The organism is Zoogloea oryzae (assembly GCF_030161255.1).
In the GTDB taxonomy this organism is placed as follows: Bacteria; Pseudomonadota; Gammaproteobacteria; order Burkholderiales; family Rhodocyclaceae; genus Zoogloea; species Zoogloea oryzae.
This window is the reverse complement of sequence record NZ_BSPX01000031.1, coordinates 1-51,884: the sequence shown is the minus strand read 5'-3', so window position 1 is coordinate 51,884 and position 51,884 is coordinate 1. Positions and strand designations below refer to the sequence as shown.

General features: G+C 66.9%; 44 protein-coding genes and 1 tRNA gene. 24 read left to right on the top strand and 21 right to left on the bottom strand.

Features of this window, described 5'->3' with window-relative positions; translation table 11 throughout:
* From QQK25_RS11645 to QQK25_RS11630, 4 genes are all read left to right on the top strand, one after another.
* A partial coding sequence (locus QQK25_RS11645) for a YbfB/YjiJ family MFS transporter (RefSeq protein WP_284188085.1) occupies positions 1–394 on the top strand: 394 nt, incomplete at its 5' end.
* 36 nt (positions 395–430) lie between these two features.
* Entirely contained in the window at positions 431–826 is a 396-nt protein-coding gene (locus QQK25_RS11640; protein WP_284188084.1) for a tautomerase family protein, read from the top strand.
* 25 nt (positions 827–851) lie between these two features.
* Positions 852–1,073, top strand: coding sequence for a 2-hydroxymuconate tautomerase family protein (locus tag QQK25_RS11635; RefSeq protein WP_284188083.1), 222 nt, complete (start codon positions 852–854; stop codon positions 1,071–1,073).
* A gap of 93 nt (positions 1,074–1,166) precedes the next feature.
* Positions 1,167–2,183: a Fe(3+) ABC transporter substrate-binding protein gene (locus QQK25_RS11630; protein WP_284188082.1), complete on the top strand. Its 1,017-nt coding sequence runs from the start codon at positions 1,167–1,169 to the stop codon at positions 2,181–2,183.
* 72 nt (positions 2,184–2,255) lie between these two features.
* On the opposite strand, the gene QQK25_RS11625 is transcribed toward QQK25_RS11630, so the two are convergent.
* Positions 2,256–3,920, bottom strand: a complete 1,665-nt coding sequence (locus QQK25_RS11625; RefSeq protein WP_284188081.1) for an ABC transporter permease — start codon at positions 3,918–3,920, stop codon at positions 2,256–2,258.
* A gap of 40 nt (positions 3,921–3,960) precedes the next feature.
* Between QQK25_RS11625 and QQK25_RS11620 the strand changes: the two genes are divergently transcribed.
* Positions 3,961–5,028 carry an ABC transporter ATP-binding protein gene (locus QQK25_RS11620; protein WP_284188080.1) on the top strand — a complete coding sequence of 356 codons (1,068 nt, stop codon included), beginning with the start codon at positions 3,961–3,963 and terminating at the stop codon, positions 5,026–5,028.
* Positions 5,029–5,046: 18 nt separating this feature from the next.
* Here QQK25_RS11620 and QQK25_RS11615 read toward each other — a convergent pair whose 3' ends face one another.
* Together QQK25_RS11615 and QQK25_RS11610 are read right to left on the bottom strand one after the other, a co-directional pair.
* The gene (locus QQK25_RS11615; protein ID WP_284188079.1) at positions 5,047–5,715 is read right to left on the bottom strand and encodes a pseudouridine synthase; all 669 of its coding nucleotides are present in this window, start codon (positions 5,713–5,715) and stop codon (positions 5,047–5,049) included.
* Between the two features lie 177 nt (positions 5,716–5,892).
* Complete coding sequence (locus QQK25_RS11610; RefSeq protein ID WP_284188078.1) at positions 5,893–7,911, bottom strand: ATP-binding protein; 2,019 nt, start codon at positions 7,909–7,911, stop codon at positions 5,893–5,895.
* Positions 7,912–8,304: 393 nt separating this feature from the next.
* Here QQK25_RS11610 and QQK25_RS11605 point away from each other — a divergent pair, with 393 nt between their 5' ends.
* Both QQK25_RS11605 and QQK25_RS11600 read left to right on the top strand, forming a co-directional pair.
* Positions 8,305–9,723, top strand: a complete 1,419-nt coding sequence (locus tag QQK25_RS11605) for a circularly permuted type 2 ATP-grasp protein (protein ID WP_284188077.1) — start codon at positions 8,305–8,307, stop codon at positions 9,721–9,723.
* Position 9,724: 1 nt separating this feature from the next.
* Complete coding sequence (locus QQK25_RS11600; RefSeq protein ID WP_284188076.1) at positions 9,725–10,672, top strand: alpha-E domain-containing protein; 948 nt, start codon at positions 9,725–9,727, stop codon at positions 10,670–10,672.
* 84 nt (positions 10,673–10,756) lie between these two features.
* Here the strand turns inward: QQK25_RS11600 and QQK25_RS11595 are convergent, their stop codons facing one another.
* Positions 10,757–12,235, bottom strand: coding sequence for a transglycosylase SLT domain-containing protein (locus QQK25_RS11595; protein WP_284188075.1), 1,479 nt, complete (start codon positions 12,233–12,235; stop codon positions 10,757–10,759).
* A gap of 208 nt (positions 12,236–12,443) precedes the next feature.
* On the opposite strand from QQK25_RS11595, the gene QQK25_RS11590 reads away from it, so the two are divergent.
* Complete coding sequence (locus QQK25_RS11590; protein ID WP_284188074.1) at positions 12,444–13,397, top strand: diguanylate cyclase; 954 nt, start codon at positions 12,444–12,446, stop codon at positions 13,395–13,397.
* Positions 13,398–13,409: 12 nt separating this feature from the next.
* On the opposite strand, the gene gloB is transcribed toward QQK25_RS11590, so the two are convergent.
* Positions 13,410–14,171, bottom strand: coding sequence for a hydroxyacylglutathione hydrolase (gene gloB / locus QQK25_RS11585; protein WP_284188073.1), 762 nt, complete (start codon positions 14,169–14,171; stop codon positions 13,410–13,412).
* A gap of 49 nt (positions 14,172–14,220) precedes the next feature.
* On the opposite strand from gloB, the gene QQK25_RS11580 reads away from it, so the two are divergent.
* From QQK25_RS11580 to dnaQ, 3 genes are read left to right on the top strand one after another with little or no spacing between them, the layout of a single operon-like run.
* Positions 14,221–14,994: a class I SAM-dependent methyltransferase gene (locus tag QQK25_RS11580; RefSeq protein ID WP_284188072.1), complete on the top strand. Its 774-nt coding sequence runs from the start codon at positions 14,221–14,223 to the stop codon at positions 14,992–14,994.
* 34 nt (positions 14,995–15,028) lie between these two features.
* On the top strand, positions 15,029–15,502 hold the full coding sequence (rnhA, locus tag QQK25_RS11575) for a ribonuclease HI (protein WP_284188071.1): 474 nt from the start codon (positions 15,029–15,031) through the stop codon (positions 15,500–15,502).
* Complete coding sequence (gene dnaQ, locus QQK25_RS11570) at positions 15,499–16,233, top strand: DNA polymerase III subunit epsilon (protein ID WP_284188070.1); 735 nt, start codon at positions 15,499–15,501, stop codon at positions 16,231–16,233. The genes rnhA and dnaQ overlap by 4 nt, the downstream gene beginning before the upstream one ends.
* A 62-nt stretch (positions 16,234–16,295) precedes the next feature.
* Here dnaQ and fabI read toward each other — a convergent pair whose 3' ends face one another.
* Complete coding sequence (gene fabI, locus QQK25_RS11565; RefSeq protein WP_284188069.1) at positions 16,296–17,093, bottom strand: enoyl-ACP reductase FabI; 798 nt, start codon at positions 17,091–17,093, stop codon at positions 16,296–16,298.
* Between the two features lie 107 nt (positions 17,094–17,200).
* On the opposite strand from fabI, the gene QQK25_RS11560 reads away from it, so the two are divergent.
* Entirely contained in the window at positions 17,201–19,390 is a 2,190-nt protein-coding gene (locus QQK25_RS11560; protein WP_284188068.1) for an ABC transporter substrate-binding protein, read from the top strand.
* Positions 19,391–19,418: 28 nt separating this feature from the next.
* Here QQK25_RS11560 and QQK25_RS11555 read toward each other — a convergent pair whose 3' ends face one another.
* Both QQK25_RS11555 and QQK25_RS11550 read right to left on the bottom strand, forming a co-directional pair.
* Positions 19,419–19,646 carry a hypothetical protein gene (locus QQK25_RS11555; RefSeq protein WP_284188067.1) on the bottom strand — a complete coding sequence of 76 codons (228 nt, stop codon included), beginning with the start codon at positions 19,644–19,646 and terminating at the stop codon, positions 19,419–19,421.
* A 27-nt stretch (positions 19,647–19,673) separates the two neighbouring features.
* Positions 19,674–20,054: a rhodanese-like domain-containing protein gene (locus tag QQK25_RS11550; RefSeq protein WP_284188066.1), complete on the bottom strand. Its 381-nt coding sequence runs from the start codon at positions 20,052–20,054 to the stop codon at positions 19,674–19,676.
* Positions 20,055–20,245: 191 nt separating this feature from the next.
* Here QQK25_RS11550 and QQK25_RS11545 point away from each other — a divergent pair, with 191 nt between their 5' ends.
* From QQK25_RS11545 to QQK25_RS11505, 9 genes are all read left to right on the top strand, one after another.
* Positions 20,246–20,875 (top strand): SAM-dependent methyltransferase, encoded by a 630-nt coding sequence (locus QQK25_RS11545; RefSeq protein ID WP_284188065.1) that lies wholly within the window; start codon positions 20,246–20,248, stop codon positions 20,873–20,875.
* A gap of 513 nt (positions 20,876–21,388) precedes the next feature.
* The gene (locus QQK25_RS11540; RefSeq protein WP_284188064.1) at positions 21,389–22,564 is read left to right on the top strand and encodes a hypothetical protein; all 1,176 of its coding nucleotides are present in this window, start codon (positions 21,389–21,391) and stop codon (positions 22,562–22,564) included.
* A 6-nt stretch (positions 22,565–22,570) separates the two neighbouring features.
* On the top strand, positions 22,571–24,121 hold the full coding sequence (locus QQK25_RS11535) for a hypothetical protein (RefSeq protein WP_284188063.1): 1,551 nt from the start codon (positions 22,571–22,573) through the stop codon (positions 24,119–24,121).
* A complete protein-coding gene (locus tag QQK25_RS11530) occupies positions 24,118–24,537 on the top strand; it encodes a hypothetical protein (protein ID WP_284188062.1) in 420 nt (139 codons plus the stop codon). Before QQK25_RS11535 ends, QQK25_RS11530 begins: the two co-directional genes overlap by 4 nt.
* Before the next feature lie 86 nt (positions 24,538–24,623).
* Positions 24,624–24,700, top strand: a tRNA-Pro gene (locus QQK25_RS11525).
* Positions 24,701–25,158: 458 nt separating this feature from the next.
* Positions 25,159–26,256, top strand: a complete 1,098-nt coding sequence (locus QQK25_RS11520) for an FUSC family protein (protein WP_284188061.1) — start codon at positions 25,159–25,161, stop codon at positions 26,254–26,256.
* A gap of 322 nt (positions 26,257–26,578) precedes the next feature.
* Entirely contained in the window at positions 26,579–27,289 is a 711-nt protein-coding gene (locus QQK25_RS11515) for a polysaccharide deacetylase family protein (RefSeq protein WP_284188060.1), read from the top strand.
* Positions 27,290–27,770: 481 nt separating this feature from the next.
* Complete coding sequence (gene mutS / locus QQK25_RS11510; RefSeq protein ID WP_438696436.1) at positions 27,771–30,302, top strand: DNA mismatch repair protein MutS; 2,532 nt, start codon at positions 27,771–27,773, stop codon at positions 30,300–30,302.
* Positions 30,299–31,267 (top strand): hypothetical protein, encoded by a 969-nt coding sequence (locus tag QQK25_RS11505; RefSeq protein ID WP_284188059.1) that lies wholly within the window; start codon positions 30,299–30,301, stop codon positions 31,265–31,267. Before mutS ends, QQK25_RS11505 begins: the two co-directional genes overlap by 4 nt.
* 2 nt (positions 31,268–31,269) lie before the next feature.
* On the opposite strand, the gene QQK25_RS11500 is transcribed toward QQK25_RS11505, so the two are convergent.
* Positions 31,270–31,572: a hypothetical protein gene (locus QQK25_RS11500; protein ID WP_284188058.1), complete on the bottom strand. Its 303-nt coding sequence runs from the start codon at positions 31,570–31,572 to the stop codon at positions 31,270–31,272.
* Between the two features lie 72 nt (positions 31,573–31,644).
* Between QQK25_RS11500 and QQK25_RS11495 the strand changes: the two genes are divergently transcribed.
* Positions 31,645–32,403, top strand: coding sequence for a fused MFS/spermidine synthase (locus QQK25_RS11495; protein ID WP_284188057.1), 759 nt, complete (start codon positions 31,645–31,647; stop codon positions 32,401–32,403).
* 1 nt (position 32,404) lies between these two features.
* Here QQK25_RS11495 and QQK25_RS11490 read toward each other — a convergent pair whose 3' ends face one another.
* The 7 genes from QQK25_RS11490 to QQK25_RS11460 all read right to left on the bottom strand — a co-directional run bounded on the left by QQK25_RS11490 (position 32,405) and on the right by QQK25_RS11460 (position 41,573).
* The gene (locus QQK25_RS11490; protein WP_284188056.1) at positions 32,405–33,325 is read right to left on the bottom strand and encodes a hydroxymethylglutaryl-CoA lyase; all 921 of its coding nucleotides are present in this window, start codon (positions 33,323–33,325) and stop codon (positions 32,405–32,407) included.
* A gap of 13 nt (positions 33,326–33,338) precedes the next feature.
* A complete protein-coding gene (locus QQK25_RS11485; RefSeq protein WP_284188055.1) occupies positions 33,339–35,030 on the bottom strand; it encodes an AMP-binding protein in 1,692 nt (563 codons plus the stop codon).
* A gap of 238 nt (positions 35,031–35,268) precedes the next feature.
* Positions 35,269–35,544, bottom strand: a complete 276-nt coding sequence (locus QQK25_RS11480; protein ID WP_284188054.1) for a hypothetical protein — start codon at positions 35,542–35,544, stop codon at positions 35,269–35,271.
* A gap of 171 nt (positions 35,545–35,715) precedes the next feature.
* A complete protein-coding gene (locus tag QQK25_RS11475; protein ID WP_284188053.1) occupies positions 35,716–37,716 on the bottom strand; it encodes an acetyl/propionyl/methylcrotonyl-CoA carboxylase subunit alpha in 2,001 nt (666 codons plus the stop codon).
* A 141-nt stretch (positions 37,717–37,857) separates the two neighbouring features.
* Positions 37,858–38,646: an enoyl-CoA hydratase/isomerase family protein gene (locus tag QQK25_RS11470; protein WP_284188052.1), complete on the bottom strand. Its 789-nt coding sequence runs from the start codon at positions 38,644–38,646 to the stop codon at positions 37,858–37,860.
* 133 nt (positions 38,647–38,779) lie between these two features.
* Positions 38,780–40,387: a carboxyl transferase domain-containing protein gene (locus QQK25_RS11465; protein WP_284188051.1), complete on the bottom strand. Its 1,608-nt coding sequence runs from the start codon at positions 40,385–40,387 to the stop codon at positions 38,780–38,782.
* A 13-nt stretch (positions 40,388–40,400) separates the two neighbouring features.
* Positions 40,401–41,573 carry an isovaleryl-CoA dehydrogenase gene (locus QQK25_RS11460; protein ID WP_284188050.1) on the bottom strand — a complete coding sequence of 391 codons (1,173 nt, stop codon included), beginning with the start codon at positions 41,571–41,573 and terminating at the stop codon, positions 40,401–40,403.
* A gap of 150 nt (positions 41,574–41,723) precedes the next feature.
* Here QQK25_RS11460 and QQK25_RS11455 point away from each other — a divergent pair, with 150 nt between their 5' ends.
* Complete coding sequence (locus QQK25_RS11455) at positions 41,724–42,800, top strand: AraC family transcriptional regulator (protein ID WP_284188049.1); 1,077 nt, start codon at positions 41,724–41,726, stop codon at positions 42,798–42,800.
* A 203-nt stretch (positions 42,801–43,003) separates the two neighbouring features.
* Here QQK25_RS11455 and fdhD read toward each other — a convergent pair whose 3' ends face one another.
* From fdhD to QQK25_RS11435, 4 genes are read right to left on the bottom strand one after another with little or no spacing between them, the layout of a single operon-like run.
* Positions 43,004–43,795 carry a formate dehydrogenase accessory sulfurtransferase FdhD gene (gene fdhD, locus QQK25_RS11450; protein WP_284188048.1) on the bottom strand — a complete coding sequence of 264 codons (792 nt, stop codon included), beginning with the start codon at positions 43,793–43,795 and terminating at the stop codon, positions 43,004–43,006.
* A gap of 32 nt (positions 43,796–43,827) precedes the next feature.
* The gene (fdhF, locus tag QQK25_RS11445) at positions 43,828–46,683 is read right to left on the bottom strand and encodes a formate dehydrogenase subunit alpha (RefSeq protein WP_284188047.1); all 2,856 of its coding nucleotides are present in this window, start codon (positions 46,681–46,683) and stop codon (positions 43,828–43,830) included.
* On the bottom strand, positions 46,680–48,230 hold the full coding sequence (locus QQK25_RS11440) for a formate dehydrogenase beta subunit (RefSeq protein ID WP_284188046.1): 1,551 nt from the start codon (positions 48,228–48,230) through the stop codon (positions 46,680–46,682). Before QQK25_RS11440 ends, fdhF begins: the two co-directional genes overlap by 4 nt.
* A complete protein-coding gene (locus tag QQK25_RS11435) occupies positions 48,230–48,724 on the bottom strand; it encodes a formate dehydrogenase subunit gamma (protein ID WP_284188045.1) in 495 nt (164 codons plus the stop codon). The genes QQK25_RS11440 and QQK25_RS11435 overlap by 1 nt, the downstream gene beginning before the upstream one ends.
* A gap of 193 nt (positions 48,725–48,917) precedes the next feature.
* Here QQK25_RS11435 and QQK25_RS11430 point away from each other — a divergent pair, with 193 nt between their 5' ends.
* Positions 48,918–50,366: a hypothetical protein gene (locus tag QQK25_RS11430; RefSeq protein ID WP_284188044.1), complete on the top strand. Its 1,449-nt coding sequence runs from the start codon at positions 48,918–48,920 to the stop codon at positions 50,364–50,366.
* On the opposite strand, the gene recD is transcribed toward QQK25_RS11430, so the two are convergent.
* On the bottom strand, positions 50,363–51,884 hold a 1,522-nt coding region (gene recD, locus QQK25_RS11425), incomplete at its 5' end, for an exodeoxyribonuclease V subunit alpha (protein ID WP_284188043.1). The two genes, QQK25_RS11430 and recD, sit on opposite strands and share 4 nt — an antisense overlap.

Genomic DNA, 51,884 nt, shown 5'->3' with positions numbered 1-51,884 from the left:
GGCCACCGCCCTGTGGGTGCGGCTGTCGTTCCGCCGCGGCGTGTATCCGGTGCTGATCGCCGCGACGCTGATCCAGGCCGTCGGCGTGGCGCTGCCGGTGCTGGTGGATGGCGTGGCCTTGGCGATGGCCGGCGCGGTGCTGGTGGGCGGCACCTTCATGGGCATCGCCGGGCTGGCCCAGTGGCTGGCGCGGGTGCCGGACGCTCAGACCACCGCCCGCCGGATCGGGCTCATCACCGCCTGTTATGGCGTCGGGCAGATCGTCGGGCCGCTGCTGGTGGCGGTGCGCGGGCGCGACGCCGGGTTCGAACTGCCCGTGCTGCTGGCCGCCGCCGCGCTGGTGCTGAGCGCACTGCTGCTGGAAGTCTCGCGCCGCCGGGAGCGGCTGGGCTGATCGGCTTTTCATCTCACACGCCAAGGAGAACTCACCATGCCTTACCTGAAACTCGCCTACGCCTCGCCCGCTGCCGTCGCCACCGCTGATCTGGCAGCCACGCTCACCGGTCTCACCGTGGATCTGCTCGGCAAAAAGCGCGAGCTGACCGTGGTCGCCATCGAACCGCTGCCGGTGAGTGGCTGGTTCGTGGGCGGTGCGGCGCTGGAGGCAGGGGAGTCTGGCGCGGTGCTGGAGATCCGCATCACCGAGGGCACCAACACCAAGGCCCAGAAGGCGGCGTTCATCCGTGCTGCTTTCGATGCGCTGGCGACGGCGCTGCCCAGGCTGAACCCAGCCAGCTACGTGACCCTCCACGAACCGCCTGCCGACGCCTGGGGCTATTCCGGCAAAACCCAGGAATACCGTTTCATCCGCAGCCAGATCCTTTAAGCCCACCCGACCCCGGAGAGAATCCATGCCCTACGTGAACATCCGCATCACCCGCGAAGGCGCCACCGCTGCCCAGAAGGCCGAGCTCATCGAGGGCGTCACCCAGCTCCTGCAGGACGTGCTGGGCAAGAACCGCTCGACCACCTTCGTCATCATCGACGAGGTGGACACCGACAACTGGGGCGTTGGCGGCGAGCCGGTGACCAAGCTGCGGGCCGCGGCGAATGCGGCCCGGGGTGAAACTTGAGTTTGAGAATCAGTCGCATTTACATTTTCGAGAAGGCTGGTTAGACTCGGGTCATTCAGTTTTTGAATGCGCATTTTTTCCGGAGTCCAACCGATGAACTGCAAGTCCACCGTGCTCGCCGCCGCCCTGGCCGGCATCGCCTTCGGCGCCCAGGCCGACGACAAGGAACTCAACCTTTACTCGGCCCGGCATTACCAGACCGATGAAGCGCTCTACAGCGATTTCACCAAGCAGACCGGCATCCGCATCAACCGCATCGAAGGCAAGGAAGACGAGCTGCTCGAGCGCATCCGCAACGAAGGCGCCAACAGCCCGGCCGACATCCTGCTCACCGTGGATGCCGCGCGCCTCGCCAAGGCCCATGAGCTGGGGCTGTTCGTGCCGGTGAAATCGAAGGTGCTGGAATCGCGCATTCCGGCCCACCTGCGCGCCGACGACTGGTTCTCGTTCTCGACCCGCGCCCGGGTCATCATCTACAACAAGCTGGGCGTGAAGGCCGACGAGGTGCGCAACTACGACGACCTTGCCAAGCCGGCCCTGAAGGGCAAGCTGTGTTCCCGCTCGGGGTCACACCCCTACAACCTGTCCCTCGGCGCCTCGGTGATCGCCCACCAGGGCGAGGCCAAGACCGAGGAATGGGCCCGCGGCATGGTGGCCAACTTTGCCCGCGCGCCCAAGGGCGGCGACACCGACCAGATCAAGGCCGTGGCGGCTGGCGAGTGCCAGGTGGCGCTGTCCAACACCTACTACATCGCCCGCATGATGCGTTCCACCAAGCCGGAAGACGTGAAGGCAATGGAGCGCGTCGGCGTGGTGTGGCCCAACCAGGCGAGCACCGGCACCCACATCAACGTGTCCGGCGCCGGCGTGCTGAAACACGCGCCCCACAAGGAGGCCGCGGTGAAGTTCCTCGAGTATCTGGCCTCCGACGACGCCCAGCGCTACTTTGCCGATGGCAACAACGAGTGGCCGGTGGTCGAATCCGTCAAGGTGAGCAACAAGGCGCTGGACGCCCTCGGCAAGTTCAAGGCCGACAGCCTGCCGGTGAAGCAGCTGGAGATGTACCAGGTGAAAGCCCAGATGATCTACGACCGGGCCGGCTACAAGTAAGCTCGAATCATCCGCCGCAAACAGAAACGCCCCGGAGTGCCGGGGCGTTCTGCTTTTGGGGCCTTTGGTTTGCTACTTGCGATCCCGCGCGATCTGTCTTGAGAGGGCGATCAGCGGCAGCAGGCCCACCACCACGATCGCCAGCGCCGCCGTGGACGCCTCGGCCAGCCGCTCGTCAGACGCCAGCGTGTAGGCCTGGGTGGCGAGGGTGTCGAAGTTGAAGGGACGCATCACCAGGGTAGCGGGCAGCTCCTTCATCACATCCACGAACACCAGCAGCCCGGCAGTGAACAGGCTGCCCCGCAGGATGGGCACATGCACCCGGCGCAAGGTGTGACCCTGGCCCAGACCCAGGCTGCGGGCCGCGTCGTCCATGCTGGGGGTGATCTTGGCGAGGCTGGCGTCAACGGTCTGCAGCGCCACCGACAGGAAGCGCGCGAGGTAAGCGTAGATCAACGCCGCGATGCCGCCGGTGAGGAGCAGGCCCGGGTTGGTGCCAAACCATGCCTCCCACTGGCCCGCCAGCCAGTTGTCGAGCCGGGTGACGGGGATCAGCACGCCCACCGCGATCACCGTGCCCGGCACCGCGTAGCCCAGGCCGACCATCCGGTTGAGGCCGGTGGCGAGGAGCGTCTTCGACAGCCGCGCGCTATAGGCCAGCAGCACCGCCAGCAGCACGGCGATGAGCGCGGTGGTCCCCGCCAGGGTAAAGCTGTTGCGGGCCAGCATCACGAAACGCTCGCCGAACTGGGCGTCGCCTTCACCCAGCGCCATCCGCAGCAGCAGCCCGCCCGGCAGCAGGAAGCCCAGCACCAGCGGGGTGAGGCAGGCGAGGGTGGCCGCCAGCCCGGCCACGCCCGACAGGCGCGGCGCCGGCGGACGGTGCCGGTTGGAGGTGTTGTGGTAGCGCGCCCGGCCACGGGTGATCCGCTCGATGGCCACCAGCAGCAGCACGAAGCCCAGCAGGATCGCCGCCAACTGGGCCGAGGCGATGCGGTCGCCCAGCGAAAACCACGCCCGGTAGATGCCGGTGGTGAAGGTGTTCACCGCAAAGTAGGCCACCGTGCCGTAATCGGCCAGGGTCTCCATCAGCGCCAGCGCGACACCGGCGGCAATGGCAGGGCGGGCCAGCGGCAGCGACACCGTGAAGAAGGCCCGCCACGGCCCGATGCCCAGGGTGCGCGCAGCCTCCAGCACGCCGCCGGCCCGCTCCAGAAATGCCGTGCGGGCGAGCAGGTAGACGTAGGGGTAGAGCACGAAGACGAACATCAGCATCGCGCCGGGCAGGGTGCGGATGTCGGGAAAGTAGTAGTCGCCGAACTCCCAGCCGAAGGCGTCGCGCAGGGCCGTCTGCACCGGGCCGACAAACTGCAGGAAATCGGTGTAGACATAGGCCATCACGTAGGCCGGCATCGCCAGGGGCAGCACCAGCGCCCAGTCGAACACGCGCCGGCCCGGGAAGTCATGCATCGTGGTGAGCCACGCGGTGGCGACGCCGACGATCGCCACGCCCACGCCCACGCCCAGGCACAGGGCCAGGGAGTTCTGGATGTACTCGGGCAGCACGGTGGCGGCGAGGTGGCTCCAGGTGGCGCTGGTGCCACCGGCGAGCAGGTTGAAACCCACGCTGGCAACAGGCAATCCGGCCAGCAGCGCAACCGCTAGCGCCGTGATGACCAGCGGCGAGAGATGTCGGGAAACCGCGCCGAGCGGCGGAGAAGGAAGTCGTGAGCTCATGGCATTCTTTTTGGCCTGGATGAGAATTATAATTGATTGCATGTCCAAGCTAGAACTCAAGGCGGTTGCCCAGCGCTACGGCCAGCACACCGTCGTCAATGGCGTCGATTTTCGCCTGGAGCAGGGTAGCATCGCCTGCCTGCTGGGGCCGTCGGGTTGCGGCAAGACCACCTTGCTGCGCTGCATCGCCGGCTTTGAGGAAGTTTCCGGTGGCGAGATCCTGATCCACGACGAATCCATGAGCCGCGCCGGCTTCCGGGTGCCGCCCGAACGCCGGCGGGTGGGCATGGTGTTCCAGGATTACGCGCTGTTTCCCCACCTCACCGTCGAGGACAACGTGGGCTTCGGCCTGCGTGGCGTTTCGGCGGCGGATCGCGACCAGCGGGTCGAATCGCTGCTCGCCACCGTGGGCCTGGCGGGCCAGGGGCGAAAGTTTCCCCACGAGCTCTCCGGCGGCCAGCAGCAGCGGGTCGCGCTGGCCAGGGCGCTGGCGCCGCGGCCCGAGCTGGTGCTGCTCGACGAGCCGTTCTCGAACCTCGACGTGGATCTGCGCGAGCGGCTGTCGGTCGAGGTGCGCGAGATCCTCAAGAGTGAGGGCATGACCGCGGTGCTGGTCACCCACGACCAGCACGAGGCCTTCGCGATGGCCGACGAGATCGGCGTGATGTACGAGGGACGCATCCAGCAATGGGATACGCCCTACAACCTCTACCACCGGCCGGCCAACCGGTTCGTGGCGGATTTTGTCGGCAAGGGCGTGTTCGTGCCGGGCACCGTGCTCGACGCCAACCGGGTGAGGATCGAGCTGGGTGAGCTTGACTCCGGCGTGCCGGTGGAGTGCAGCGTGGGCTGCGCCGCCTGCGGCAAGGGCTGCGGGGTGGATGTGCTGCTGCGCCCGGACGACGTGATCCACGACGACGCCAGCCCGACCCGGGCCGAGGTGCGCCACAAGGCCTTCCGCGGCGCTGACATCCTGTACACCCTGCGCCTGCCAAGCGGCACCGAGGTGCTGTCGCTGGTGCCGTCCCACCACAACCACGCCCTTGGCGAGGCGATCGGGGTGCGGCTGGAGGCCGACCACGTGATCGCCTTCCGGCACGGGGCCTGATCCTCCGGACGCCGCCGGTCAGAAGTCCGGCGGGCTTTCCAGTCTCAGCATCGCCCCACTCTGCGGGTGGGGCAGGGCCAGCGCCGTGGCGTGCAGCAGCAGGCGTGGCGCGGCGGTCCGACTCGCCGCGTCGCCGTAAAGATCATCCCCCAGGATCGGATGGCCGATGGCCAGCAGGTGCACCCGCAGCTGGTGGGATCGGCCGGTGTGGGGGGTGAGGGCGACCCGGCTGGTGCTGCGCGCAGCGTCGCGGGCCAGCACCTCGAAGCCGGTGAGCGATGGCTTGCCCAGCTCGAAATCCACCTTCTGCCGCGGCCGGTTGGGCCAGTCGGTGATGAGGGGCAGGTCGATCTCGCCGCTGTCTTCGGCGATCTGTCCGGCCACTACCGCCACGTAAAGTTTTTCCACCTGACGTTTCTGGAAGGCGATGCTGAGCGCCCGCTCCATCGCCGCGCCCCGGGCCAAAACGATGAGGCCCGACGTCGCCATGTCGAGACGATGAACGATGCGCGCATCCGGGAATTCCGCCTGGACGCGGCTGGCGAGGCTGTCCGCGTGGGCGGGGCCGCGGCCCGGCACCGACAGCAGACCGGAGGGCTTGTCGAGGACGATCAGGGCCTCGTCCTGATGGACGATCCTCAGCGGTCCGGAAGGCGGCGCATAAACCGGCGGCGGCGGTAGCGACATGGGTGGAGCAGGGCGGCGACGGCGGGGGCCGCATTCTGGCACAGGGGCCGCTGCGTGTGGATAAGTCTGTGGATTGACGCTGGAAAAGCGGTGGATCGAATGTGGACAGCCATCAGCGACGGTGCCAAACGGGCGCTTTGTACTGGAAGTAAAAGATCAGCCCGAATTCCTTACTTTTCAGGCGGCCGAATCCAGCGTGGTGCTGCCAGCCCGCGCCTTCGGGCGGTGGCGGACCAGCACATCCCGCAGCGCGCCCTGGCTGTAGGGCTTGGCGAGGAAGTCGTCCATCCCGCATTCCCGGGCGAGGGCGTGCTCGGACACGTTGCCGGTCATCGCGACGATGGCGGTGCGCTGGGGCAGCCGGCCGATCATTTCCAGTTCGCGGATGCGGCGGGTGGTGTCGTAGCCGTCGAGCACCGGCATCTGGCCGTCCATCAGGATCAGGTCGAAGGCGCGGCGTTCGAGCAGTTCGAGGACTTCGACCCCGTTGGCTGCGGTGGTGACTTCGCAGTGGAACTGCGCCAGCTGGGCGGTAGCGAGCACCTGGCTGAGGGCGTCGTCATCGGCGACGAGCACCCGCAGGCCGGCCAGCTGCGTGGCGCTCTCGCGGGTGTCGAGGGGGTGGGCCAGCGCGGAGGCGGGTTCGGCGGCGGCGCTCTGGACCGGTGCGCTGATCGTGAACCAGAAGTTCGACCCTTCGCCCGGCGTGCTCTCCACGCCGATCTCGCCGCCCATCAGATCCACCAGCTGCTGGCAGATCGCGAGGCCCAGCCCGGTGCCGCCAAAGCGCCGGGCGTAGGAGCTGTCGGCCTGGGTGAAGGGGGTGAACAGCCGCGGCAGCACGGCCGGTTCGATGCCGATGCCGCTATCGCGCACGCTGAAATGGAAGAACGACAGCGGTGCATCGTCGCCGCCATCCAGATGCCGCTGATCGACGCTCAGCGCGATCTCGCCGCTGCTGGTGAACTTGATGGCGTTGGCGATGAGGTTGCCCAGCACCTGGCGCAGGCGGATCGGGTCGATCTTGGCCGAAGGCGGCAGATCGCGGGCGATGTGACAGCGGATCATCAGGCCCTTGTCGGCCGCCTGAAACTGAAAGAAGGCGGCGATATCCTCGATGATCTCCCGCGGGTTGCACCACACCGCCTCCACGTCCATGCGGGCGGCTTCGAGTTTGGAGAAATCGAGGATGTCGTTGATCACCCGCATCAGGCTGTCGGCCGAGATGCGAATGTGGCGCAGGAGGTGCTGCTGCTCCTCGTCGAGCCGGGTGAAGGCGAGGAGATCGGCCATGCCGATGACGCCGTTCATCGGGTTGCGGATCTCGTGGCTCATGGTGGCGAGGAACATGGATTTGGCCCGGCTGGCTTCCTCGGCGGAATCCCGCGCCTCCAGCAACTGGGTGTGGCCGCTCTCGATCTGGTCGAGCATGGCGTTGAAACCGTGCATCAGCGTGCCAATCTCATTGCATCCGACCGGCGCTGCGCGCACGCTGTAGTCACCGGTGTGGGTGACCTTGCCAATGTGGTGGGCGAAGTCCTCGATCGGCGCGGCGATCAGCCGCTGGAGACGGGCGGCCAGCAGCCACGCGAGGAGCCCGGCAGCCACGAGGATGATCGCGGCGGTGGTGATCCGCTCGCGGATCAGGCGATTGAGGGGCGAGAGGTCGAAGTACGCCTCGATGGTGCCCAGATCGCGGTTGCCGGCGCGGATGGGCCGGGCGATCTCGAGGAAGGGCTCGCTGGCGAGGGCAAGGAGCGGATGAACATTGGCGTCGAGGGGCGCATCGGGGCCGAGCTTTTCGGCGTGACGGACCGCGATGGCAGCAAGCAGGCCCGCGTGGGCCGCCAGCGGGCTGTGGTAGTGGGCAATGTCGCGGCCGCCGGCGTCGCGGATGGTGACGGCGATCACGTCGCGGTCGGCGCCGAGCACGGCCAGCATCTCGGCGGCGGTCGCGGGCGCCCCCCGCGTCAGGGCGTCACCGCTATGCAGGCTGACGAGCCGGGTGAGCCGCTCGGCGCTCTCCTGGCGCGCATCGGCCGCAGCGCCAACTTCGCCGGCGACGAGGCACACCAACGCCACGACAAGGGCGAGCGATGTCGTCACAAAGGCGATCAGCACCACCTGATGCTTGATCGGCAGGTCGAGGAGGCTGCGTCGGAGACGATGGAAAAGCGGTGTTGCGGCGGTCGGCAAGGTGGACTGACTTGAACGAGGGAGCTTTTGCAGGAGCACTTCACAAAATGGGCCAATCCCAGTCTGCAGGCGGGATTGTAACGGGTGAATCTATAACTAAAGCAATAGATTTCACGGTCGGCACGATACAGATTTTTTGACGCAGATCGTCCTCATGTGTCGCCCCGAAGCCGAATATGCGGTGGGAATCCACCCTTACCCGGACGGCAATCCCACGGCGGACGCACCGAGATGTGGCAGCGCAATTCCCCAAGCCGGTGCGGTGGCACCAAAGCGGTGCAGTACGGGTGCAAATTGGGTGCCGTATTTTGGATTTATCTCGATTTTTTCTTGGCACGCTTCTAGCTACACAAAAAGTGGTATTTCCGCCTCACAACATGACAGGGCACAGAGATGGCCATCACAAAATTCTTCAATGAAATGACTGCGGACGACGGGAGCGTTCGTGAGCATTACGCGGCATACGCCAAGTGGCTCAGCGACACTCCGGCTGACCGAATCGCGCGTAAGCGTGCGGAGGCCGACTCCCTGTTCCATCGCTACGGCATCACCTTCGCGGTGTACGGTGAAGAATCCGGAACCGAGCGTCTGATTCCCTTCGACATCATCCCGCGCATCATTCCCGCCCAGGAATGGAAGGGCCTCGAAGCCGGGATGCGCCAGCGGGTCAAGGCGCTCAACGCCTTCATCCACGACATCTACCACGACCAGGAAATCCTGAAGGCCGGGCGCATTCCCAAGGAGCAGGTGCTCAACAACGCCCAGTACCGCCCCGAAATGCAGGGCGTGGATGTCCCGTGCAACGTCTATGCCCACATCGCCGGGGTGGACGTGGTGCGCGCCGGCGCCGGTGAGTTCTACGTGCTGGAAGACAACCTGCGGGTGCCGTCGGGCGTGTCGTACATGCTCGAAGACCGCCGGATGATGATGCGGCTGTTCCCCGAGCTGTTCGCTCGTCACCGCATCGCGCCGGTCGAGCACTACCCCGACATGCTGCTGCACACCCTGCGCAGCGTCGCGCCCAAGGGCGTGGATGATCCGACGGTGGTCGTGATGACGCCGGGCGCCTACAACAGCGCCTACTTCGAGCACGCCTTCCTCGCCCAGCAGATGGGTGTCGAGCTGGTCGAAGGGCAGGATCTGTTCGTCCGCGACGACCAGGTGTTCATGCGCACCACCCAGGGCCCGCGCCGTGTCGACGTGATCTACCGCCGCGTCGACGACGACTTCCTCGATCCCACCGCCTTCCGCAAGGATTCGATGATCGGCGTGCCGGGCCTGCTCAATGCCTACCGCGCCGGACGAGTGACGCTCTCCAACGCCATCGGCACCGGTGTGGCCGACGACAAGTCGATCTACCCCTACGTGCCCGAGATGATCCGCTTCTATCTCGGCGAGGAGCCGATCCTCAACAACGTGCCCACCTACATGTGCCGCAAGCCGGAAGACCTGGCCTACACCCTGGCGCACCTGCCCGAGCTGGTGGTCAAGGAAGTCCACGGCGCCGGTGGCTACGGCATGCTGGTCGGCCCGGCCTCCACCAAGGAGCAGATCGAGACCTTCCGCAAGTACCTCGTGGCCAACCCCGAGAAGTACATCGCCCAGCCCACGCTGGCCCTTTCGAATTGTCCGACCTTCGTCGAGAGCGGCGTTGCGCCCCGACACCTGGATCTGCGCCCCTTCGTGCTCTCGGGCAGCGAGATGCGCCTGGTGCCGGGCGGGCTGACGCGCGTCGCGCTGCGCGAAGGATCGCTGGTGGTGAATTCCTCGCAGGGCGGGGGCACCAAAGACACCTGGGTACTGGAGGCCTGACATGCTGAGCCGCACCGCCGACCATCTTTTCTGGATGGCACGCTACATGGAGCGCGCCGAGAACACCGCGCGCATCCTCGACGTAACCTACCGCCTGAGCCTCCTTCCCCAGAACGGGCAGGAAGTGGAAGCCATGTGGGCCGGAATGCTGAAGATCATGGAGCTGCAGGACACCTTCCATGCCAAGCATCCCGCCTTCACCACCGAGGCCGTGCTCGAGTTCATGATCTTCGACCGGGACAACCCGGGCAGCATCTACCGCTGCCTGCGGGCCACCCGCGAGAACGCCCACGCCGTGCGCGGCACGCTCACCTCCGAGCTGTGGGAGACCTCCAACGCCACCTGGCTGAAGATGCGTGACTTCTCCATGACCAAGATGATGGAGACCGGCCCTGGCGCCTTCTTCGAGTGGGTGAAGTACCGCTCGCACCTGTCCCGCGGGGTCACCATCGGCACCATGCTGCAGGACGAAGCCCTGCGCTTCATCCGCCTGGGGACTTTCCTGGAGCGCGCCGACAACACCGCGCGCATCCTGGAGGTGAAGTACCTCAACCTGCTGCCCGGCTCCGAGAGCGACGTGGAGAGCACCGACTACTACCAGTGGAGCGCGCTGCTGCGCTCGGTGTCGGCCTTCGAGGTGTATCGCAAGGTCTATCGCGATCACATCACCCCGCTGCGGGTGGCCGAGCTTCTGATCCTGCGGGCCGACATGCCGCGCTCGCTGGCCCGCTGCATGAAGGAGGTGTATTCCAACCTGGGCCGCGTCGCCAACTCCCGTTCGGCCGAAACCGAACGCATGGCTGGCGAGCTCGAGGCGCACCTGCGCTTCGGCCGCATCGAGCGGATCTTCGAGCTGGGGCTGCGCAACTACCTCGAGGAGTTCCGGGACAGCATCTTCGATCTGGGCTGCCGGATCTCCGATGACTTCCTGATCCCGGCGAGCGCCTGACCCGGCGGCATCAACGCCTTGAAAGCAGAACGCCCGATGGAGTCCATCGGGCGTTCTGCTTTACAAGCTTGGAGCAACTGGCTTTCAGCGATGCTTCCTGACGGGCGCCGAAGGCTTTGCCGTGGCCTTGGGAGGCTCGACAGCCTTGCCAGCTGCGGCCTTGCCCGGCGCGGGCTTTGCAGGCGGCGCGGCCTTCTCGGGCTTGCCGCCTTTCTGGCGGGCGGCGGGAGCGGGCTCGGCCGCAACCGCAATCTTGCGCTCGATGACGATCTGCTTGCCGTTCTTGCCGCGCATGGTGGTCCGCTGGACCAGCGCCCGCGGGGGTGCCGGAGGAGGGGGCTCGACCGCGCCGGCCTGGGGCCGGTTGGGCATCAGGCTGGCCAGGCTGATCCGGTCGCCTTCGCTCTCGGACGGCACGATGAGCGTGTAGCCGGTGCCGATACGCGCCCGCGGCGACAAACCATTGACCTGACGCAGCCGGCTGGCCGAAATGCCCAGCCGGTCGGCCACGCCTTCGAGGCCTTCGCCTTCCTGCAGCTCGTAGGTCTTCCAGCTGGCGTTGGCCGGATCGTGCCGCTGCAGGTTGATCAGGAAGGCTTCGAGCTTCTCGGCGGGTACCACCAGCGACTGCGGGCCGGCTGTGGGCAGGATCGGCCGCTTGTAGCCGGGATTGAGGGCGAGGATCTCGTCGACCGGCGTTTCGGCCAGCCGCGCCGCGGTGGCGAGATCGAGCGGAACACGGCTCTCGACGGTGACGAAGTAGGGCCGGTTGGGGATCGCCGGCAGGGTGATGCCGAAGAGCTCCGGCTGGGCGATGATGTTCTTCAGCGCCTGCAGCTTGGGCACGTAGTAGCGGGTCTCGCCCGGCATGTTGAGGTACTGGTATTCCGCCGGCAGGCCGGCCGCCTTGTTCTTGGCCACCGCACGGCCCACGGCGCCTTCGCCCCAGTTGTACGAAGCCAGCGCCAGCTGCCAGTCGCCGTGCATCTCGTAGATGGTCTGGAGGTAATCAAGGGCGGCGTTGGTGGAGGCGATCACGTCGCGCCGTTCGTCCACCCACCAGTTCTGTTCGAGCCGGTAGCTCTTGCCGGTGGACGGGATGAACTGCCACAGGCCCGAGGCCTGGGCCGACGACAGCGCCATCGGATTGAACGCGCTCTCGACCATCGGCAGCAGGGCAAGCTCGGTGGGCATGCCGCGACGCTCGAGCTCTTCGACGATGTAGTAGAGGTAACGCTGACCGCGGGTGAATATCTGGCGCAGGGCGCCGGGGCGGTTGATGTAGTAGATCTGCCGGTCGGTGACGAGATCGGTGTTCAGATCCGGCATCGAGAAGCCGCGGCGGATGCGTTCCCAGAGATCATCCGTCTCGACGGTGAGATCGACGGTTGGGACCCGGACGTGCTGCTCCCGGATCTCGAAAACCTTCGGAGGCTGGGCGCTTTCGTCCTCGAAAAGAGGGATCGAGCTGACAAAACGCGGCGCAAATCCGTCCGCCTCCTGCGCCAGCAAGGGGGTGGCGCCCAGGAGCGACAGGAATAGCGCGATAACTCTCGGAAACATCAGGCTTTGTCGCGCGGAACCAAAGGGCGGATTTTAGCTGCCCGCGGCAGGCAGGGTCAAACCGGCAAAGCCGCGCGAATCACATCACGCCCGATACAAAGAGGCTTCGACGGATGTCGGGAATCCGTTAAAGTACGCGCTTGGCTGCGTGGCAGCCGCCGAGCCATCCAATTTCAACGGCCTTACGAATCAATCTCCCGGGAATCCAGTGAAAGCGCTACTGATCGAGGACACGCTGACAAGTGCGACGCTGGTGTCTCATCAGTTACGCAAGATGGGGATTGAACCCATCCTGGCCCGGGATGGCGAGCGGGGCATCGAACTCTTCAAGGCCGAACGGCCCGATCTGATCCTGCTCGACATCATCATGCCGGGGATGGACGGTTTCGAGGTCGCGCGGCGCATCCGCCAGCTCGAACAGGCCGGCGAATGGACGCCGATCATCTTCCTCACCGCCCGGACCAGCGATGCCGACCTCGAAAAGGGCATCAGCGTCGGCGGTGACGACTACCTCATCAAGCCGGTGTCCGAGACGGTGCTCGCCGCCAAGGTGAAGGCCATGCAGCGGATCGCCCAGATGCGCTATTCGCTGCTGGTGCTGACCCGCAAGCTCGACGACGCCAACCAGGAACTCACCCGCCTGTCGTCCCTCGACGGGCTCACCGGCATCTCGAACCGCCGCCAGTTCGACGAGATCCTGCTGCGCGAATGGCGCCGTTCGGGCCGTCAGGCCAAGCCCCTGTCGATCCTGCTGTGCGACGTGGATCACTTCAAGCAGTTCAACGACGGCTACGGTCATCAGGTGGGCGACGAATGCCTGAAGGCCGTGGCGCGCACGCTACAGTCGGCCCTGCGTCGCCCGGCCGACCTTGTGGCGCGCTATGGCGGCGAAGAGTTTGCCGCGATCCTGCCCGACACCGATCTGCCCGGTGCCCTGCGGGTGGCCGAGGTGATGCGCAGCGCCGTCGAAGCGCTGCGCATCACGCATCGTTTCACGCCGTATGGAGTGGTGACGGTGAGCATCGGCGTGGCGTCGATGACGCCGCCGCGGGGCGAAGCCGACTCTGCCTGTCTGCTCAAGCGCGCCGACGACGCGCTCTACGGAGCAAAGCAGTCGGGGCGCAACCGCATCTCGGCGACGCCCATCGAATCGGTGGCTTGATTCAGCGCTCGGTCAGAAGCGGTTTTTCCACTCGCGGATCGCAGCGAACACATCGACCGGCGCGGCAAGCGCATGCCCGGCCTGCACCTGGGCCTGCGCAATGACTTCAGGCTCACGGCTACGCAGGAAGGGGTTGGTAAGAAGCTCGCCCTCGAGCGGAAAAGGCACCGTCGGCGTACCGGCCGCGCGCAGGGCCTGGCTGCTGACGATGCGTTCGGTGATGGCCGCGTTGGACGGCTCGACCGCCGCCGCAAAAGCCAGATTCGAGAGGGTGTATTCGTGAGTGCAATACACCTGCGTGTCGCCGGGCAGGGCGGCCAGCTTGCCGAGGGAATCATACATCTGGGCCGGCGTGCCTTCGAACAGCCGGCCGCAACCAGCCGCGAACAGCGTGTCGCCGCAAAACAACACGCCTTCGCCGTAGTAGCCCACATGACCGGCGGTGTGGCCGGGCAGATCGAGCACACGGAATTCGGCGCCGAGTTCGGGCAGCAACACCTCGTCGTCCTGGCTCACCGGATGGGTGATACCGGCGATGTCTTCCATCGCGGGGCCGAAGACCGGTACCGGATGCTCGGCGACGATCGCCTCGATGCCGCCCACGTGATCGGGGTGGTGATGGGTGACGAGAATCGCCACGAGGGTCAGGCCCTCGTCGGCAAGATGGCGGAGAACCGGCGCGGCATCGCCCGGATCGACCACGGCGGCGTGGCGACCACTGCGAAGCAGCCAGATATAGTTATCGCTGAACGCGGGAAGAGGGATAATCTGCATCCGGCGATTGTACCCCGTCGTCGGGCGTTCCTTATTCCTGCACTACCCAATGAGAGATTCCGAATCCTTCCCCGGCCTCCACGCGTGGCTCGACACCCCGCTGGGGCGCTACGTGATGGCGTGGGAAGCGGCGCGCTTCGACGCGCAGGTGGCGGACATCTTCGGCTACAACGCTGTCCAGCTCGGCGTGCCCGAGCTCGACTTCCTGCGGGCCAACCGGATGCCTTTCCGCTTCCGGGCCGGGGCCGGCAACGTGGGCGTCGAGACCGATTACGCGGCGCTGCCTTTTGCGGCGGGCAGCCTCGATCTCGTGGTGCTGCCCCATGTGCTCGAATTCGCCGCCAATCCCCACCAGGTGCTGCGCGAAGTCGAGCGCGTGCTGGTGCCGGAAGGGCATGTGGTGATCGCCGGCTTCAACCCGGCGAGCCTTTTCGGCGTCAAGCGGATGCTCGCCGGCAAGACCGGCTGCTACCCGTGGCGCGGGCAGTATCTTTCGCTCCGGCGCCTGAAGGACTGGCTGGCGCTCCTCAGCTTTGAAACCGGCAGCCAGGCCTCGGGCTGCTTCCTGCCGGCCGTCGAGCAGCCCCAATGGCTGGAGCGCCTGCGCGGCCTGGATTGGGCCGGAGACCGCTGGTGGCCGATCGGTGGCGGCGTGTATGTGATCCATGCCATCAAGCGGGTGCAGGGCATCCGGCTCATCATGCCCAAGTGGGATCGCAAGGCGGGCGCGCGGGCGCTTGCGCCGCTGGTCCAGAAAGCCGGCGGGCAACCGGGATCGCCCGGCATGCGGCTGGATGCCGGCGACGACACGCCGCGGCCCTGACGTGCCACCCCAACAACACGCAACGAGAGAATCAGTGGAAGAAATCGACATCTATACCGACGGGGCCTGCTCGGGCAACCCGGGGCCCGGTGGCTGGGGCGCGATCCTGCGCGCCGGCCCCCACGAAAAGGAGCTGTGGGGCGGCGAGCCCGCCACCACCAACAACCGGATGGAGCTGCTGGCGGTGATCCGCGCGCTGGAGATGCTCAAGCGCCCGGTCGCGGCGCGGGTGCATACCGACTCCCAGTACGTCCAGAAGGGCATTTCCGAGTGGATTCACGGCTGGAAGGCCCGCGGCTGGAAGACCGCCTCGAAGGAGCCCGTCAAGAACGCCGACCTGTGGCGTGCGCTGGACGAGGCCGCGTCACGTCATCAGATCAAATGGCTGTGGGTCAAGGGCCACGCCGGCCATGCCGAGAACGAGCGCGCCGACGCGCTGGCCCGGCGGGGCGTGGAGGCCGTGCGCAAGGCCGGCCGGATTGTGGAATCAGAGGACATCAAGGCATGAGACAGATCGTACTGGATACGGAAACCACCGGCCTCGACTGGAAGAGCGGCGACCGGGTGATCGAAATCGGCTGCGTCGAACTGCTCGACCGCAAGCTCACCGGGCGCCACTACCACGTGTACATCAACCCGCAGCGGAACATCGACGCGGGCGCGATCGCAGTGCACGGGATCACCAACGAGTTCCTCACTGACAAGCCGGTGTTCAAGGATATCGTGTCGGAGTTTGAGGCCTTCGTGGATGGCGCCGAGCTGGTGATCCACAACGCGACCTTCGACGTGGGCTTCCTCAACTACGAGCTGGGCCTGCTCGGCCGTCCGCTGCTCACCGCGATCTGCCCGAGCGTGATCGACACGCTCAAGCTCGCCAAGGAGCAGAACCCCGGCAAGAAGGCGTCGCTGAACGCCCTGTGCTCGCTCTACGAGATCGACAACACCCACCGCGCCCTGCACGGCGCGCTGCTCGATGCCGAGCTGCTGGCCGACGTCTACCTGGCGATGACCCGCGGCCAGGAGAGCCTCATCATGATGCTCGACGAGCCCGCGCCCCAGCAGGACGATGCCGACAGCGGCGGCGGTCTCCTTGAGCGCGTACCCCTGCGTGTGCTACGGGCCACCGACGAGGAACTCGCCGGCCACGACAAGGTGCTGGCCGAGATCGCCAAGGCCAACAAGGGCCACTGCCTGTGGATTCCGCCGGAGCCTGTTGAGCCGGCCGCCCCGGCTGCCTGACGGATCGGCAAAACAAAAGGGCGACCCGCGGGTCGCCCTTTTTGCGCAGAACAGAACCGGGCTTACTGGCCGAGCGGTTCGGCGTTGCCCAGCGCGGTGGTGTTGAAACCACCGTCCACGTACATGATCTCGCCGGTCATGCCGCTGGCGAGGTCGGAACACAGGAAGGCGGCGGCGTTGCCGACTTCCTCGATCGTGACGTTGCGACGCAGCGGGGCATTGTGCTCGTTGAACGAGAGCAGCTTGCCGAAGCTGCCGATGCCGGACGCCGCGAGGGTCTTGATCGGGCCGGCAGAGATGGCATTGACGCGGGTGCCTTCGGGGCCGAGGGTGACCGCCATGTAGCGCACCGAGGCTTCGAGGCTGGCCTTGGCCATGCCCATGATGTTGTAGTTCGGCATGGTGCGCACCGCGCCCAGGTAGGACAGGGTGAGCAGCGCGCCGTTGCGGCCCTTCATCATCGGACGGGCAGCCTTTGCAAGCGCCGGAAAGCTGTAGGCGCTGACTTCCTGGGAGATGCGGAAGGCCTCGCGGGAGAGGCCGTCGAGGAAGTCGCCCTCAAGGGCTTCGCTGGGCGCGAAGGCGATGGAGTGCACGAGGCCGTCGAGGTAATCCCACTTCTGGCCGAGCTGCTCGAAGAGCCTGGCGATTTCCTCGTCGTTCTGGACGTCGCACGCGAACACCATCGAGCTTCCGAATTCGGCCGCCATTTTGGTGACGCGTTCCTGGAAGCGTTCGTTCTGGAAGGTAAAGGCAAGTTCGGCGCCTTCGCGGTGCATCGCCTTGGCGATCCCGTAGGAGATCGAGCGATTGGACAGCAGCCCGGTGATGAGAATGCGCTTGCCGGCAAGAAAGCCCATGTAAGGTGTCTCCTGTGAATAACCGCACAATTATAACGGATGCTCCCGGAGCGTGTGCTGCCGCTAATTTCGATGGCACCCGCAGAGTGATCCGGTAGACTCGCCCCATGCGCGCGATCCATTGCTCCACTTTATACCGGCGCCTTGCCGCTGCCCTGCTGGCCACCCTCGCGGCCGGCTGCGGCGAGGTGTGGAACGACCCCTATCCCGCCGCCGAGCGCGGCCGGAACATCCTGTATTCCGCCTTCACCCAGCGGCCCAAGCATCTTGATCCGGTGCAGTCCTACAGCGAGGACGAAGCCACCTTTCTCTATCAGATCTACGAGCCGCCGCTCCAGTACCACTACCTCAAGCGGCCTTTCCAGCTGAACACCGCCGCCGCCGCGAAGATGCCGGTGCTGCGCCAGTTCGACGCCGCCGGCAAGCTGCTGCCGCCGGATGCCGACCCGGCGCAGATCGCCCGCAGCGAATACGAGATCACGATCCGGCCGGGCATCCGCTTCCAGCCGCATCCGGCCTTTGCGCTCGACGCCAAGGGCCAGCCGCTTTATCTGGCGCTCACCGACAAGGATCTCGTCGACAAGCGTGCGCTGGGCGATTTCCCCGCCAACGGCACGCGCGAGCTCACCGCCGACGATTTCATGTATCAAATCAAGCGACTCGCCCACCCGCGGCTGCATTCGCCAGTGCTTGAACTGATGGGCGACTACATCGTCGGCCTGAAGGATCTCCACGCCAGGCTCGTCGCCGACGAAAAGAAGCGTGCGGCCGAAGGCAAGGGCGGCGCGTGGATCGATCTGCGCGACTACTCGATGGAAGGCGTGGAGGTGGTGGATCGCTACACCTACCGCATCCACATCAAGGGCACTTATCCGCAGTTTCCGTACTGGCTGGCGATGCCGTTCTTCGCGCCGGTGCCCGTCGAGGCCGACCGCTTCTTTGCCCAGCCGGGCATGGCCGAGCGCAACCTGACGCTCGACTGGTGGCCCATCGGCACCGGGCCGTACATGCTCCGCGAGAACAATCCCAACGCCCGCATGGTGCTGGCCCGCAACCCCAACTTCCGGGGCGAGACCTATCCCTGTGAGGGCGAGGAGGGCGACAAGGCTGCCGGCTTGCTGGACGACTGTGGCAAGCCGATTCCGTTTGTCGACGAGGTGGTGTTCACCCGCGAGAAGGAAAGCATCCCGTACTGGAACAAGTTCCTGCAGGGGTATTACGACGCCTCCGGCGTGTCGTCCGACAACTTCGACCAGGCCGTGCAGATGGGCGGGCAGGGCGACGTGACGCTGTCCGACGAGATGGTGGAGAAGGGCATCAAGCTCAACACCTCGGTGGCGCCCACGGTGATGTACATGGGCTTCAACATGCTCGACCCGGTCGTGGGCGGCACCAGCGAACGGGCCCGCAAGCTGCGTCTGGCGATCTCCATCGTCATCGACCAGGAAGAGTTCATCTCGGTGTTCCAGAACGGCCGCGGCGTGCCGGCGATGCACCCGATTCCACCGGGCATCTTCGGCTACCGGGCGGACCAATCCGGCGTCAATCGCGAGGTCTACGACTGGGTGGACGGCCAGCCGCGCCGCAAATCGGTGGATGAAGCCCGTCGCCTGCTGGCCGAGGCCGGCTATCCCGGTGGCCGCGACGCCAAGACCGGCGAGCCGCTGGTGGTCAATCTGGACACCACCGGCAGCGGCATGGGCGACAAATCCACCGTGGATTGGCTGACCAAGCAGCTGCGCAAGCTGGATGTACAGCTGGTGGTGCGCGCCACCGACTACAACCGTTTCCAGGACAAGATCCGCAAGGGCAACGCCCAGCTTTTCTACTGGGGCTGGAACGCCGACTATCCCGATCCCGAGAACTTCCTGTTTCTGCTCTACGGCCCCCAGGGCAAGGTGAAGAGCCAGGGCGAGAACGCCGCCAACTACGAAAACCCGGAGTACGACCGGCTCTTCGAGCGCATGAAGGCGATGCCCGACAGCCCCGAGCGGGCCGAGATCATCCAGCGCATGCTGACCATCCTCCAGCGCGACGCGCCGTGGGTGTGGGGGATGTATGAAAAGGCCTATACGCTCCAGCACGGCTGGCTGTACAACCGCAAGCCGGGCAAGATCATCCGCAACACGCTCAAATATCAGCGAGTGGACGTGGCCCAGCGGGAGCGGATGCGCGCCGAATGGAACAAGCCGATGGTGTGGCCGCTGGCGCTGGTGGCGCTGCTTGGCGTGGCGATGGTTGCGCCGGCGGTGGCTCACTACCGGCGGCGTGAGCGGGCGGCGGCGGCCGAAAAGTAGGCGCGCGGCGATCGATCCGGACAGGGCCTCAGGCGGGAATGCGACGCAGCCGGCGCGCCCGGATCACATGCACCACCCGCGCTGCCAGCGCGAAGCCCAGCGCGATGTGCGCCCAGCTGGCGATTGCCCGCCACTCCTCGTCGGCCAGGCAGTACAGCCCATACCCGGTCAGCGCCAGCAAGGTGGCCGCACCGTGGATCTGCAAGGCCCAGGGTAAAAGGAATGATCTTCGTGCGGAAAAATTGACGGCGCGCAAGATTTACGCGCCGGGCGGACGCTTGAATCAGTCGAAAGACGGCATGGCGGGCTTCGCGACCGGCTTGCCGGCTGCAACCCAGGCGTCGAATCCGCCGGTGATGGACCGCACCTGGAGATAACCCATCTCCTGCAGCGCAGCGGCGGCAAGGGCGGCGCGGCCGCTGGTCTTGCAATAGAGCACGATGGCTTGATCCCGGGCGGCGAGTTCGGGCGCGCCGCTCATGCGAAACTCCAGCACGCCGCGGGAGATGTGGATGGCGCCAGGAATGTGGCCTGCCGCGTACTCGTCGGCCTCGCGTACATCGATCAGCACCTGGGCGTCACGGATGGCCTGTTCGGCGTCGGCAAGAGGAACTTCCTGAATGCGGCTTTTGGCGGCAAGAACGAGATCGTGGGCAGACTTCATACGGGGTTTCTCCTCAATGGACGATGCGCGGCAAGCGCGGGATGCTCATTATATTAGACTTCTCTAATTTTCAAGGCGGCGAGCTTCCGGCAGGAACATCCGGTCCGCGTTTTGAACGAAGTACGGATTGATCCGTCTCTTCTGGAAACCCGCCCGTGCGTGACAACGACACCCAATCAAGGAGACAAGCCATGAGTCAGGAAAGCATCTGGAGCACGCGCTACCGGGAGGCCGGCGAGGAATACCTCTTCGGAACCGAACCAAACCGCTTTCTGGCCCGCCGCCAGGGCCTGCTCGAAGGCGGGCGGACGGCGCTGTCGGTAGCCGACGGTGAAGGACGGAATTCCGTATGGCTGGCCGAACAGGGGCTGGACGTCACTGCCATCGAGATCTCCGCCGTTGCCATCGAAAAAGCCCGCCGCCTGGCCGCCGGTCGAAAGGTGAGCGTGGATTTCATCCAGGCCGACATGCTGGCGCCGGGCTGGCCGCCAGAGGCGATGCAGGGGCGCTTTGACTGGGTGATCGGCGTCTTCATCCAGTTTGTCGGACCCGAATGGCGGGAGCGTCAGTTTGAAACGATGAAGGCGCTCACCGCGCCCGGCGGCTGCATCCTGCTGCAGGGCTACACGCCGAAGCAGCTCGAATACCGCACCGGCGGCCCGTCGGCGGTCGAGAATCTCTACACCGAAGAAATTCTCCGCGCGGCCTTCGCCGACTGGACGATCGAGGAACTGGCAAGCTACGAGGAAGACATCACCGAAGGCGCCGGCCACAAGGGCCGCTCGGCGCTGATCGGCATGGTGGCCCGAAAGCCGGGCTGAAGTCCGCGGTGGCGCCGAGCAGTTGTATCGCTCGGCGTCCATCCAAAAAACTATCGGCACGGTTACCGGAGTTTTCCGAGGCGATGCGTGGATTCGTTGGATAGGCGTACGCCGCGGCAAACACGGGTTTCAACCCTCCATTTCATATGTTCTGAAAATTACTGTTTTCAGAACTAAAGAATTGTGTGGATACGCCCCCCTCGGCACGCCCCATGACGTACCCACTCATCCCACCGCCCAAAGTAAACCCGGCGTCTTCAATCCTCGGCCACACCGCCAGAAACCAACGATTGTCGGCCCGGGTGCTCCACTCGTCGGACCAGAGGCTCCCCCGATAACTGGAAAACGAATCGCTCGGAAGTGCCAACACCCTTGCGTGGCATGACCGGGCGCGATTTTGTGGACACTGCCTGATCGACATCGACTCGATAAATCCGTCTGGACTACCCAATCAGACTAGCGACGGCTCCGCTACAATGGCCGGAAGCCCATTCGAGGAATGCTTCCACACCCATGGCAACGCCAGTTAACGACACCTACACCGTGCCCGCCGGCCAGTCGATCAATGCCGGCCGATCCTTGTCGGTCGCTGCACCGGACGCAACGGGTGGCACGGTTGCCCAGTTGCTTGCCGGTTGGTCCGGCACCGGCTTCCAGTTGCTCACCACCCTGCCTGACCTCCCCATCTACGACGCTTCCGGCCACGCTGGCAGTGCCTGGGACGAGGGCCGGCAGCGGCTGTGGATCTTCGGTGCCGAAACCCACGGCACCGCCCAGACCCGCAACGCGGTGTATTGCTGGGATGCCCGGGATGGCCTCCTCAAGCGCCAGTACGCGCCAGATCCGTGCCCCGGCGCGTATCACATCAGCGCCGACGGTTTTCTCTATGCCGATGCCGCCAACAGCCGCCCGTGGGGCATGCATGCGTTTCGAACCCTGTGGTTCGACGCGACAACCAAAGAGGTCGGGGTTGCCTACGATGCCTACGACCACGCCCTGTGGACGCCGCCCTACGATGCGCCGGCCATCGACATCGAATCCCGCAAATGCCCTTTCTGGTACTACAACACCGTCACCGGAAAATGGCGCAAGCAGGATTCGCCCGCGATCACGGCGTACAACCGAGCGGGCACGGGTACCGCATCCACCCGCGTCCCCGGCGACGGCTGGTACCGGGTGAACGACGCCTACATCTGGCACCTGTCGGAGGACGGCACCACCCGCACCGTAGGCAACTACTCTGGCAAGGTGCCGCCGCTCATCCAGCACTTCGCGCATCTGATCGGACGCAACATCGTGCAGATCGGCGGCTACTACGACACGCCGGGCAGCTACCTCGGTTCCGTTCATCCCCTGGACGATCTTGCCGCATCCCGGGTGCTGATGGTGTCGGCCTTCCCTGCCCTTGCCGGCTGGGATGTGTCCAACTGCTGGTCGGCGCCGATGCCCGACGGGCGGATTGTTTTCGGTGCGCAGCAGACCGGCACGGGCCAGATCGGCGCGTTCATCCTCGACTGGAACAAGGCCACGCCTACCGTCACCGACACCGGCCACCGGCTTGGCATCACCACCAGCAGAACGGTGGATCACTACGAACTCAAGGCTGCCTGGTCGGCCACCCACAACTGCGCCATTTTCATCACGAACCGGATGGGCGCAGGCGAAAAGGTTTTCGGACTGAGGATTTAATCTGACATGGCTCTGGCTCTGAATGCTTCCCACCCGCTGGCATCGCGCGTAAAGGTGCTGATCGGCGTTGATCCCGCGACGGGCACCCTCGTGGATTTGGTCCGCACGGGTGTCACCTTCACCCTCGATGCCGGCGTTTCCGGCTCGGTGGACACACCCATCGGCAAGGGCATCCGCTGCACCGGATCGGGCACCGATTCGAGAGGTTTCAGCTTCACCGACTTCTCGATCGCCACCCAGGTTGCCCACGAAGGCACCCTGTTCATCGTCGTCAGCAAGATGACGGGCTACGGCGGCAACGGCTCGCAACCCATCCGCCTGCCTGGCAGCACGCTGGCCTCCAACGCGATGATGGTCGGCTTCAGCCAGACCACCGGCAACGTGGGTCTCAACGACGGCAACCTGAGCAGCGCGCTCACCGAAATCAGCCCGACCCGCAACATCGCTGGCGACAACCAGTGGCACTCCTTCGCCGTCCAGCAATGGAGCGCCGGCGGATGGACAGCCCTCAATGGCGCGCTGTTCATGGATGGCGTCGACACCGGCGTCGCCATGTCCAACAAACCCGCTGACCGGATGCACATCAACGGCTTTGCGCGAAACATGTCCACCTCGTGGGCGGGTGATTTTGTCTGGATGGCGTTTTTCGACAAGAAACTGACAGCCGCCGAGATCTCCGGCCTTCACACCAGCATCGGCGCCGGCAACGCCTTCGCGCTCGTCACGGGCAGCGGCGCTGTCGTCACGCCCCCTGCCGGCGTGGTGACAATTGCCACCGTCACCCCGGCAACGACCAGCGCCAGCGTTGCGTACAGCTACAGCGCGTCGGATGCCACCGCTTACGAATATCGCCTCAATGGCGGCACGGCTGCGGCCCTCGGCGCTTCGCCTGCCACGCTTTCCGGCCTCACCGCGGGCACCACCTACAGCCTCGAGGTCCGCGCCACCAACGGTTCCGGCGCCAGCGCCTGGTCGGCCGCCCGCAGCTTCACGACCGCAGCCACCCCGCCGGCCGACACCACGGCGCCGACGCTTGCCGGAGCCATCACCATCAGCAGCCTTGGCTCCACCAGCTACACCGCGAGCTGGCCAGCAGCAACCGACAACGTCGCCGTCACCGGCTACGAATACCGGATCAACGCCGCCTCAAGCTGGACATCCTCCGGCACCGGGACGAGTGCGAACATTACCGGCCGGACACCCGCTGCCACCGACACGTTTGAGGTCCGGGCCTACGACGCCGCAGGCAACCGCTCGGCAGCCCTCTCGAAAACCGTGACGCTTGCCGCTGCCGCAGCAGGTGGCCGGCTCTCGGTGGTTGATCCGCTCAAGAACAACGCCGGCGCGGTTCAAGCCAACCTGACCGGCATCATCGCGACGGTCCTCCGGGCATCGGATTTCACCGCGGTCGCAACGGTCGCCAGCCTGACGACGGGCAGCACCGGCATCCTCGCCAGCGTCACCCACGCCTCGATCGTCGCCGGCACCCAATATCACCTCGCTCTCAAGACAGCAGGAGGCGGCATCGGAATCACCGGGCCGATCACCGCAGCATGAGCATCCGCATCGACACCAATCCGCTGATTGCCGGCGCTGTCGTCGTCGGCGCGCCGGGACTTGGCGTGCCAGCCGAGACCATCCCCTCAAGCGGCGACAACGGCCCGTCCATCCTCTACAACGACATCGCCCTCCCCGCTGACGCCGGCAAGGAAATCCGCGCACAGGTCACCACCTGGCCAAGCGGCGGAACGCTCGATATCGGCGAGGATGGCGGCTTCACCTACACCGGCCCCTCCGGCTCCTTCCGCTATCAGCTGTACGTGGATGGCGTCGCGGTCGGTGCCCCCGCAACCGTCACGCTCAACGTCGGCACGCCGCCGGCCGTTCTCCCCGGCTACCCCAACCCCGCCGACGTTCGCGCCGGTGTGGTGTACGGGCCGAACGGTGAGTACGTCGGCACGCTGGTGGTGTGATCCTTCATCCGCACGCGCTTGGTTCTCGAATTTTGCTAATGAGTACTTGGCAAAGTGATTATCGATGTCTATAATGCGCAGCTTGTCGGGGCGTAGCGCAGCCTGGTAGCGCACTTGCATGGGGTGCAAGGGGTCGCGAGTTCGAATCCCGCCGCCCCGACCAAAAGAATCAAGCAAAAAAGGTCAGTCTTCGGACTGGCCTTTTTGCTTTGTGCCGCCGATCTCCCCTCCTCCCGTCCAAACCTGCTTCAACGCCTCCGCACTTCGATTCGACCTCGCCGAAGTATCTTCGGCACCACCGGACGACGTTCGGCGCTGGCAAGCACACTTCGTCCCGCAAAGGACGTTGTTTGGTGACGCCAAACACACTTCGCCGCCGCCAAACTGCGTTCGTCGCGAGCGAGATTGAGTTTGGTGACGAATATCGACGTTCGACAGTGCCAAACTGACTTCAGCGGCAATAAAACAATCTCCCGCCCTGCAGAATCCTTACTTTTAAGGTGGATGAGCTGCATCTCGGCCGTTTTTTGTACCTCTGCCGTGCAGGCCACGCTTTGCCCGTGACCATCTGCCCGAAGCGCGTTACCCTTGTTCCTCGCTTCCCGCAGATCACCCCCGACCATGACCCCACCGGCACCCCGCCGCCGCGCCATCGACATCGTCCGTGACGAACTGCGCCAGCTTGTCACCATCAAGCCCAGCGACCGGCCGTGGCAGATGCCCTTTGCCGCAGCGCTGGCCAACGGGCTGCCGCTTTTCGTGGGCGCGTTTTTCGGGCATCTGGAATACGGACTGATCTCGTCCCTGGGCGGGCTGGTGTTCCTGTACCTGCCGGAAACCCCCATGGCCCACCGCATGGTGTCGTTGATGGCCACGGCCTTCGGGATGATCGCCTGCTACGCCCTGGGGGTGATGAGCCACCTGCTGCCGGCGGTGATGACGCCGGTACTCACCTTCATCGCCATCCTGGTGACGATGGTGTGCCGCTTTTACCGGGTGGGCGTGCCGGGCAGCCTGTTCTTCATCATGGCGGCGGCCATCGGGGCCTATTCGCCGGGCGACATCCTGCAGATCCCCCAGAAGGTCGGTCTGATCGCCATGGGCAGCCTGCTGGCCTGCCTGATCGCCTTCTTCTACAGCCTGTTCATCCTCAGCCGGCGCGCGCCAAAGCCGATCGAGCCGATCCCGCACGCCACCTTCGATTTCGTGGTCTTCGATTCGCTGGTGATCGGTCTGGCGGTGGGCTTGTCCCTCGCCCTCGCCCAGCTGCTGCAGATGGAAAACGCCTACTGGGTGCCGATCAGCTGTCTTGCGGTGATCCAGGGCATGTCGCTCCGGGCGGTGTGGGAGAAGCAGCTCCAGCGCCTGCTGGGCACCGCCATCGGGCTGGTGCTGTCGTGGGCGCTGCTGTCGCTGCCGCTGGAGAAGTGGAGCATCGCAGTGACGATCACCCTGCTAGCCTTCATCATCGAGACCGCAGTGGTGCGCCATTACGGCTTTGCGGCGATCTTCATCACCCCGCTCACCCTGTTGCTGGCCGAAGCCGGCAACCTGGGCCAGCTCGATCCGGGCTCGCTGGTGCAGGCGCGCTTCCTCGATACGCTGCTGGGCTGCGCGGTCGGGCTCGCCGGGGGCGTGTGCCTGCACGATCCACGCGCCCGAAGCGCCATCGGCAAGCCCATCCGGCGCCTGCTGGGCGTCCGACCCAATCCGCAGTGAGGTCTCACGGGCCAATCCCCGTGGCCAGCGCGCACCGCTGAACCGGCCGCAACGGCGCCCGGTCCAATCGACGGACAAGTTCTGACGCTCCCGCAAGCTTGCCGAAAGGTTTTCTTCAAAGGCGTGTAAGGCGCGCCCAGCAGAATCTCGTGTTGCAGTCTGATAAAGCAGGGCTACACCGCCCAGAACGCCCATTCCCCACGAGAAACACCGAGTCATGACCCGGATCAACATACTGACGTATCACCGCGTCGGAGATTTTCCCCAGCGCATGCCCAGCCACCGCGGCCAGTATTGCCACGTGACGCGATTCGAATCACAAATGCGGATGCTGAGCCGCGCCGGTTACGCGGTGATCAGCCTCGACCAAGCGGCCGCGGGCCTGCGCGGCGAGACCGTGCTGCCGCCGCGCCCGGTCGTGCTCACCTTCGACGATGGCTACGTGGATTTCCTCGAGTACGCGGCCCCGATCCTCGACCGGCACGGCTACCCCGCCGTCGTCTATGCCGTTGCCGGCATGCTGGGCGAAACGTCGCAGTGGGTCGCTCCCGAGGGTTTGACACCGGCCCCGCTGATGACGGCCGCGCAGCTCCGGGAGGTGCAGTCGATGGGCTTCACCATCGGCTCCCACACCCTCAGCCACCCCAGGCTCGCCAGCCTCAAGACCCAGGCGGTCGTCGAGGAAATATCGATCAGCAAGCGGATGCTCGAGGACGTGCTGGGCACCCGCGTCGACCATTTCTGCTATCCCTACGGCAGCCACGACATCCGCGCCGTCGAAGCGGCCGCCGATGCGGGCTACGTCACGGGCACGACCTGCCTGCGCGCCATCGCCACCCCCGAGGACGACCTGCTCTCCCTGCCCCGCAAACCCGTGTCGCAAGGCAACACCGCGTTCGGCGTGCTGTGGAAGCTCCTCACCAAGAACACGCCCCGGTCGGCACCGATCCGGCGCGGCAAGCGCCCGGAAACGACGCTTCAGGATCGACGGATTGGCGAACACGGAATGGGGCCGTCAAGCGCCGGCGCGTAAGCCCGGCTGAGGCTGGCGCCCGGACCGGCGTCCTGCCCGTCATCGACCGGGCGCAGCATCGCCCGCGCCCCAGCCAGCCCCCCTCCAGCGCTATCCTCACCCGCATCCCGGCGACGTATCCACCCCGCCCATGCGACAATCGCGGCCGAAACCGACACCACCGGCCAGCGCCCGATCTTCACCCGCCGCCAGCCCCCATCAACCGGGCTTCCATGACGGTCGATCCGCGAAGCACACCGCGCCCCCGCTGGCCCGGATGGTCGTCGAGAACAAGGACTTTCCCAGGTACAGGCAGCACGGCCATCCGCGCATGCAGACGGGTCATGGCGTCACTTTCTGACCACGCCGCAGCCCACCGCACACCCCGCCAGGGCCGCCGCACCACCGACACAGTTTCGTAAGCAGGATCAACGGCTTGAGCAAGAAAACCGAGAAAATTCAGGGCCTCACGGACGACGAGATAAGCGGTCATACCCCGATGATGCAGCAGTACCTTCGCATTAAAAGGGACCACCCGGACACGCTGCTCTTCTACCGGATGGGTGACTTCTACGAGCTGTTCTTTGAAGACGCCGAGAAGGCCGCGCGCCTGATGGACATCACCCTCACCACGCGGGGCGCGTCCGCCGGGCAGCCGATCAAGATGGCTGGCGTGCCGCATCATGCGGTCGAGCAATACCTCGCGCGGCTCGTCAAGCTGGGCGAATCCGTGGTGATCGCCGAGCAGGTGGGCGACCCGGGCGCCACCAAAGGCCCGATGGAGCGCGCGGTGTCGCGCATCGTCACGCCCGGCACGCTCACCGACGCCGCGCTGCTCGACGACAAGGCCGACGCGCCGCTGCTGGCGGTGAATCTGCACCGGGGCGTGCTGGGGCTGGCCTGGCTCAACCTCGCCAATGGCGACTTCCGGGTGCTCGAATGCGATGCGCCCCAGCTGGCCGCCCAGTTCGAACGCCTGCGCCCGGCCGAGGTGCTGATCCCCGACGGCCTGCGTCTGCCGCTGCTGGATCAGCTCGCCCCCAGCCTGCGCCGGCTGGCCGACTGGCAGTTCGACGCCGAGACCGCCCGCCGCCTGCTCACCGCCCACTTCGGCACCCGCGATCTGGCTGGCTTTGGCGCCGACGAGATGCCCGTGGCGCTGGCCGCCGCCGCCGCGCTGTTCGACTACGCTCGCGCCACCCAACGCCAGGCCCTGGCCCACATCACCGCGCTCACCGCCGAGCGCGATTCGGCCTACCTGCGCCTCGACGCCGCCACCCGGCGCAACCTGGAGCTCACCGAGACCCTGCGGGGCGAGGCCGCGCCCACCCTGCTGTCGCTCCTCGACACCTGCGCCACCAGCATGGGCTCGCGCTGGCTGCGTCACGCGCTGCACCACCCGCTACGCGACCGCGCCATCGCCGCCCATCGTCACGCCGCCGTGGCCGAGTTGGGCGAAGGCCCGGCCGAGATCACCCGTCGCGTGCTGCGCGGCGTATCGGACGTGGAGCGGATCACCGCTCGCGTGGCCCTGCGCAGTGCCCGCCCGCGGGATCTTTCGGCCCTGCGCGACAGCCTCGGTCGCCTCGCCGAACTCCGCGCCGCCCTCGGCACGCCCCAGGCGCCGCTGCTCCAACGGATGATGGAAGAGCTCGCCACGCCGGATGAGTCGCTGAACCTGCTCGTCGCCGCCATCGCGCCCGAACCGTCCACGGTGCTGCGCGACGGCGGCGTGATCGCCGAAGGCTTCGACGCCGATCTCGACGAACTGCGCGGCATCCAGACCAACTGCGGCGCCTTCCTGCTTGAACTCGAAGCCCGCGAGCGCGAACGCACCGGCGTGCCCAACCTCAAGGTGGAGTTCAACCGTGTTCATGGCTTCTACATCGAGATCTCCGCCGCCAACGCCGCCAAGATCGAGCTGCCCGACGACTACCGCCGCCGCCAGACCCTGAAGAACGCCGAGCGCTTCATCACGCCCGAGCTCAAAGCCTTCGAAGACAAGGCGCTCTCCGCCCAGGAGCGCGCCCTCACCCGCGAGAAGCTGCTCTACGAAGAGGTGCTCGACAAGCTCGCCGCCGACATCCCGCGCTTCCAGCGCATCGCCCGCGCCTGCGCGGTGCTGGACGGCCTCTCGGCCTTCGCCGAGGCCGCCGCCCGCTACGGCTACGCCCAGCCGCAGTTCTCGGATCAGCCGGGCATCGAGATTGTCGCCGGCCGGCATCCGGTGGTCGAACGGCAGGTGGAAAACTTCATCGCCAACGACTGCCGGCTCGATCCGACGCGTCGAATGCTGCTCATCACCGGCCCCAACATGGGCGGTAAATCCACCACCATGCGGCAGGTCGCGCTCATCGTGCTGCTCGCCCATGTGGGCTGCTTCGTGCCGGCAAGCGCCGCGCGCATCGGGCCGGTGGACGCCATCTTCACCCGCATCGGCGCGTCGGACGACCTCGCCTCAGGCCGATCCACCTTCATGGTCGAGATGACCGAGGCCGCCAGCATCCTCCACGGCGCCACCGACCAGAGCCTGGTGCTGATGGACGAGATCGGCCGCGGCACGTCCACCTTCGACGGCGTGGCGCTGGCCGTGGCCATCGCCCGTCACCTGCTCGAGAAGAACCGCTGCTGGACGCTCTTCGCCACCCATTACTTCGAGCTGACCCGCCTCGCCCAGGATTACCCCGAGTGCGCCAACGTGCACCTGGATGCGGTCGAGCACAACCACGGCATCGTCTTCCTGCACGCGCTGGAAGAAGGCCCGGCCAGCCAGAGCTACGGGATCGAGGTGGCGGCCCTGGCCGGCATCCCCGGCGCCGTGGTGCGCGACGCCAAGCGCCGCCTGCGCGCCCTGGAAAACCGCGAGATCAGCGGCGGCCCCCAGGCCGACCTGTTCGCCAGCCTGCCGCCCGACGAGCCCGAGACCATGTCGCACCCGGTGCTCGGCGCCCTGGCCGACATCGACCCGGACGCCCTCACCCCGCGGGAAGCCCTCGAAGCCCTGTACGAACTCAAGCGCCTGGGCGCCGGATGATGCGCCCCGCCCTGCTCCGCCACCTGCTTGCCGGCCTGGCCCTTGCCCTTGCGGGCAGCACGGCGATGGCCGCTGAGGGCTTTGCCTTCGGCCTTTTTGGCGACACGCCCTACAACGGCTTCGAGCGCCGCCACCTGCCGCTGCTCATCGCCCAGATGGACGCCGAGCCGCTGGCCTTCGTGGCCCACGTGGGCGACATCAAGGCCAGCAGCGAGCGCTGCGACGACACGCTGTACGCGGCCCGGCTGGCGGATTTCCAGACCAGCCACCACCCCTTCGTGTTCGTGCCCGGCGACAACGAATGGACCGACTGCAACCGCCGCGCCGCCGGTGGCTACGATCCGGTCGAACGCCTTGCGCGGCTGCGTCAGCTCTTCTTTGCCGATCCGCGCAAGAGCCTTGGCCGCAACCCGATGCCCGTCGAGAGCCAGGCGGATGATCCGGCCTTTGGCAAATGGATCGAGCACCAGCGCTGGCAGAAGGGCCCGGTGCTCTTCGCCACCCTCAACGTGCCGGGCAGCGACAACAATGTGGGCCGCGGCGCGGGCCCGTCGGAAGAGTTCGTGCAGCGCTCGGCGGCGGTCAAGGCCTGGGTGGCGGAAGCCTTCCGGCTGGCGCGGGAAAAGAAGCTCGAAGGCCTGGTGTTGATCCAGCAGGGCAACCCGGATCTGGAGGACTTCAGCGCCGGCCGGCCCAACCGGGCCTACCGGCAGCTGCTGGATCAGCTCCTCACCGAAACCCGCAGCTTTTCCGGCGAGGTGCTGTTCGTGCACGGCGACACCCACGTGCATCGCATCAACCAGCCCCTGGCCGACCCGGCCAGCGGTGCGCTGGTGGAGAACTTCACCCGCGTGGAAACCTTCGGCTCACCCTTCATGGGCTGGGTGAAGGTGGGCGTGACGCCGGGATCGAAGCCGCTGTTCCGCTTCGACTCCCGGCACTATTCGCCGGGCGCGGGTAATTGAGACTACTGCTGGACGGGGCGCAGCCGGGCCTGGACGCGCTCCAGCGCCCGACGCACGCCTTCGGCTGCGGCCTCGACGCCGTCGGTCGCGGCGGCTTCCTGCACCACGTGGTAATGCAGCACCAAGAGGCCGCGCATCTTGTCCCAGGCGAGCTGGTTGGTGGTGTTGCACAGACTGGTGTCGCCCCGCAGCACGGCCTCGGCCACGCCGGGTTCCAGCAGATGCACGTCGCACAACTGGGCCAGCCGGGCGATCTCCAGGTCGATGGCTTCCAGCTCGTGGTTGAAGTTTTCGAAGGTGCTCATGTTCCGTTTCCTTGAATCGCGCCACCGCAAGACCGGCGCCGTCGCTGCATTGCAGCATACACCCGTTCGACCATGAATCACGACATCGACATCGACATCAGCGAGGAAGGCGGCGTCCGCTACCTGCACTTTGGCTCCGACTGGGTTCAGGGCGCGATGCGCATCCGCAAGCCCGACGCCCTCGAACTCGACTACACCCGCGAGATGATGGCCGGGCTGCTGCTGCGCGATGCGCCGTGGCCGGCCCGGGTGCTGCTGATCGGCCTGGGCGCCGGTTCGCTCGCCAAGTTCGTCCACCGTCACGTGCCCCAGGCGCAGGTCACGGTGGTGGAGATCCTGCCCGAGGTGCATGCGGTGGCGAGCCAGTTCTTCCGCCTGCCCGACGAGGATGCGCGGCTGCGCGTGGTGATCGGCGACGGCGCGGCCTTCGTGGCCGAGGACGAGACCCAGTGGGATCTGATTGCGGTGGATGGTTTCGACAGCAAGGCCAGCGCCGGCGCGCTGTCCGGGCAGCCGTTCTACGAAGCCTGCCGCGCCCGACTGTCGGACCGGGGCCTGCTGTCGGTCAATCTGTTTGGCCAGCTGCGGGGCTTCAAGACCCAGCTCCAGCGCATCCGCAAGGCCTTCGGCGGCCGGGTGCTGGCGCTGCCGGAGGTGGATAGCGGCAACGTGGTGGCCTTCGCGACCACCGGTGCACCGGTCGAACTGAGCCTTGCCACCCTGCGGGAGCGGGCCAAGGCGCTGAAGGATGCGACGGGGCTTGATCTCACCCCGACGATCCGCCGGATGGAGAAATCCGGCAGCTATCCGGACAAGACCGTCCGCCTGTAACTCAGCCCTGGCAGGCCGCGGCCCGCTTCGCCAGCACCGCCCGCGCCACCTTTGAGGCCGGCGGGCGACCCAGGCGTTCGCTGATCCAGCCTGCGGTATCCACCAGCGCGTCGAGGTCGATGCCGGTGTGGATGCCGAGGCCGTTCATCAGATACACCACGTCCTCTGTCGCCACGTTGCCCGACGCGCCCGCCGCATACGGGCAGCCGCCCAGGCCCGCCACCGCCGCATCGAACACCGCCACGCCCGCCTCCAGCGACGCGTAGATGTTGGCCACCGCCTGCCCGTAGGTGTCGTGGTAGTGGCCGGCGAGCTTGCCCACCGGCACCTGGCGCGCCACCACGTCGAGCATCTGGCGCGTCTTGCCCGGGGTGCCGACGCCGATGGTGTCGCCCAGGCTCACCTCGTAACAGCCCATCTGGTAGAGCGTGGCAGCCACGTCGGCCACCGCTTGCGGATCGACTTCGCCCTCGTAGGGGCAACCGAGCACGCACGACACATAGCCGCGCACCTTCACGCCCGCGGCCTGGGCCGCGGCCATCACCGGCTCGAAGCGCTTGAGCGAGTCGGCGATGCTGCAGTTGATGTTCTTGCGGCTGAAGGACTCGGACGCGGCGCCGAACACCGCCACTTCGGTCGCTCTCACCGCCAGCGCCGCCTCGAAGCCCTGCAGGTTGGGCGTGAGCACCGGGTAATCGACGCCCGGCAGGCGCTGGATGCGGCGCATCACCTCGGCGTTGTCGCCCATCTGGGGCACCCACTTGGGCGACACAAAGGACGTGGCTTCGATGGCCGGCAGGCCGGCGGCGCCCAGGCGGGCGATCAGCTCGAGCTTGGTTTCGGTGCTGACCACCTGCTTTTCGTTCTGCAGCCCGTCGCGGGGGCCCATCTCGACGAGGCGGACATGGGTGGGGAGGGTCATCGTGGGTGCTCCGTCAGGCGGTTGCGGCTTCCTGGAGGCCCAGGGTCTGCTTCATCTTCTCGCGGATCTGGAACTTCTGGATCTTGCCGGTCACGGTCATCGGGAAGCTATCCACAAAGCTGATGTAGCGCGGGATCTTGTAGTGGGCGATCTGGCCCTGGCAGAAGGCGCGCACCTCGTCTTCGGTGAGGCGCTGGCCTTCGCGCACGATGATCCACGCGCACAGCTCCTCGCCGTATTTCTTGTCGGGCACGCCCACCACCTGCACGTCCAGCACCTTGGGGTGGCGGTAGAGGAATTCCTCGATCTCCCGCGGGTAGATGTTCTCGCCGCCGCGGATCACCATGTCCTTGATGCGCCCGACGATGTTGCAGAAGCCTTCCTCGTCGATGGTGGCGATGTCGCCGGTGTGCATCCAGCCGGCCTTGTCGATGGCTTCCGCAGTCTTGGCCTCGTCGCCCCAGTAGCCGAGCATCACCGAGTAGCCGCGGGTGCACAGCTCACCCGGGGTGCCGGCGGGCACGATGCGGCCTTCGTTGTCGACGATCTTTACCTCGCAGTGGGGCTGCACGCGGCCCACGGTGGACACCCGGCGCTCGATCGGGTCGTCGGTGCCGCTCTGGAAGCTCACCGGCGAGGTCTCGGTCATGCCGTAGGCGATGGTCACCTCGCCCATGTTCATCTTGTCGATGACGCGCTTCATCACCTCGATGGGGCACGGGCTGCCGGCCATGATGCCGGTGCGCAGGCTGGAAAGATCGAAGCCCGCGAACTCCGGGTGATCCAGCTGGGCGATGAACATGGTGGGCACGCCGTAGCTGGCGGTGCACTTTTCTTCGGCCACCGCCTCGAGCACCGCGAGGGGCTCGAAGGCCTCGGCGGGATAGACCATGGTCGCGCCGTGGGTCAGGCAGCCCAGGTTGCCCATCACCATGCCGAAGCAGTGGTACAGCGGCACCGGGATGCACACCCGGTCGCCCGGCACCAGGCGGATCGCCTCGCCCACGAAGAAGCCGTTGTTGAGGATGTTGTGATGGGAGAGCGTCGCACCCTTGGGGTTGCCGGTGGTGCCGGAGGTGAACTGGATGTTGATCGGATCGTCGAACTGCAGGCGTTCGCCGAGTTCTTCCAGCTCGCCCAGCTCGTCGCGGTTGGGCGAGACGAACAGGTCGTCGAAGTTGAGCATCCCGGCGCTGTGATCAATGCCCATGCGGATCACGATCTCCAGGCTCGGCAGCTTGTGGGCGCGCAGCAGGCCGGCTTCGCAGTGGGCGAGCTCCGGCGCCAGATCGGCGAGCATCGTCAGGTAATCGCTGCTCTTGAAGCTGGGCGACAGGATCAGCGCCCGGCAGCCCACTTTGTTGAGGGCGTATTCGAGCTCGCTGCGGCGGTAGGCGGGGTTGATGTTCACCAGCACCAGCCCGGCCTTGGCGGTGGCGAACTGGGTCAGCGCCCACTCCACGTTGTTCTGGGACCAGATGCCGATCCGCTCACCCGGCTGCAGGCCCAGCCGACGCAGCCCGCAGGCCAGGGCATCCACCTTCTGGCGCAGCTCGCCGTAGGTGAGGCGCACTTTCTGGTGGCGCACCACCAGCGCCTCGCGGCTGCTGTGGCGGGCACAGGCTTCGTCAAAATAACGGCCGATGGTCTGGCCGATCAGGGGTTTGTCCGACGCACCGTGGACGTAGCTCAGTCGATTGCTCATGTGTCTCCTCACACCCGATACTCGGTTTGCACCCGCCAGCTGTACCGCTGGTACTTGTAGGTCGGACTTCAGTCCGACGACCGTTGCCGGATTCGAGCGTGGATGTCGGACTGAAGTCCGACCTACATGCCCGATCTGCCGATCTCTGCAAGCACCAGCCCTGGCAGGTGCGGCGTGGCGAACGTCCGTCTTCGCGGCTCATCCGCCTGATCCGGCCGCAGCAAAATGCTGCAGTCCCTTACAAAAAAACCTGTACTGCAAAGCCCGATGGGGCAAAGGCCTGGTACAAGGCCTTGCGATCCGGGTTCTGCGCTGTGCAGGCGGGGCAGAAAGCCTCGCCTTCACGCTTTTCAGCCAGCCCCGCCCGCCCTGAAGCCTTGCGGGCGAAGCCTGATGCTTCGGTCGCAAAGCGCGAAACCCTGCGACCCGGGCAATAAACCTTGCGCTTGAAACCCACAGCCTTGCGCGCAAGGTAAAAAGCCTTGCCATCGAAGCCCGAAGCCTCGGGGTGCAAGGCTGAAAGCCTCGCGACCGTCCCGGAAAACCTTGCGACCCCGGCTCATATCCTTGCGGTGCAAGGCTTTGAGGCGTACGGCCGAGGCTCTGGGTTTTGCGGAGCAAGGCCCAAAGCCTTGCAGTCCAGGCCGCGGGCCTTGCCGCATCTGCCTCACGGCCCGCGGCAGGATCAGGCCGCGACCTCGAACTCCACCAGCTCGGCCCCGTCGCCCACCTGATCTCCCACCGCAAAGCGGAAGGCCTTGACCGTGCCGGCGGCGGGCGCGGTGATGGTGTGCTCCATCTTCATGGCTTCGAGGATCAAGAGCGGCGCGCCCTTCTCCACCGTGGCGCCTTCGGCCGCCACCAGCGCGATGACCTTGCCGGGCATCGGGGCCAGCAGGCCGCCTTCGGCACCGCCGCCCTCGCCGCCGTGGTGGAGCGGGTCCACCGCCGCAAACTGCCACGCCCGGCCCTGGCCAAACACGTGACGGCGCTCGCCGGCAACGATCACCGTGGCGGTGGTGCGCAGGCCGTCGAACTCGGCCCGCAGCAGACCGCGGGGGTTGAGGGTGCCGGAGATGTGGCTCACGCGGCCGTCCAGGGCCACATCAAAGCTGTTGCCGCGATGGGTGATCGTGAGGTGCTTTTCCACCTCGCCCAGCCGGTAGATCTTGCTGCGGCTGGGCGCGGCATTCACGCGCCAGCCGTCGCGCCGGTGCCAGGGCGAATCGGGTTCGCAGTGGCGGGCAGCCAGGCCCTGGGCGTGCTCGCGCTCGCGCAGCAGATCGGCCAGCGCCACGGCCAGCCAGGCTTCCCGGGCGGGCTCGACCTGCTCGGGGAAGAGGTAATCCTTCTCGCGCTCGATGAGGCCGGTGTCGAGATCGGCGTTGGCAAAGGCCGGGCAGGCGGTGAGGCGCGACAGGAACTCGATGTTGTTGGCGACGCCCACCACCCGGTACTCGGCCAGGGCCTGGAGCATGCGGGCCAGGGCACGGTCGCGGTTTACATCCCACACGATGAGCTTGGCGATCATCGGGTCGTAGAAGGGGCTGATCTCGTCGCCCTCCTCCACGCCGGTATCCACGCGCACGTGCAGGTTCTCGTCGGGCGGCGACAGGTGCGCCAGCCGCCCGGTGGAAGGCAGGAAGCCCTTGGCCGGGTCTTCGGCGTAGATGCGCGCCTCCAGCGCGTGGCCGTTGATGGCCAGCTGCTCCTGGGCCAGGGGCAGCGGTTCGCCGGAGGCCACGCGGAGCTGCCACTCCACCAGATCGAGCCCGGTAATCATCTCGGTGACCGGGTGCTCCACCTGCAGGCGGGTGTTCATCTCCATGAAATAGAAGGTGCCGTCCTGGTTGGCGATGAACTCGACGGTACCGGCGCCCACGTAGCCTACGGCCTTGGCCGCATCCACCGCGGCCTTGCCCATCGCGGCGCGGCGTTCGGCGGTCATGCCGGGCGCTGGCGCTTCTTCGAGCACCTTCTGGTGGCGGCGCTGCACCGAGCAGTCGCGCTCGAACAGATACACCACGTTGCCGAAGGTGTCGCCGAACACCTGGATCTCGATGTGGCGCGGGCGGGTGAGGTATTTCTCGACCAGCACGTGGTCGTCGCCAAAGCTCGACGCCGCCTCGCGCTTGCAGGAAGCCAGCGCGTCGATGAAATCCTCGCTCTTCTCGACGAGGCGCATGCCCTTGCCGCCACCGCCGGCCGCGGCCTTGATGAGCACCGGGTAGCCGATGGCGTCGGCCTGCACGTTGAGGAAGGCCGGCTCCTGGTTGTCGCCGTGGTAGCCCGGGGTGAGCGGCACCTGGGCCTTCTCCATCAGCTTCTTGGCTTCGGACTTGGAGCCCATCGCCCGGATCGCCGACACCGGCGGGCCGATGAAGACGATGCCGGCGGCGTCGCAGGCGTGGCAGAACTCTTCGTTCTCGGAGAGGAAACCGTAGCCCGGGTGGATCGCCTCGGCGCCGGTCTGCTTGGCTGCCGCGATGATCTTGTCGATGACGAGATAGCTCTCCCGCGCCGCGGCCGGGCCGATATGCACGGCTTCATCAGCCAGGCGCACATGGCGCGCACCGGCGTCGGCGTCGGAATACACCGCGACGGTCTTGATGCCCAGGCGGCGAGCCGTCTTGATGACGCGGCAGGCAATCTCGCCGCGGTTCGCAATCAGAATCTTGTTGAACATGCTGGTCTCCCCCGCCCCGGCACATGCCTGCCCGAAGCTGCTGATTCTGTAGGTCGGACTTCAGTCCGACATCTGTGTGTGTCTCGTTTGCTGTAGGCAGCGTTGTCGGACTGAAGTCCGACCTACGTCGACCTACAGGGCCTATTCGTTCGGCACCCACGCCGCCTGGCGCTTGTCGAGGAAGGCGGCGAGGCCTTCCTTCGCCTCGGGCGTGGCGCGCAGTTCGGCGATGCGGCGGGCGGTGTCTTCCACCACGGCGTCGCTCACCGGCTGGTCGGCCACCGCGCGGATCAGATCCTTCGCCGCTGCCTGGGATTTCGGCCCGCCCTGCATCAGCGCGGCAACGATCCCGGCTACCTTGGCGTCGAGTTCTTCCGGCGCGACCACTTCGTGGGCGAGGCCCAGGGCCTTGGCCTCGGCGGCGGAGATCCGCTCGGCGGTCTGGAAGTAGCGCCCCGCCTGACGGGCGCCGATGGCGCGAAGCACGTAGGGGCTGATGGCCGACGGGATGATCCCGAACTTCACCTCCGAGGTGGCGAAGCTCGCCGCCGTCGAGGCCACGCAGATGTCGCAGGCCGACGCGAGGCCCATGCCGCCACCGAGGGCCGCGCCCTGCACCCGGGCGATGGTCGGTTTGGTGAGCTCGGCCAGGGCCCGCAGCATCCCGGCGAGCTTGCGGGCGTCGGCGAGGTTTGCTTCCACCGACGCATCCGCCGCGCGGCGCATCCAGTTGAGGTCGGCGCCGGCCGAGAAGCTCTTGCCCCGCCCGGCGAGCACCACCACGCGCACGCTGTCGTCAGCGTCGAGCTGCCGGCAGGCGGCGGTGAGTTCGGCGATCAGCGCCTCGTTGAAGGCGTTGTGCACGTCCGGACGGTTCATCCAGATGGTGGCGATGGGGCCGTCGCGGAGGATTTCCAGGGTTTCATACATGGCGTTGAACCTGTAAGGAGTAAGGCGTGAGGAGTGAGGAGGCCGGATTCAAAGGAGGTGCGCTCACGATCGCCAGCGCACCAGGCCAAAACAAGGCCCTCCTCACTCCTTACTCCTAACGCCTCACTGCTTCTTACATTCGGAACAGACCGAACCTGGTCGGCTGGATCGGGGCGTTGAGGCTGGCCGAGAGCGACAAGCCGAGGATGCGCCGGGTCTGGGCCGGGTCCACCACGCCGTCGTCCCACAGGCGGGCGGTGGCGTAGTACGGGTGGCCCTGATCCTCGTATTGCTGGCGGATCGGCGACTTGAAGGCTTCTTCCTCGTCCTTGGTCCAGGCGCCGCCCTTGGCCTCGATGCCGTCGCGGCGCACGGTGGCGAGCACGCTGGCGGCCTGCTCGCCACCCATCACCGAGATGCGGCTGTTGGGCCACATCCACAGGAAGCGCGGGCTGTAGGCGCGGCCGCACATGCCGTAGTTGCCGGCGCCAAAGCTGCCGCCGATCAGCACGGTGAGCTTGGGCACCTGGGCGGTGGCGACCGCCGTGACCATCTTGGCGCCATCCTTGGCGATGCCGCCGTTCTCGTACTTGCGGCCGACCATGAAGCCGGTGATGTTCTGCAGGAAGACCAGCGGCACGCCGCGCTGGGCACACAGCTCGATGAAGTGGGCGCCCTTCTGAGCCGACTCGCCGAACAGGATGCCGTTGTTGGCGACGATGCCGATGGGCATGCCGTAGAGGTGCGCAAAGCCGGTGACCAGCGTGGTGCCGTAGCGCGCCTTGAACTCGTCGAAGCGCGAGCCATCGACGATGCGGGCGATCACCTCGCGCACGTCGTAGGGCTTGCGGGTGTCGGTGGGGATGATCCCGTAGATCTCGGACGGGTCGTACAGGGGCTCTTCGCTGCTCGCCAGATTGAGGCCCACCGGCTTCACGCGGTTGAGGGTGCTCACGATGCGCCGGGCGATGGAGAGCGCGTGGGTGTCGTTCTCGGCCAGGTGGTCGGCCACGCCGGAGACGCGGGTGTGCACGTCGCCGCCGCCCAGATCCTCGGCGGTCACCACCTCGCCGGTGGCGGCCTTCACGAGCGGCGGGCCGCCCAGGAAGATCGTGCCCTGGTTCTTGACGATCACCGTCTCGTCACTCATCGCCGGCACATAGGCGCCGCCGGCGGTGCACGAGCCCATCACCACCGCAATCTGCGGGATGCCCTCGGCCGACATGTTGGCCTGGTTGAAGAAGATCCGGCCAAAGTGGTCGCGATCCGGGAAAACTTCATCCTGCTTGGGCAGGAAGGCGCCGCCGGAATCCACCAGGTAGATGCACGGCAGCTTGTTCTGCTGGGCGATCTCCTGGGCGCGCAGGTGCTTCTTGACCGTCATCGGGTAGTAGGTGCCGCCCTTCACGGTGGCATCGTTGGCGACGATCATGCACTCGACGCCATTCACCCGGCCGATGCCGGCGATGACGCCCGCCGACGGGGCCTCGTTGTCGTACATGCCGTAGGCGGCGAGCTGGCCGATCTCGAGGAAGCCGGTGCCGGGGTCGAGCAGGTGATCCACACGGTCGCGGGGCAGCAGCTTGCCCCGGGCGGTGTGCTTGGCGCGGGCCGATTCACCGCCGCCGAGGGACACCTGGGCGGCCTTCTCACGCAGGTCGGCGACGACCTTGCCCATCGCCTCGGCGTTGGCCTGGAATTCGGGCGAACGCGTGTTGATGCTGGATTTGATGACGGTCATGGGGGCTCCAGGCTTACGCGGTCTCGGAGAACAGTTCGCGGCCGATCAACATCCGGCGGATCTCGCTGGTGCCGGCGCCGATCTCGTAGAGCTTGGCGTCGCGCCACAGGCGGCCGGTGGCGTATTCGTTGGTGTAGCCCACGCCGCCGAGGGTCTGGATCGCCTCGCCGGCCATCCAGGTGGCCTTCTCGGCGGAGTACAGGATGGCGCCGGCGGCGTCCTTCCGCAGGGTGCGAGCGTGGTCGGTCTTGTCACAGGCCTGGCCGAGGGCATACACGTAAGCGCGGTTGGCCATCCAGGTGGAGTACATGTCGGCCACCTTGCCCTGCATCAGCTGGAACTCGCCGATGCTCTGGCCAAACTGCTTGCGGTCGTGGAGGTAGGGCACGACGATGTCCATGCACGCGGCCATGATGCCCAACGGGCCGCCGCACAGCACGGCGCGCTCGTAGTCGAGGCCACTCATCAGCACCTTGGTGCCGTTGCCCACGCCGCCCAGCACGTTCTCTTCGGGCACTTCACAGTCGTCGAAGAACAGCGGGTAAGTGTTGGAGCCGCGCATGCCCAGCTTGTCCAGGTGCGAGCCGTGGGTGAAGCCCTTCATGCCCTTCTCGACGATGAAGGCGGTCATGCCTTTGGCGCCGGCCTCCAGATCGGTCTTGGCATAGACCACCAGCGTGTCGGCGTCGCCGCCGTTGGTGATCCACATCTTCGAGCCGTTGAGCACGTAACGGTCGCCCTTTTTATCGGCGCGCAGCTTCATGCTCACCACGTCGGAGCCGGCGTTGGGCTCGCTCATCGCCAGCGCGCCGATGTGGTCGCCGGAGATCAGCTTGGGCAGGTATTTCTGCTTCTGGGCTTCGGTGCCGTTACGGCGGATCTGGTTGATGCACAGGTTGGAGTGGGCGCCGTAGGACAGGCCAACCGAGGCCGAGGCGCGGGAGACTTCTTCCAGCGCGATGATGTGGGCGAGGTAGCCCATGTTGGTGCCGCCGTATTCTTCCGGGGCGGTCATCCCGTGCAGGCCCAGGTCACCCAGCTTCTTCCACAGATCGGCCGGGAAGAGGTTGTCCCGGTCGATCTCGGCCGCGCGGGGCGTGATCTCCTTGGCTGCGAAGGCCTGCACGGTGTCGCGCAGGGCCTCGATGGTTTCGCCGAGGTGGAAGTTCAGGCTGGGGATGTTCATGGGTTGTCTCCTCCGGTTTGTTCTGGGCCGAATCGTGTGCAATGCACCGTTCGAGTGCCCCGCAGCGTACGTGGTCAGCGGTGGCCGCGGGCGCCATCGTGGTTGCAAATCGTGCCACGCGATCATCTCAAGCGGTAAGATTTCGTCACCATGACGATCCGTACTCCCGACGCCCCGCCGCCGTCCCGCCCGGGACGCGCCGCCACGCCCATCGCCTTCATCCGCGCCATCGTGCTGGCCTACCGCCGGTATGGCATCGACCCGGCCGGCGCGCTCGCCAGGGCCGACATCGATCCGGCCGCACTCGACGATCCGGACGCCCGCGTCACCGCCGCCCAGATGGAACTCATTTCCGGCCACGCGATGCAGGAACTCGACGACGAGGCGCTGGGCTGGTTCTCGCGCCGCCTGCCGTGGGGCAGCTACGGCTTGCTGTGCCGCGCGTCGCTGGGTTCGCCCGATCTGGGCGTGGCGCTCAAGCGCTGGTGCCGCCATCACCGGCTGCTCACCGACGACATCGGCCTCACGCTGGCGGTGGATAGATCCGTGGCCACCCTCACGATCACCCCCAACCGGCCCCTGGGTGAGATGCACGAGTTCTGCCAGGTGACGCTGCTGCGCTACGTGCTGGGCTACGCCTGCTGGGCGATTGATTCGCGGATTCCGCTACTGGAGAGTTGTTTCCCCTTCGCCGCGCCGCCCCACGCCGATGCCTATGAACTGATGTTCCCCGGTCCGCTGCGCTTCGATGCGGAGTTGGCGGCGATCCGCTTCGACGCGCGCTACCTGGATCTGCCGATCCGCCGGGACGAGGCGGCCTTGCGCGCCATGCTCCAGCGGGCCCTGCCCCTCACGGTGCTGCAATACCGCCGTGACCGCTTGCTGGTGGAAGGCGTGCGGCGCTTCCTGCGCGATCCGGCCAATGGCGCCGCCACTGCCGAGATCGTGGCGGGCAGCCTTAACGTGTCGGTGCGCACCCTGCACCGGCAGCTCAGCGACGAAGGCTCGTCGCTCCAGCAGCTCAAGGACGAAGCCCGCCGCGCCCGGGCGATCGAGCTCCTCAACCGCAGCCAGCGCTCGATCAAGCAGATCTCGGCGCTGGTGGGTTTTCGCAACGAGAAGAGTTTTGCCCGGGCTTTCCGGGCCTGGACGGGGGTGCCGCCGCAGACCTTCCGGGATCGGAAGATTGCCTGCGACGCGGATGACAAGGGCAATCCGGCCGGGTAAAGATCACCGCATTCCGTCATCCGTGATGAATTTTACGGTTTATTGCAATTGAAATGTTGCACTGCAACCATACGGAGGCGTATGCTTCGATCTGTCTCCTCCACCCTCTCCTCCTTTGGTGTGGATTTAACCCGAGCGGCCTACGGCCCCTCGGGTTTTTCTTTTTCTGGCGCCGTGTGGGAAAAACCTGCTTCGCGGGCCGATCAGGCTGCCGGATCGGTGATCCGGTCGACCCGCGAATAGACCGAAAACCCGCTCCCCCGCAGCCACCCGACAAGGGTCAAGCCGGCTGCTTCCGCGTTGCGCACCGCCATCCCGGTGGGCGCCGACACTGCCGCCAGCAGCTGGATGCCGGCGCTGGCGGCCTTGTGGACGAGCTCGTGGCTGGCCCGGCTGGTGATGAGCACAAAGCCGGCCGCCGGGTCGATTCGCTGGCGACGCAAGGCGCCAATGAGTTTGTCGAGCGCGTTGTGGCGACCGACGTCTTCACGCACGAGATGGATTTCGCCATCAATCCCGGCCCACCCCGCCGCATGCACGCCGCCACTCTGGCGATGCAGCCCCTGGACTTCCGGCAGCGCAGCGATGGCGCGGGTCAGCGCCTCGGCCGGCACGGCAAGGGTTTCGGCCACCTTGGGCACCGGCAGGATGGCCTGCTCCAGGCTCTCCCGACCGCACAGCCCGCAGCCCGTGCGCCCGGCCAGCTGCCGACGGGTCGCCTTGAATCCCTGAAAACGCTCGGCCGTGACGCGCAGCTGCAACTCGATGCCGGCCGGCGTGGCGCTGATCTCCACCTCCAGCAGCTCCGCCGGGCTGGCGATGAGGCCTTCGCTGAGGCTGAAGCCGAGCGCGAAGTCTTCCAGATCGGTGGGCGTGGCGAGCATCACCGCGTGGGAGATGCCGTTGTACACCAGCGCCACCGGCACCTCCTCGACGACCGAATCCTCCACCCGCTCCACACCCTCCGGCCCGAAGCGCAGGGCCGGCACACGCATGAGCGCAGAAAAAGCGTCGCCCTCCTCCACCGTCACGCGTCCGGCCCCGCGGGAAGCAGCGCGTGCTGGTCGGCGTCGGTGCGGGTGAAGTCGGCCTGCCAGCGGGCAGGCTGCTCGCCCAGCGAGACCTGAACGGCGGTCACCTTGTACTCGGGGCAGTTGGTGGCCCAGTCGGAGTTGTCGGTGGTCACCACGTTGGCGCCGGAATTCGGGAAGTGGAAGGTGGTGTAAACCACCCCCGGCTGCATCCGCTCGGACACCCGCGCCCGCAGCCGCGTCTCCCCGGCACGGCTTTCGATGTGCACCCAGTCGCCGTCGGCAATGCCCCGGTCCGCGGCGTCCAGCGGATGGATGTCGAGCCGGTCCTCGCCGTGCCACGCGGTGTTGGCGGTGCGGCGGGTCTGGGCGCCCACGTTGTACTGGCTGAGGATGCGCCCGGTGGTGAGGATCAGCGGGAAGCGCCGGGTGACCTTCTCGGTGGTCGGCACGTATTCGGTGACGACAAAACGCCCGAGGCCGCGGGTGAACTGCTCGGTGTGCATGATCGGCGTGCCGGCGGGCGACGCGTCATTGCACGGCCACTGCAGGCTGCCGGCGGCATCCAGGCGGTCGTAGCTCACCCCGGCAAAGCTGGGCGTGAGCGCGGCGATCTCGTCCATGATCTCGGACGGGTGGCGGTAATCCATCGCCACGCCCAAAGCCTGGGCCAGCGCCTGGGTGGCCTGCCAGTCGGCCTTGCCGGAGAGCGGCTCCATCACCTTGCGCACCCGCGAGATGCGCCGCTCGGCGTTGGTGAAGGTGCCGTCCTTCTCGAGGAAAGACGCGCCCGGCAGGAACACGTGGGCAAACTTGGCCGTCTCGTTGAAGAAGATGTCCTGTACCACCAGGCATTCCAGCGAGCGCAGCGCGGCCTGAACGTGCTGGGTGTTGGGGTCGGACTGGGCCATGTCTTCGCCCTGCACGTACATGCCCTTGTAGCTGCCGGCAATCGCCGCGTCGAACATGTTGGGGATGCGCAGGCCGGGCTCCGGGTCGAGCGTCACGCCCCAGCGGGCCTCGAACGCCTCGCGCACCGCCGCATCGGCCACCGAGCGATAGCCCGGCAGCTCGTGCGGAAACGACCCCATGTCGCAGGAGCCCTGCACGTTGTTCTGCCCGCGCAGCGGGTTCACCCCCACGCCGGGCCGGCCGATGTTGCCGGTGGCCATGGCGAGGTTGGCGATGCCCATCACCATCGTCGAGCCCTGGCTGTGCTCGGTGACGCCCAGCCCGTAGTAGATCGCCCCGTTGCCGGCGCCGGCGTAGAGGCGCGCCGCGGTGCGGATGGCATCCGCCGACACGCCGGTGATGCCCGAGACGACCTCCGGGCTGTTCTCTTGCTGCAGCACGAACTCGCGCCACGCCGCAAAGGCCTCAGGCTCGCAGCGCTCGGCAACGAAGGCTTCATCCACCAGCCCCTCGGCGACGATCACATGGGCCAGCGCGTTGATCATCGCCACGTTGGTGCCGGGCCGGAGCGCCAGATGGTGCGCCGCCGCCACGTGGGGCGTGCGCACGAGATCGATGGCGCGGGGGTCGATCACGATGAGCTCGGCGCCCTGGCGGATGCGTTTCTTGAGCAGCGAGCCGAACACCGGGTGGCCGTCGGTGGGGTTGGCGCCGATCACCACGACCACATCGGCCGACAGCACGGATTCGAAATCCTGCGTGCCGGCAGATTCGCCCAGCGTCTGCTTGAGGCCGTAGCCGGTGGGCGAATGGCAGACCCGGGCGCAGGTGTCCACGTTGTTGTTGCCGAAGCCGGCGCGCACCAGTTTCTGGACGAGGTAGGTCTCTTCGTTGGTGCACCGGGACGACGTGATCCCGCCCACCGCCAGCCGGCCGTACTTGGCCTGGATGCGCCGGAACTCGCTCGCCGCGTAGGCCAGGGCTTCGTCCCACGACACCTGGCGCCACGGCGCGTCGATGCTTTCGCGGATCATCGGGGTGGTCACCCGGTCCGGGTGGGTGGCGTAGCTCCACGCAAAGCGGCCCTTCACGCAGGCGTGGCCAGCGTTGGCGCCGCCGGATTTGTCCGGCACCATCCGCACCACCTGCTCGCCCTTCACCTCGGCCACGAAGCCGCAGCCCACGCCGCAGTAGGCGCAGGTGGTGGCCACGCTGCGCTGGGCCTGGCCGGCGGCGATCAGGCTCTTCTCGGCCAGCGTCGCCGTCGGGCAGGCCGCCACGCAGGCACCACACGAGACGCATTCCGAGCCGAGAAATCCTTCGTCCGCGCCGGCCGTCACCTTCGATTCAAAACCCCGCCCGGCGATGGTCAGGGCGAAGGTGCCCTGCACTTCCTCGCAGGCCCGCACGCAGCGGCTGCACACAATGCACTTGGCGGGATCGAAGCTGAAGTACGGGTTGGATTCGTCCTTGGGCTGGGCGTGGGCGGCGTCGAAGTGGTTGTCGCCGGCAAAGCCGTAACGCACCTCGCGCAAGCCCACCACGCCCGCCATGTCCTGCAGCTCGCAGTTGCCGTTGGCGGCGCAGGTGAGGCAATCGAGGGGGTGATCGGAGATGTACAGCTCCATCACCCCGCGGCGTAGCTCGGCGAGCCTGGGCGACTGGGTGACGACGCGCATCCCCGCTTCCACCGGCGTGGTGCACGACGCCGGATAACCCCGCCGGCCCTCGATCTGCACCAGGCACAGCCGGCACGAGCCGAAGGCCTCCAGCGTATCGGTGGCGCACAGCTTGGGGATCGGGATGCCGGCCTCCGCCGCGGCGCGCATCACCGAGGTGCCGGCGGCTGCGACCACCTGCTGGCCGTCGATGGTGAGGGTGACGGTGTGATCCGACGTGACCGGCGGCGTGCCGAGATCGGTCTGGCAGTGGCAGCTCATTGCGCCTCCCCGGAATCAAGGCCGAAATCGGCCGGAAAATGCCTGAGCGCTGACTGCACCGGGAAAGGCGTCATCCCGCCCATCGCGCACAGCGAGCCGTCGGTCATCAGGCTGCACAGATCCTGCAGCAGCGCGACGTTGGCGGCCCTGTCGTCGCCGGCGATGATGCGGTCGATGACTTCCATGCCGCGGGTCGAGCCGATGCGGCACGGGGTGCATTTGCCGCAGGATTCCTCGGCGCAGAACTCCATCGCAAAGCGCGCCATCCGGGCCATGTCCACGCTGTCGTCGAACACCACCACGCCCCCGTGGCCGATCATCGCGCCGCGGGCGGCGAAGGCTTCGTAATCCAGCGGCAGGTCGAAATCCGCCGGCGGCACATAGGCGCCCAGCGGGCCGCCCACTTGCACCGCGCGGACCGGCCGGCCGCTGGCGGTGCCGCCGCCAAAGTCCTCCAGCAGCGCGCGCAGCGTCAGCCCGAACGCTTTTTCCACCAGCCCGCCCCGGCGCACGTTGCCGGCGAGCTGGAACGGCAGCGTGCCCAGCGAGCGGCCCTGGCCGAAATCCCGGTAGAACGCAGCCCCCTTGGCGAGGATCACCGGCACGCTGGCCAGGGTGATGAGGTTGTTGATGACCGTCGGCTTGCCGAACAGGCCTTTCACCGCGGGCAGCGGCGGCTTGACGCGCACCTGCCCGCGCTTACCCTCGATGCTCTCCAGCATCGCGGTTTCTTCGCCGCAGATGTAGGCGCCGCCGCCCAGCCGCGCCTCGATGTCGAAGGCCCGGCCCGAGCCGAGGATGTCGTCGCCCAGCAGGCCGGCCTCCCGTGCGAGCTTGAGCGCCGCGTTCACCACCCGCCAGGCGCGGGGATATTCGGAGCGCAGATAGACGTAACCGCGGCTCGCCCCCACCGCCAGCCCGGCGATCACCATGCCCTCGATCAGGCAGAACGGGTCGCCCTCCAGCAGCATGCGATCCGAGAAGGTGCCGGAATCGCCCTCGTCGGCATTGCACACCACGTACTTTTCAATGCCCGGCGCGCCCAGCACCGTGCGCCACTTGATACCCGCCGGGAAGGCGGCGCCGCCCCGCCCGCGCAGGCCAGAGTCGGTGACCGCCTGGATGATGTCCGAAGCCGTCATCGCCAGCGCCGCCCGCAGTCCGACCAGCCCGCCGTGGGCCGCGTAATCATCCAGCGACAGCGGATCGACCACCCCCACCCGGGCGAAGGTCAGCCGCTCCTGCTGCTTGAGGAAGGGGATCTCCTCCGTCGGCCCGAGGGCCAGGGGATGCGCGCCGCCGGTGAGAAAGCCCGCATCCAGCAGGCCCGGCACGTCGGCCACGTCCACCGGCCCATAGGCCACGCGGCCGGCCGGGGTTGCCACCTCCACCAGCGGCTCCAGCCAGAACAGCCCTCGGGAGCCGTTGCGCACCAGCTCGATCGACACGCCCCGGGCAGCCGCGCCAGCTGCAATCGCCAAGGCGACTTCCTCGGCCCCCAGCGACAGCGCGGTGGTGTCGGCCGGCAAATACACGCGCACACTCATCACATGTCCTCCCGCAAGCCGGCGAGCAGGCAGTCGAAGCGCGCCGCATCCACCCGCCCGATCACCTCGTCGCCCACCCGCAGAGACGGCCCACAGGCGCAGTTGCCCAGGCAATACACCGGCTCAAGGCTCACGGCGCCATCGGCGGTGGTCTGGTGATATCCGACGCCCAGCACGGCCAGCGCGTGGGCCTCCAGCGCCTCGCCACCCCGCGCCTGACAGGCCTCGGCGCGGCACAGCTGGATCACCTGCCGGCCCGGCGGCGAGGTGCGGAAGTGGTGGTAGAAGCTGATGACCCCATGCACCTCGGCGCGGGACAGGTTGAGCGCCTGGGCAATGGCCGTCGTGGCCTTCGGCGGCACCCATCCGAGTTCGTCCTGGATGGCATGGAGGATTGGCAGCAAGGCATCCTGCCGGGGCGGGTGGGCAGCGATCAGTCGCTGGACGATGGCGGCATTGGGCATGACGGGACGATGGGCCGGGATGGTGGGCAAACGGCATGATTCTACGCCCGGGAATTTCACCAGGTGGGCAGGATTTCACAGCCGCCTCAAAGCCACACAGAACCCGTTTCCGACCGCCGCCCTCGCCGTCGGTTGACCTGCGCCAAACCTTCGGCCAATCCGGATACCACGCCCCCGCGCCGGCGCCTATGCTCAAATTGCACCCACCGCCGGGAGTCCCGCCATGCCGGACACACCTTCCACCATCATCCGCGACGCCACGCCCCTCTACGATGGCGCCCGCGCCCTTCACGGCTATTTTCTGTACACTTGGTTCACCCACTTCCTGGGCGTGCTCCTGCACAACATCCAGCGCTGGCGCGCCGCCGGCCTGCTGGACGAAGACGGCCGCGCCAGCCCGGCCTTCCGGCAACTGCCGGTGGATTTCAACGCCCTCGACCTGGAAAAGCTGGCCTACTTCTGCGGCATCTACTTCTACGTCGAATCCGCCCACAAGCAGGCCAACTACCGGCTGATGCACGTCACAACCCGCAAGCGGGTGCTCTATCTGCGCGGTTTCGACTACGAAGCCGCCGTTGCCGCCAGCGACACCCTGGCAGTAGGTATAGCCACGGTCGATACCACTCGCTTCAACCATACGCTGAGCGAATTACTCGGCGCCGAGTTCGACCTCTTCAAGGCCATGAGCCCCAAGGATCTGTACTGGGAAACCATCGGCCCCCAACGCCATTTTTACGGCGACTACGCGGCGCTGATCCGCTCCGCCAACCAGCCGATCCGCTCCGTCCATCTCAACGCGCTGCACTGGAAGGACGACATCGCCCAGCTGGCCGGGCAGGTGGATTACTTCGTCGTGTACGTCTCGTCGATCACCGAGAGCGTGCTGTGGGAGATGCATCACCTCATCGACACCGGCCGGGCGCCGCTGACCACCGTGGTGTTCGACCGGCAGGCGATCCTCACCAAGAACATCCACGCCGATCTCTACAAGGACATCCCGGCGCTGGCCATCGGCCCGGTGCGCTGGCTGCCGTCCCGGGAGCGCAGCTCGGACGACGACATCCGCGCCTTGCGGGATGAGCTGGAAAAGGTCTTCACGGTGATCGATATCGAGGATCTCGACGCCGAAGCGCCCGCCCTGATGGCGCGCATCCGCGCCGCTGCGCCCGTCCAGCCCGACGCCCAACGCAACACCTGGCTCGACTTCCGCTTCTACCCAGCGCTTGACGACGCCACCCTCGACTACCTGCGCCGCCTCGACGACGCCCTGTGGGCCGAGGTCGAACCCGAAGCCGGCGCACCCATCGACGCCCTGCCCTTCCGCATCAACCAGATCCTGCTGCGGGTGTTCACCGCGCTGCTTTTCGGCCAGCACCGGGACGCCGGCTGCGCGCTGGCCGTGTACGCCGGGATCATGAAAACCCTGCTCGACCACTACACCGCCGCCGGTCGGGTCGAAGGCTTCGACTCGCCGGACGACTTCGCCAACGGCTTGGGCGCGCTCACCGACCACCACGCCACCGCCGCGGCGATCAGTTGGGCTTTTTTGTGCTCGGGCCAGCCCCACGAGTTTGGCAACTACACGGCAGCCGCCCGGGCCGATTACGACCGGCTCTTTACCGCCGCCCGGCAGCAGACCGAGGCCTTCCTGCGCGCCCTACACGCCACCTAACCCGCCATCAGCCCCGACACCCGCAGCACCCGACGCTCCACCGCCCGCGCCAGCACCGTCGAGGCGGGCGCGTCGGCCAGCGTGAACCACTGCCGGGCGCGGGTGATGCCGGTGTAGATCAGCTCGCGGGTGAGGATCGGGCTCAGGCTCTCGGGCAGCGCCATCGCCACGTGGGTGAACTCCGAGCCCTGAGACTTATGCACCGTGAGGGCGAACACCGTCTCCACCGCCTGCAGCCGGCTGGGCTGGACCCACTTGATGCCGTGGCTGCCATCTCCCGCCGGAAACGCCACCCGCAGCACGCCACCGGGTAGTTCCAGGGTGATGCCAATGTCGCCGTTCATCAGCCCCAGGCCGTAATCGTTGCGGGTGACGAGCACCGGCCGTCCGGCGTACCAGCCCTCCGCCGCCGGAATCAGCCCGTCCTCCTTCAACCAGCCGGCGATCCGCCGGTTGAGCCCTTCCACGCCCCACGGCCCGCGGCGCAGGCCGCACAGCAGCTGGAACTGCCCGTGGGCGGCGAGCACCTTCCGGGCCCAGTCGTCGATGGCGTCTTGCGCGGCGCCGACAACCGGCCGGGCATCGCGCAAGGTTTCGAGGTAATGCCGGTAGCCCAGCGGCCGCTCCCCGGCGTAGGCCTTGCCGGTGTCGCCCTCCACCACCAGCCGGCGCAGCGCGCGCTCGTCGGCGCCCTCGCCCACCGCCACGCGGGCGAGATCGGCAAAGCTAGCGTCGAAGCAGCCGGCGGCCGCGTCCACGTCGCCGGCGTTCACCGCCGCCGCGAGCTGGCCGATCCCGCTGTCGTGGCGGAAGCGGTGGCTGAAGCGCAGCATCGCCACCGCCTGATCGAGGGCCGTGCCGGCCGGGTCGAGGAGCGACGCGGGGATCGTCGCGCCTGTCACGTCGGCGATCCAGCCGGCGGTCTCGGCGGTGTAATGGCCTTCCGACGCCCGGCCGCACAGCTCGCCCAGCACCGCGCCGGCCTCGACCGACGCCAGCTGATCCTTGTCGCCCAGCAGCACCAGCCGCGCCCGGGCCGGCAGCGCGGCGAGCACCGCGGCCATCATCTCCAGATCGACCATCGACGCCTCATCCACCACCAGCACATCCACCGGCAGCGGGTTGCCCGCGTGGTGGCGGAAGTGGCGCGAATCCGGCCGGCTGCCGAGGAGGCGGTGGAGCGTCGTCACCTGCACCGGGATCGCCGCGCGCACGGCCTCGCCGTCGGGCAGCGCATCGAGGGCCAGCTTGGCCACCGCACCGGCGATGGATTCGTTGAGCCGCGCCGCGGCCTTGCCGGTGGGCGCGGCGAGGCGGATGCGCAGCGCACGTCCGGCATCGCCCGCAAGGGCAAGGGTCTGCAGCACCGCCAGCAGGCGCACCACGGTGGTCGTCTTGCCGGTGCCGGGGCCGCCGGTGACGATGGCAAAGGCGCTGCGGGCGGCCAGCGCGCAGGCGAGCTTCTGCCAGTCCAGCCCGTTGGCGGCAGGCGGAAACAGCGCGTCGAGCGCGGCACGC

Coding starts and splice junctions, on each gene's coding strand:
- QQK25_RS11640 (WP_284188084.1), top strand. CDS start 431: ATGCCTTACCTGAAACTCGCCTACGCCTCGCCCGCTGCCGTCGCCACC.
- QQK25_RS11635 (WP_284188083.1), top strand. CDS start 852: ATGCCCTACGTGAACATCCGCATCACCCGCGAAGGCGCCACCGCTGCC.
- QQK25_RS11630 (WP_284188082.1), top strand. CDS start 1,167: ATGAACTGCAAGTCCACCGTGCTCGCCGCCGCCCTGGCCGGCATCGCC.
- QQK25_RS11625 (WP_284188081.1), bottom strand. CDS start 3,920: ATGAGCTCACGACTTCCTTCTCCGCCGCTCGGCGCGGTTTCCCGACAT.
- QQK25_RS11620 (WP_284188080.1), top strand. CDS start 3,961: ATGTCCAAGCTAGAACTCAAGGCGGTTGCCCAGCGCTACGGCCAGCAC.
- QQK25_RS11615 (WP_284188079.1), bottom strand. CDS start 5,715: ATGTCGCTACCGCCGCCGCCGGTTTATGCGCCGCCTTCCGGACCGCTG.
- QQK25_RS11605 (WP_284188077.1), top strand. CDS start 8,305: ATGGCCATCACAAAATTCTTCAATGAAATGACTGCGGACGACGGGAGC.
- QQK25_RS11600 (WP_284188076.1), top strand. CDS start 9,725: ATGCTGAGCCGCACCGCCGACCATCTTTTCTGGATGGCACGCTACATG.
- QQK25_RS11595 (WP_284188075.1), bottom strand. CDS start 12,235: ATGTTTCCGAGAGTTATCGCGCTATTCCTGTCGCTCCTGGGCGCCACC.
- gloB (WP_284188073.1), bottom strand. CDS start 14,171: ATGCAGATTATCCCTCTTCCCGCGTTCAGCGATAACTATATCTGGCTG.
- QQK25_RS11580 (WP_284188072.1), top strand. CDS start 14,221: ATGAGAGATTCCGAATCCTTCCCCGGCCTCCACGCGTGGCTCGACACC.
- dnaQ (WP_284188070.1), top strand. CDS start 15,499: ATGAGACAGATCGTACTGGATACGGAAACCACCGGCCTCGACTGGAAG.
- fabI (WP_284188069.1), bottom strand. CDS start 17,093: ATGGGCTTTCTTGCCGGCAAGCGCATTCTCATCACCGGGCTGCTGTCC.
- QQK25_RS11560 (WP_284188068.1), top strand. CDS start 17,201: ATGCGCGCGATCCATTGCTCCACTTTATACCGGCGCCTTGCCGCTGCC.
- QQK25_RS11550 (WP_284188066.1), bottom strand. CDS start 20,054: ATGAAGTCTGCCCACGATCTCGTTCTTGCCGCCAAAAGCCGCATTCAG.
- QQK25_RS11545 (WP_284188065.1), top strand. CDS start 20,246: ATGAGTCAGGAAAGCATCTGGAGCACGCGCTACCGGGAGGCCGGCGAG.
- QQK25_RS11540 (WP_284188064.1), top strand. CDS start 21,389: ATGGCAACGCCAGTTAACGACACCTACACCGTGCCCGCCGGCCAGTCG.
- QQK25_RS11535 (WP_284188063.1), top strand. CDS start 22,571: ATGGCTCTGGCTCTGAATGCTTCCCACCCGCTGGCATCGCGCGTAAAG.
- QQK25_RS11530 (WP_284188062.1), top strand. CDS start 24,118: ATGAGCATCCGCATCGACACCAATCCGCTGATTGCCGGCGCTGTCGTC.
- QQK25_RS11520 (WP_284188061.1), top strand. CDS start 25,159: ATGACCCCACCGGCACCCCGCCGCCGCGCCATCGACATCGTCCGTGAC.
- QQK25_RS11515 (WP_284188060.1), top strand. CDS start 26,579: ATGCGGATGCTGAGCCGCGCCGGTTACGCGGTGATCAGCCTCGACCAA.
- mutS (WP_438696436.1), top strand. CDS start 27,771: ATGCAGCAGTACCTTCGCATTAAAAGGGACCACCCGGACACGCTGCTC.
- QQK25_RS11505 (WP_284188059.1), top strand. CDS start 30,299: ATGATGCGCCCCGCCCTGCTCCGCCACCTGCTTGCCGGCCTGGCCCTT.
- QQK25_RS11500 (WP_284188058.1), bottom strand. CDS start 31,572: ATGAGCACCTTCGAAAACTTCAACCACGAGCTGGAAGCCATCGACCTG.
- QQK25_RS11495 (WP_284188057.1), top strand. CDS start 31,645: ATGAATCACGACATCGACATCGACATCAGCGAGGAAGGCGGCGTCCGC.
- QQK25_RS11490 (WP_284188056.1), bottom strand. CDS start 33,325: ATGACCCTCCCCACCCATGTCCGCCTCGTCGAGATGGGCCCCCGCGAC.
- QQK25_RS11485 (WP_284188055.1), bottom strand. CDS start 35,030: ATGAGCAATCGACTGAGCTACGTCCACGGTGCGTCGGACAAACCCCTG.
- QQK25_RS11475 (WP_284188053.1), bottom strand. CDS start 37,716: ATGTTCAACAAGATTCTGATTGCGAACCGCGGCGAGATTGCCTGCCGC.
- QQK25_RS11470 (WP_284188052.1), bottom strand. CDS start 38,646: ATGTATGAAACCCTGGAAATCCTCCGCGACGGCCCCATCGCCACCATC.
- QQK25_RS11465 (WP_284188051.1), bottom strand. CDS start 40,387: ATGACCGTCATCAAATCCAGCATCAACACGCGTTCGCCCGAATTCCAG.
- QQK25_RS11460 (WP_284188050.1), bottom strand. CDS start 41,573: ATGAACATCCCCAGCCTGAACTTCCACCTCGGCGAAACCATCGAGGCC.
- QQK25_RS11455 (WP_284188049.1), top strand. CDS start 41,724: ATGACGATCCGTACTCCCGACGCCCCGCCGCCGTCCCGCCCGGGACGC.
- fdhD (WP_284188048.1), bottom strand. CDS start 43,795: ATGCGTGTGCCGGCCCTGCGCTTCGGGCCGGAGGGTGTGGAGCGGGTG.
- fdhF (WP_284188047.1), bottom strand. CDS start 46,683: ATGAGCTGCCACTGCCAGACCGATCTCGGCACGCCGCCGGTCACGTCG.
- QQK25_RS11440 (WP_284188046.1), bottom strand. CDS start 48,230: ATGAGTGTGCGCGTGTATTTGCCGGCCGACACCACCGCGCTGTCGCTG.
- QQK25_RS11430 (WP_284188044.1), top strand. CDS start 48,918: ATGCCGGACACACCTTCCACCATCATCCGCGACGCCACGCCCCTCTAC.